At 65.4% G+C, this 42,825-nt stretch carries 40 protein-coding genes (1 of these 40 cut by a window edge); 23 read left to right on the top strand and 17 right to left on the bottom strand.

Annotated features, from left to right (window positions below; translation table 11 throughout):
* Nucleotides 1-299 precede the first annotated feature (299 nt).
* Entirely contained in the window at nucleotides 300-1,916 is a 1,617-nt protein-coding gene (locus ACQR1L_RS28285; RefSeq protein WP_434861200.1) for a glycosyltransferase family 87 protein, read from the top strand.
* Between the two features lie 3 nt (nucleotides 1,917-1,919).
* On the opposite strand, the gene pyk is transcribed toward ACQR1L_RS28285, so the two are convergent.
* Both pyk and ACQR1L_RS28275 read right to left on the bottom strand, forming a co-directional pair.
* Nucleotides 1,920-3,356, bottom strand: a complete 1,437-nt coding sequence (gene pyk / locus ACQR1L_RS28280) for a pyruvate kinase (protein WP_434861196.1) — start codon at nucleotides 3,354-3,356, stop codon at nucleotides 1,920-1,922.
* Nucleotides 3,353-3,949 carry a DUF1036 domain-containing protein gene (locus ACQR1L_RS28275; RefSeq protein WP_434861195.1) on the bottom strand — a complete coding sequence of 199 codons (597 nt, stop codon included), beginning with the start codon at nucleotides 3,947-3,949 and terminating at the stop codon, nucleotides 3,353-3,355. Before ACQR1L_RS28275 ends, pyk begins: the two co-directional genes overlap by 4 nt.
* 189 nt (nucleotides 3,950-4,138) lie before the next feature.
* Between ACQR1L_RS28275 and ACQR1L_RS28270 the strand changes: the two genes are divergently transcribed.
* Nucleotides 4,139-4,441 carry a DUF1244 domain-containing protein gene (locus tag ACQR1L_RS28270; RefSeq protein ID WP_434861194.1) on the top strand — a complete coding sequence of 101 codons (303 nt, stop codon included), beginning with the start codon at nucleotides 4,139-4,141 and terminating at the stop codon, nucleotides 4,439-4,441.
* Nucleotides 4,442-4,682: 241 nt separating this feature from the next.
* Nucleotides 4,683-4,958 (top strand): DUF2312 domain-containing protein, encoded by a 276-nt coding sequence (locus tag ACQR1L_RS28265; RefSeq protein ID WP_434861193.1) that lies wholly within the window; start codon nucleotides 4,683-4,685, stop codon nucleotides 4,956-4,958.
* Nucleotides 4,959-5,076: 118 nt separating this feature from the next.
* Here the strand turns inward: ACQR1L_RS28265 and ACQR1L_RS28260 are convergent, their stop codons facing one another.
* The 3 genes from ACQR1L_RS28260 to ACQR1L_RS28250 form a co-directional block, all read right to left on the bottom strand.
* Entirely contained in the window at nucleotides 5,077-6,714 is a 1,638-nt protein-coding gene (locus tag ACQR1L_RS28260; RefSeq protein ID WP_434861192.1) for a DUF882 domain-containing protein, read from the bottom strand.
* A gap of 282 nt (nucleotides 6,715-6,996) precedes the next feature.
* On the bottom strand, nucleotides 6,997-9,084 hold the full coding sequence (locus ACQR1L_RS28255; RefSeq protein ID WP_434861199.1) for a L,D-transpeptidase family protein: 2,088 nt from the start codon (nucleotides 9,082-9,084) through the stop codon (nucleotides 6,997-6,999).
* 384 nt (nucleotides 9,085-9,468) lie between these two features.
* On the bottom strand, nucleotides 9,469-10,965 hold the full coding sequence (locus ACQR1L_RS28250; protein WP_434861191.1) for a sigma-54-dependent transcriptional regulator: 1,497 nt from the start codon (nucleotides 10,963-10,965) through the stop codon (nucleotides 9,469-9,471).
* A gap of 120 nt (nucleotides 10,966-11,085) precedes the next feature.
* Here ACQR1L_RS28250 and ACQR1L_RS28245 point away from each other — a divergent pair, with 120 nt between their 5' ends.
* From ACQR1L_RS28245 to ACQR1L_RS28190, 12 genes are all read left to right on the top strand, one after another.
* Nucleotides 11,086-13,065: a M3 family oligoendopeptidase gene (locus ACQR1L_RS28245; protein WP_434861190.1), complete on the top strand. Its 1,980-nt coding sequence runs from the start codon at nucleotides 11,086-11,088 to the stop codon at nucleotides 13,063-13,065.
* A 79-nt stretch (nucleotides 13,066-13,144) separates the two neighbouring features.
* A complete protein-coding gene (locus ACQR1L_RS28240) occupies nucleotides 13,145-13,369 on the top strand; it encodes an AbrB/MazE/SpoVT family DNA-binding domain-containing protein (RefSeq protein ID WP_006612211.1) in 225 nt (74 codons plus the stop codon).
* On the top strand, nucleotides 13,366-13,761 hold the full coding sequence (locus tag ACQR1L_RS28235) for a type II toxin-antitoxin system death-on-curing family toxin (protein ID WP_434861189.1): 396 nt from the start codon (nucleotides 13,366-13,368) through the stop codon (nucleotides 13,759-13,761). The genes ACQR1L_RS28240 and ACQR1L_RS28235 overlap by 4 nt, the downstream gene beginning before the upstream one ends.
* A 106-nt stretch (nucleotides 13,762-13,867) precedes the next feature.
* Nucleotides 13,868-14,020 carry an aa3-type cytochrome c oxidase subunit IV gene (locus ACQR1L_RS28230; RefSeq protein ID WP_009028256.1) on the top strand — a complete coding sequence of 51 codons (153 nt, stop codon included), beginning with the start codon at nucleotides 13,868-13,870 and terminating at the stop codon, nucleotides 14,018-14,020.
* Between the two features lie 138 nt (nucleotides 14,021-14,158).
* Complete coding sequence (locus ACQR1L_RS28225) at nucleotides 14,159-15,286, top strand: Re/Si-specific NAD(P)(+) transhydrogenase subunit alpha (RefSeq protein WP_434861188.1); 1,128 nt, start codon at nucleotides 14,159-14,161, stop codon at nucleotides 15,284-15,286.
* Nucleotides 15,287-15,309: 23 nt separating this feature from the next.
* Entirely contained in the window at nucleotides 15,310-15,627 is a 318-nt protein-coding gene (locus tag ACQR1L_RS28220; RefSeq protein ID WP_006612207.1) for a proton-translocating transhydrogenase family protein, read from the top strand.
* Between the two features lie 58 nt (nucleotides 15,628-15,685).
* Entirely contained in the window at nucleotides 15,686-17,083 is a 1,398-nt protein-coding gene (locus ACQR1L_RS28215) for an NAD(P)(+) transhydrogenase (Re/Si-specific) subunit beta (RefSeq protein WP_434861187.1), read from the top strand.
* Nucleotides 17,084-17,089: 6 nt separating this feature from the next.
* Nucleotides 17,090-17,902 (top strand): alpha/beta hydrolase, encoded by an 813-nt coding sequence (locus ACQR1L_RS28210; protein WP_434861186.1) that lies wholly within the window; start codon nucleotides 17,090-17,092, stop codon nucleotides 17,900-17,902.
* Between the two features lie 97 nt (nucleotides 17,903-17,999).
* Nucleotides 18,000-19,337: a sodium:proton antiporter gene (locus ACQR1L_RS28205; RefSeq protein WP_434861198.1), complete on the top strand. Its 1,338-nt coding sequence runs from the start codon at nucleotides 18,000-18,002 to the stop codon at nucleotides 19,335-19,337.
* 64 nt (nucleotides 19,338-19,401) lie between these two features.
* Nucleotides 19,402-20,499, top strand: coding sequence for a calcium:proton antiporter (locus ACQR1L_RS28200; RefSeq protein WP_434861185.1), 1,098 nt, complete (start codon nucleotides 19,402-19,404; stop codon nucleotides 20,497-20,499).
* 17 nt (nucleotides 20,500-20,516) lie between these two features.
* Nucleotides 20,517-20,801 carry a cupin domain-containing protein gene (locus ACQR1L_RS28195; protein ID WP_434861184.1) on the top strand — a complete coding sequence of 95 codons (285 nt, stop codon included), beginning with the start codon at nucleotides 20,517-20,519 and terminating at the stop codon, nucleotides 20,799-20,801.
* A 239-nt stretch (nucleotides 20,802-21,040) separates the two neighbouring features.
* Nucleotides 21,041-21,943, top strand: coding sequence for a hypothetical protein (locus ACQR1L_RS28190; RefSeq protein ID WP_434861183.1), 903 nt, complete (start codon nucleotides 21,041-21,043; stop codon nucleotides 21,941-21,943).
* A gap of 225 nt (nucleotides 21,944-22,168) precedes the next feature.
* Here ACQR1L_RS28190 and rpsU read toward each other — a convergent pair whose 3' ends face one another.
* The 3 genes from rpsU to purE form a co-directional block, all read right to left on the bottom strand.
* The gene (gene rpsU, locus ACQR1L_RS28185) at nucleotides 22,169-22,465 is read right to left on the bottom strand and encodes a 30S ribosomal protein S21 (RefSeq protein ID WP_434861182.1); all 297 of its coding nucleotides are present in this window, start codon (nucleotides 22,463-22,465) and stop codon (nucleotides 22,169-22,171) included.
* A 166-nt stretch (nucleotides 22,466-22,631) separates the two neighbouring features.
* Nucleotides 22,632-23,741 (bottom strand): 5-(carboxyamino)imidazole ribonucleotide synthase, encoded by a 1,110-nt coding sequence (locus tag ACQR1L_RS28180; protein ID WP_434861181.1) that lies wholly within the window; start codon nucleotides 23,739-23,741, stop codon nucleotides 22,632-22,634.
* A complete protein-coding gene (purE, locus tag ACQR1L_RS28175) occupies nucleotides 23,738-24,226 on the bottom strand; it encodes a 5-(carboxyamino)imidazole ribonucleotide mutase (RefSeq protein ID WP_434861180.1) in 489 nt (162 codons plus the stop codon). Before purE ends, ACQR1L_RS28180 begins: the two co-directional genes overlap by 4 nt.
* A gap of 149 nt (nucleotides 24,227-24,375) precedes the next feature.
* Here purE and ACQR1L_RS28170 point away from each other — a divergent pair, with 149 nt between their 5' ends.
* Nucleotides 24,376-25,047: a GGDEF domain-containing protein gene (locus tag ACQR1L_RS28170; protein WP_434861179.1), complete on the top strand. Its 672-nt coding sequence runs from the start codon at nucleotides 24,376-24,378 to the stop codon at nucleotides 25,045-25,047.
* A gap of 150 nt (nucleotides 25,048-25,197) precedes the next feature.
* Here ACQR1L_RS28170 and ACQR1L_RS28165 read toward each other — a convergent pair whose 3' ends face one another.
* From ACQR1L_RS28165 to ACQR1L_RS28155, 3 genes are all read right to left on the bottom strand, one after another.
* Nucleotides 25,198-25,449, bottom strand: a complete 252-nt coding sequence (locus ACQR1L_RS28165; protein ID WP_434861178.1) for a hypothetical protein — start codon at nucleotides 25,447-25,449, stop codon at nucleotides 25,198-25,200.
* 71 nt (nucleotides 25,450-25,520) lie between these two features.
* Nucleotides 25,521-25,730 carry a hypothetical protein gene (locus ACQR1L_RS28160; RefSeq protein ID WP_434861177.1) on the bottom strand — a complete coding sequence of 70 codons (210 nt, stop codon included), beginning with the start codon at nucleotides 25,728-25,730 and terminating at the stop codon, nucleotides 25,521-25,523.
* 139 nt (nucleotides 25,731-25,869) lie between these two features.
* Entirely contained in the window at nucleotides 25,870-26,076 is a 207-nt protein-coding gene (locus ACQR1L_RS28155; RefSeq protein ID WP_434861176.1) for a YdcH family protein, read from the bottom strand.
* 290 nt (nucleotides 26,077-26,366) lie between these two features.
* Between ACQR1L_RS28155 and ACQR1L_RS28150 the strand changes: the two genes are divergently transcribed.
* Nucleotides 26,367-26,552 (top strand): YdcH family protein, encoded by a 186-nt coding sequence (locus ACQR1L_RS28150; protein WP_434861175.1) that lies wholly within the window; start codon nucleotides 26,367-26,369, stop codon nucleotides 26,550-26,552.
* A gap of 163 nt (nucleotides 26,553-26,715) precedes the next feature.
* On the opposite strand, the gene ACQR1L_RS28145 is transcribed toward ACQR1L_RS28150, so the two are convergent.
* Nucleotides 26,716-27,819: an NAD(P)/FAD-dependent oxidoreductase gene (locus ACQR1L_RS28145; RefSeq protein ID WP_434861174.1), complete on the bottom strand. Its 1,104-nt coding sequence runs from the start codon at nucleotides 27,817-27,819 to the stop codon at nucleotides 26,716-26,718.
* A gap of 211 nt (nucleotides 27,820-28,030) precedes the next feature.
* Here ACQR1L_RS28145 and ACQR1L_RS28140 point away from each other — a divergent pair, with 211 nt between their 5' ends.
* The 5 genes from ACQR1L_RS28140 (at nucleotide 28,031) to ACQR1L_RS28120 (ending at nucleotide 35,479) form a co-directional block, all read left to right on the top strand.
* Nucleotides 28,031-30,727: a sensor domain-containing protein gene (locus ACQR1L_RS28140; protein WP_434861173.1), complete on the top strand. Its 2,697-nt coding sequence runs from the start codon at nucleotides 28,031-28,033 to the stop codon at nucleotides 30,725-30,727.
* 131 nt (nucleotides 30,728-30,858) lie between these two features.
* The gene (locus tag ACQR1L_RS28135; protein WP_434861172.1) at nucleotides 30,859-32,406 is read left to right on the top strand and encodes a glycerol-3-phosphate dehydrogenase; all 1,548 of its coding nucleotides are present in this window, start codon (nucleotides 30,859-30,861) and stop codon (nucleotides 32,404-32,406) included.
* Between the two features lie 50 nt (nucleotides 32,407-32,456).
* Nucleotides 32,457-33,629, top strand: a complete 1,173-nt coding sequence (locus ACQR1L_RS28130; RefSeq protein ID WP_434861171.1) for an ABC transporter ATP-binding protein — start codon at nucleotides 32,457-32,459, stop codon at nucleotides 33,627-33,629.
* Nucleotides 33,626-34,540: an ABC transporter permease gene (locus ACQR1L_RS28125; RefSeq protein ID WP_434861170.1), complete on the top strand. Its 915-nt coding sequence runs from the start codon at nucleotides 33,626-33,628 to the stop codon at nucleotides 34,538-34,540. The genes ACQR1L_RS28130 and ACQR1L_RS28125 overlap by 4 nt, the downstream gene beginning before the upstream one ends.
* A gap of 126 nt (nucleotides 34,541-34,666) precedes the next feature.
* Nucleotides 34,667-35,479, top strand: a complete 813-nt coding sequence (locus ACQR1L_RS28120) for an ABC transporter permease (RefSeq protein WP_434861169.1) — start codon at nucleotides 34,667-34,669, stop codon at nucleotides 35,477-35,479.
* Between the two features lie 100 nt (nucleotides 35,480-35,579).
* On the opposite strand, the gene ACQR1L_RS28115 is transcribed toward ACQR1L_RS28120, so the two are convergent.
* The 5 genes from ACQR1L_RS28115 to ACQR1L_RS28095 form a co-directional block, all read right to left on the bottom strand.
* Complete coding sequence (locus tag ACQR1L_RS28115) at nucleotides 35,580-36,566, bottom strand: alpha/beta hydrolase family protein (RefSeq protein WP_434861168.1); 987 nt, start codon at nucleotides 36,564-36,566, stop codon at nucleotides 35,580-35,582.
* 7 nt (nucleotides 36,567-36,573) lie between these two features.
* A complete protein-coding gene (locus ACQR1L_RS28110; protein ID WP_009030131.1) occupies nucleotides 36,574-37,425 on the bottom strand; it encodes a carbohydrate ABC transporter permease in 852 nt (283 codons plus the stop codon).
* Nucleotides 37,422-38,297: a carbohydrate ABC transporter permease gene (locus tag ACQR1L_RS28105; RefSeq protein WP_434861167.1), complete on the bottom strand. Its 876-nt coding sequence runs from the start codon at nucleotides 38,295-38,297 to the stop codon at nucleotides 37,422-37,424. The genes ACQR1L_RS28110 and ACQR1L_RS28105 overlap by 4 nt, the downstream gene beginning before the upstream one ends.
* A 111-nt stretch (nucleotides 38,298-38,408) precedes the next feature.
* A complete protein-coding gene (locus ACQR1L_RS28100) occupies nucleotides 38,409-39,791 on the bottom strand; it encodes an ABC transporter substrate-binding protein (RefSeq protein WP_434861166.1) in 1,383 nt (460 codons plus the stop codon).
* 144 nt (nucleotides 39,792-39,935) lie between these two features.
* Complete coding sequence (locus ACQR1L_RS28095) at nucleotides 39,936-41,885, bottom strand: AsmA family protein (protein ID WP_434861165.1); 1,950 nt, start codon at nucleotides 41,883-41,885, stop codon at nucleotides 39,936-39,938.
* Between the two features lie 331 nt (nucleotides 41,886-42,216).
* On the opposite strand from ACQR1L_RS28095, the gene ACQR1L_RS28090 reads away from it, so the two are divergent.
* Nucleotides 42,217-42,825: the 5' portion of a CoA transferase subunit A gene (locus tag ACQR1L_RS28090; protein ID WP_434861164.1), read on the top strand. 120 nt of this gene lie beyond the right edge of the window; the window shows 609 of its 729 coding nt (coding positions 1-609); it begins with the start codon at nucleotides 42,217-42,219; its stop codon lies off the right edge, out of view.

The following is a 42,825-nucleotide window of genomic DNA, read 5'->3' as shown; positions in this document are numbered from 1 at the left end:
GGGACAAGCCCGGCCATGACGACGTGGAGAGAGACGAGCACAAAACGGCGATCGCCACATGCGATTGCCCTGCCCTCTAGGGGAGGGTGAGACTGAGATCGCGGCGCCTGCTGTCGTCCTCGCCGGGAAGGTAGGGCTGAGAGCATGATGCGTTTCCACTCAATTGCAACAAGCTCTCGTCGGTGTGCGAAGGCATCGATGCGCGCCCGCGTTTAAGCAAGGATTCACCCGCTCCGGCGATGGTAAGGACGGCGCGCGCAGCAGCGCGCCTTGCCTCAATCCGGGTGCTTCCTCAGCCGATGCCGATCGCACGCAAGCCTCTGGCGACGCCGCTGGTCATCGCCGGATCGGTAGTGGCCGGCGCCCTCTATGCCTATTTCATTGGCGAAGATATCAACTGGGACTGGCAGAACTACCACGACTATGCTGGCTTCGCGCTGGTCAACGGCCGCTTCGATGTCGACGTCGCGCCCGGTGGTTTCCAGAGCTTCCTCAATCCGCTGATCTATCTGTTGCCCTACGTCGTCAGGCATTCATTGCCTGCGCCGTGGTGGGGCATCGCGCTCGGCGCGCTGCATGGGCTTAATCTCGCTGCGGTGTATTGGGTCACACGGGTCCTGCTGCAGCGGAGCGCCGATGCGGTCACGCTCGGCGCGGCACTGCTCATCGCTGCGCTCAGTCCGATGGCGCTGTCCGAAGTCGGCACGAGCTTTGCGGACATCGTCACGACGATCCCGATCCTGGCCGCGCTCGCGCTGATGTTCGAGCGCGACGACAACGAGGTGCGCGCACGCCATCTTCTCCTCGCGGGCCTTCTCATCGGCGCGGCCACCGGATTGAAGCTCACCAATGCGACGTTCCTGATCGGCGCCGGCGTCTCGCTGCTGCTCGTGGCACAGCCGCTGCGCGCACTCGTCACGTTCGGCGCGGCCAGCGCGGCCGGCGTGATCGTGACCGCGGGGCCTTGGGCATGGAAGATGGCGCGCGATTTCGGCAGTCCGCTGTTTCCGTTCTACAATACGATCTTCCGCTCGCCGGAAGCGCCGCTGGTCTCGATCGTCGACACGCGCTTCATGCCGCAGGGGCTGCTCGATGCGCTGGCCTACCCGTTCTACTGGGTGGTCGGCATCCATCCGTCGTCGGAATGGTCGTTCCGCGATCCGCGCTTCGCGATCGTCATCGTGCTGCTGATCGCGCTGGTGGCGACAGGCGTCGTTCAGAGGCGCGAGGTGCTGGCGCTGCGCGAGCGGCGCCTGATCATCTTCTTCTGGGTCAGCTATGTCCTGTGGATGCTGGCCTTCTCGATCCAGCGCTATCTGATGCCGCTTGAATTGCTGGCGGCGCCGCTGATCGTGCTGCTGCTCATTCGGCTCGTCGAGGCGTGGCGCGGGCGGACGGTTGCCTCGCCGTCGCCGCGAGTGATGCAGGCCGTGACGATCGCCACGGCGCTCGCGATCGCACTGGCCTCGCAGCCGACCGACTGGATGCGGCGGCCGTGGTCGGATCCCTATCGGCCGCAACTGGCCGAGCCGCTGCAACAGCCGGCGACATTCCTGCTGCTGCAGAAGCCGCTCGGCTACGTCACCTCGTTCGTGCCCCGAGGCTCGCGCGTCTATCAGTTGTCCGAACTGGTGGTGCCGATTGTCCCGGGGGGAATCCTCGACCGCCGTGTCCGCGATGGCCTCGCCGCGCCGCTCCCGGGCGGCATATGGGCGCTGTATTATGCGGACAGCCCAGCCGACAATCCGCCGCGGCTCGACGTGCTCGGCGACTACGACCTCAAGCTCGACGGTTCAAGAACCTGCGAACGCATTCAAGCTGCAGACGGTACCGACATCATGGCCTGTCCGGTGATCTCGGCCGCGGGACCCGCGGCATCCACCGCGGGCCTCAAGCCGGATCACGGCGCCAACTGATCGTCAGATCTGGGCGTCGCTCGACGGCCCGACATAGGCGATGCGCACCATGTTGGTGGTGCCGGGCGTGCCGAGCGGAACGCCGGCGACGACGATGACGCGCTGTCCGGCGCGCACGAAGCCGTCGCGGAAGGCGATCGAGCCGGCGCGCTCGACCATGTCGTCCTGGTCGCGTGCATCCTCGGCCACCACGCAATGCACGCCCCAGACAACCGACAGCCGGCGTCCGGTGGCGAGATTCGGCGTGATCGCGACCACCGGCGGCTTGGCCCGCTCACGCGCGACGCGCACGGCGGTCGATCCGGACGAGGTCCAGCAGATGATCGCGGGAAGGTCGAGATTTTCGGCGATCCGCCGCGCAGCTTCGGCAATCGCATCGCCGGCGGTCGATTCCGGCTCGGGACGCTGGGCCGCGATCACCGAGCGATAGACGGCGTCGCGTTCGACCTCCTCGCCGATGCGGTTCATGGTCGACACCGCCTCGACCGGAAATTTTCCGGCCGCGGATTCGGCCGACAGCATGATCGCGTCGGCGCCTTCATACACCGCGGTGGCGACGTCGGAGACCTCGGCGCGGGTCGGCACCGGCGATTGGATCATCGACTCCAGCATCTGCGTCGCGACCACCACGGGCTTGCCGGCACGGCGCGCCAAGCGCGTCATCTGCTTCTGCAGGCCGGGCACGCGCTCCAGCGGCAGCTCGACGCCGAGGTCGCCGCGCGCCACCATCAGCGCGTCCGAGACGTCGACGATGTCGTTGAGCCGCTCGATCGCCTGCGGCTTCTCGATCTTGGACATCACGGCGGCGCGGCCGCGGATGATCTTCTTGGCCTCCAGCACGTCGTCGGCGCGCTGCACGAAGGAAAGCGCGATCCAGTCGACGCCGGTGTTCAAGGCGGCATCGAGGTCGGCGCGGTCCTTCGGTGTCATCGCCGAGACCGGCAGGTCGGTGTCCGGCAGGCTGACGCCCTTGCGGTCCGACATCTTGCCGCCGATGACGACGCGTGTGACGGCCCGGGTGGGGGTGGTCTCCTCGGCGATCAGGCGGACCTTGCCGTCGTCCAGCAGCAGCGCGTGGCCGGGCTGCAGGGCGGCGAGAATCTCCGGGTGCGGCAGATACACCCGCGTCGCATCGCCCGGCGTCTTGTCGGAATCGAGCACGAAGCTCTGGCCGTTGTTCAACTGAACCGGGCCTCCGGCGAAGGTGCCGAGCCTGAGCTTCGGTCCCTGCAGGTCGACCAGGATGCCGATCGGACGGCCGTAGCTGGACTCGACGGCGCGGATCGTCGCCACCATCTCCCGCAGCTTGTCGTGCGGGGTGTGGCTCATGTTGATGCGGAAAATGTCGGCCCCGGCCTCGAACAGCTTGCGGATCATCGCGCTGTCCGAAGAGGCCGGGCCGAGCGTGGCGAGGATCTTGATGCGGCGCAGTCGCCTCATGGCTTCGGCGCTTGCCCCGGCGGCAGCGCCGGTACCGCCGCGGGCGGCGCTCCTTGTGGTCCGTTGGGCAGGCCCGGCATGTTGCCGCCAGGCCCTAACGTTCCGGGAATGCCGGGCACGCGCTGCTGCGCCGGCTGCTCATTGGCCTCGGTCAGCTGCACCGTCCAGGCGCGCTGGTCGCCGGTGTCGACCTCGAAGAAGCCGGTGCGGTCGAAGCCGCGGGCGAGGCAGTTGTCGGTGCCCTTGATGGTGAATTCCTTGTCGCGCGAGCACATGAAGGCCTGACCGGACCATTCACCGCCACGGTCATAATCGAGCGCGTAGATGTAATAATAGCGCGCCACCAGGGTGCCCTTGAGCAGGGTCTCGCAGCTGCGTGACGACACGTTCCACCAGCCCTCGGTGGTCCAGCCTTCCGCGTCCTTGTAGCCGAGCGCGATCCCGACCCGGCTCGAGGTGTTGTTGCACAGCCGGAAGTCGGCCGCCGCCGGGCTGGATGACAGACAGAGCGCGGCCAAACCAAGCAGCGAAAGCAGTCCGAGACCGGGACGGCGGGGAATGCGATGCAGGAGAGGGAAGGTTTTGGGGATCATTGCGCGAGGCTATATCCAACATTGATTGATGTCGCGTGACTTGGCTGCGACCGTCCGCGGCGATGGATGGTGAAGACACGCTGCGATCGCGCGCCTCGTCCTCCCGACGGTGCTGCGATATGGCCAAACCCGCGACGAAGCCGCATTATATAGCAGACATCCGTCACAGCGCGGAACAGGGAACAGAGGATGACCATGGACAGCACCACCCGGACCGAGCTCGAAGCCGCCGTCTTCCGCCGGCTGGTCGAGCATTTGAGGACCAGAACCGACGTTCAGAACATCGATCTGATGAATCTGGCCGGTTTCTGCCGCAACTGCCTGTCGAACTGGCTCAAGGATGCCGCCGACGCCAAGGGGGCGCCGATGACCAAGGATGAGAGCCGCGAGGCCGTCTATGGCATGCCCTACGAGGAGTGGAAGACGAAGTACCAGCGCGAGGCCAGCGCCGAGCAGATCGAGACCATGAAGAAGGTGCATCCCGGACATTGAGCCTGCCGGCTTGCCCGCGAATCGGCGGCTGTGCGCGCGCGCCGAAAAACGCAAGCGACGTGGCCGATGTGGGGGTCTTCCGGCGTATCGAGCCCAACAACATGTGAGCGCGCTGTGGATGAGGCCGATGTTGCCTTGACGCAGGGCACGCCAGATTTGAGGGTCGCGCCCAACACGCGCGCTCGGGTTTGACGGGCGCTCTCACCGAAACCGGACACCGAGTTCCACTCAGGAGTATCAGATGGCCACCTCCGCTGCCGCGAAGGACGACGACTCGCCCGCGACCCGCTTTGCCGTAGACCAGCTCAAGTCGATCATCGAGCGCATCGAGCGGCTGGAGGAGGAGAAGAAGGCGATCTCCGAGGACATCAAGGACGTCTACGCGGAAAGCAAGGGCAACGGCTTCGACGTCAAGGCGCTGCGCACGATCATCCGCCTGCGCAAGCAGGATCCGAACGAGCGCCAGGAAGAGGAGAGCATCCTCGAGACCTACATGCAGGCGCTCGGCATGCTCTGAGCGTCCTCCTATCGGCTCGGACGATGCCCCCTCACGGGGGCATTTGTTTTTGGGATGATGTCTTGGAAGGACGGCCGGCCAAGCCACGCTTTTGCGCGGGGCGGCGGTGCCTGCGGGGTCAGCGCAGCGCCGCAGCCTTCATCGTGAGGGATTTGGTTTCGAGCTTGATGATCGCAGGTCCCGTGAACTGGTCATAGCTCAGTCCGGGCGTCGGGTCGGCGGTGAAGCTCATCGCCAGCGCGGTCTGCGGCTTGAGGAAGTAGCTGCGCATCACCGTGAGATCGGCGTCGCCCATCTTGGTCACCGACATCGACGACGACGCGCTGGGCGTCAGCATGATCGCCCGCATCCAGGTCGAATCGGGGCCCTTCGCGGCCGACATGCGCGTCGCGACCGTCACAAGGCCGTCCTGGCTCGAACCGCTCTTGGCTGTGGTCTCAGGTGCAGGCGCAACGCTGCGGGTCGCCGGGCGCGAATTCTTCACCGGGATCGCCGTCGTCGCCGCGCCATTGCCACGCTCGGCCGGCGCGGGCGCAAAGGCCATCGCCTGCATCAGGCTCGCATTCTCCGGCCGGTCGATCGCCGACAGCGCGCGCCGCGCCGTGATGGCGGCGACCTGCTCGGGCGTCGCCTGCTTCGGCTGGCTCGGATTGTCACCCCAGAAGCCGCGCGAATTGATGATGTCGGCCACGCTCTGCGGGCCGCCCTCGCGCGGCGCGGGATTGATCGCGCTGGTGGTCTCCGGCTTCTGCTCGACCTTGGCGGCGACCGGCTGGGCAGCCGATTGCGCGTCGGCCGAGGCGAGCTGCAGGGCGTTGGCGATCTTGCCGCGGGTGGTGGCAGCCTTGCCGTCCGCCGACTTCTCGGCGTTGCGGCCGTCCTTGTCGGCCGACTTGTCTGTTGCCTTGGCAGAGAGCGCGGCGGTCTGGACCGGCTTGGCGTCGGACTTGCTGTCGCTCTCACCGGACTCCTCGTCATCCTCCGCGGGGCGGCCACGGAACAGCCGCGCGAACAGGTTGGAGCCGCCCGAGGACGCCGAGTCACCGTTGCCGCGCTTCTCGATCTCGGCCTTGGCGAGCTCATAGCCCTTCAGCGGCACGCCATTGCTCGGGACATGGACGGTCTTGCCGTCCGGGAAGACGCGGGCGAGCTGGTCGGCGGTCATGCGCGGCCAGTGACGGATATTGCCGGTGTCGAGATGGACGAAGGGGGAGCCGGAGGTCGGGTAGAAGCCGACGCCGCCGCGCTGCAGGCGCAGGCCAGCGAAGCGGATCTGCTCCAGCGGCACGCCGGGAATGTAGAAATCCATCGCGTGGCCGAGCATGTGCTGGCTGTGACGGGCCACCCCGGAATGCGCCGAGCGCCGGCGCAGCATCGAATTGGTGGCGGGCGAGCGATACGACGAGATGATCTGGATCGGCTGCTTGGCGTCGACGTCGCGATAGACTTCCCAGAGGATGTCGAACAGGCGGCGGTCCATGACCGTCTCGTCCTGGGTACGCCAGTCGCGCAGGAAATGGTTGAGCTTCTTCAGCGCGTCTTCGTCGTAACGGCCTTCGCGCTTGAAGGTGACGGTCAGGTCTTCGCCGGAATGGGTGTGGTGGAAGGACAGCGTCTTGGTTTCATTGAGCGCGGCCGCGTCATGCACGGATCCGGCGCCCACCAGCAGCAGCAGAGCCGCCAGCCCGTATTGGCATCCAGCCTTCCAGCTCGCCCGCGAGAGCGAAACAGATTGGCGCGCGAAAACAGACAGCAAGATGCAGCCCACCCCGTCGACGAGCGTTTACTCAGATACCCTCTTGCGGCCCGTCCGGCGGAAGAGAGAGGAAACGCTTACCTAAGGCGGGATGGTTAAGGGATACTGACCGGCCCGCCCCCCAATTACCCTTAACATATACTCTTGAGTGTGGCGAAAAAGAGCCATCGAATCGTGGTTGATCATTGTGGTTAACCAAAAGCAAAAAACCTCGCCGGTGGCGTCTCCACCGGCGAGGTCTTTGATCTGAAAACCGAATTCAGCTCGCTTCGAGCGCCGGGATCACCGCGTGAAGACGCGACGGGCAGGGCGTCCGACCGGGGCCGGCGGCGTCGGCTGGCTGCCGCCGCCGAACAGCCGCTCGAAGAAGTTCGGACCGGACGAGCCCGACGAGAAGCTGTTGTCGCTGACGTTCACGTTGCTGGGCAGCGGGCCGCGCGGCCGCGCATAGCTCGGCTGGGCGTGGGCGACCACGTTCTCGAGATCCTTGCCGCGGCCGTTCTTCAGGATCGCGATCATAGCCGCGTCACGGCCATAGATGTCCTTGCGGAACTGCAGCTTGCCGGAGTCGTCCACGAATGCGGTCTGGTAGGTGATGTTGACCGGGATCGGCGTCGGGAATTTCAGGTCGATTTCGCTGCGGCCGTACATGCCGCGGATCCGCTCCGGCGTGTAGCGCTCGCCCGGCATGGTGATGTTGAGCAGCACCGAGGCGTACTGATCCGGATACTGCACGCGCATGCAGCCATGGCTGAAGGCGCGCTCGTCACGGGCGAACAGGTTCTTGTCCGGCGTGTCGTGCTGATAGACCAGGAACTTGTTCGGGAAGTTGAAGCGGATGCGGCCGAGCGCATTGGCCTCGCCCGGCGGCTGCGAGATGTGGATCGAGCCGTCGCGGGCGCGCTCGAGCTTCAAGCCCATGCGATCGAGCACGGTCGGATCCTGCTGCAGCGCCGGCAGATACTCGTTGTAGATGATGGACGGCGGCACGTTCCAGGTCGGGTTGACCGTGATGAACTTCATCGTCTCGCTCAGCAGCGGCGTGGCGTGCTGGCCGGGCTTGCCGGTCACGACGCGGGTGGTCCACACCTGCGCGCCGTTCTGCATCACCTTCAGCGTGTAGTCGGGGATGTTCAGGATGACATAGGCATTGCCGATTGCGGGCGCGCCGAGCTCGCGCGGCAGCCAGCGCCAGCGCTCCATGTTCACCAGGATGGTGTCGATCTGCTTGTCGCGCTTCGGCGTGTTGAGCGCCTTGACGGTGCGGTCGTCGAGCACGCCGGTCGGCTTAAGGTCGACGCTTTCCTGGAACTTGCGGACGGCGGCGGCGACCTTGGCGTCATAACGGATGTCGTCGGCGTTCTCGGTCAGGCCGAGCTTGGCGCGCAGCTTCGGCACGCGCGGATCGGACATCTGGGCCTCGGCCTCCGGCGCGTTCTTGCCGCGGGCCGGGGTGTACTTCAGCGGCTCGCCGTCCTCGATGATGACAGGCGCGCCGTCATGGCCGCCGCGCAGCTCGGCGAGCTTGGCCTTCAGCAGCTTGTAGAGCTTGTGCGGCGGGTTGTAGCTGTCCAGCGCCGCGGAGGCATCCTTGGCGGAGGTGACATTGGCCAGCACCTCGTTGGGGTCGATCGGGTGCTCGGGATATTGAATGTCGGCCGAGACCTGCGACCAGTGCATGCGGCCGCTCTGCGCCTGCCGCGCATAGTCCATCATGCTCTCGGTGAGCCGCAGGTCGGCTTCCGCCAGCGCGTCCGGCGCGGACCCGGCGGCCGCGAAATCCGGCACGGGATAGTCGGCAGGGTTGAGGCCGTCGGAGGCCGCATCCTTCAGCCGGGCGATCACGCCCTTGGCGGCGGACGTCAGATTGCCGCTCTGGGTCCAGATCGGCGCATAGTCGCGGGCGGTATAGAACTTCTCCACCGCGGCCCGTTCGACTTTCCGGTCGAAATACTTCGTGCCCTTGGTGGCCATCAGGTCGCGCAGCCGGTCGGCCACGGGCTGGTCAGCGGCGGGAACGCTGCTGGCCGCCTTGACCGGTTCCGACGTCACTGCCGGCGCAGGCGCCGTGGCCGTCGCGGGGGCCGCCGTCGGCGGAGAGGCCATCGTCCTGGTGGGCTCGGTGGCCGGCGCCGCGGCCGAATCGACGGGCTTCGTCACAGGCGCGTCGGCGGGTTTGGTCTGGCTGGGCGAAACGGTTGCGGTCGTATCAGCCTTGAAGTCGGCAGCCGTGGGCGGCGGCACATTCGCCGGCTCGGGAAGCGGAACCGCCGCATCGATCGCCAGCTCGGCCGCATTGGCGCGAGGCGTATCGCCCTGAGCGAGAGCCGAGGTCGCGGACACCGCGAGGAAGGTTGCCGCGACAGCCATCAGCACGCGGTCATATCCGCCACGGGTGGTCACACAATCTCGCATCGTCAATCCCTCGGATGATCTGTCCCGTCAGAGACAGGGTCGGTAACAAGGTCGATCTCTGCCCGTCTGTTCCGGCTCGAGCATCGTCGCTGAGAATGGATCACGCCTGCACGCCACGATTCACGCCCAAACGATACTCACGCCCCACTTCTGCGGCCAGCGCCACACGGGACAACTCACGACAAACTGACTCTTGGGAAACCCCGGCCAAACCGATCGTGCGTTTGTGCCATGCGCTTTTTCCTTTGTCTGTCACCGCAAGGCAACGGTTCAGATGTTCCCGTCTTGCCCCGCCGATGCGGCGTTTTTCGGACCGCAGCGGAGCACCAGAATGGTCGTTCAGCCGAGCGGCGGACTCTCTGTCGCAGGTGTCTCGGCATTGGCCTCGTCGAGCTTGCGGTACAAGGTCGAGCGTCCGATTTTGAGACGGCGCGCGACCTCCGACATCTGGCCGCGGTAATGGGCGATGGCAAAGCGGATGATCTCGTGCTCCATCTCCTCGAGCGGACGAACCTCGCCGCTGGCGGTAAGCATGGGAAGAAGACCATGTGAGGGCAGGGGGGCGATGGGCACTTCGCTCGCCGGCACCATCGCGGGCAGCCCGGCTGGGAGCGCGCGCTCGACGGTCAGCGCGGGGGCCGGCTCGACCGGCGGCGCATGTGTCGGAATCAACGGGAAGTCGGCGACGCCGAGCAGGTCGGTCTCGCTCATGACGACAGCGCGATAGACCGCATTTTCGAGCTGGCGGATGTTGCCGGGCCAATCGAGCTTGGTCAGGTAGGCGACCGCGTCGCCGCTGATGCCCGAAACCGGGCGATTCTCCTCGGCGGCGAAACGCGCCAGAAAGTGCCGCAGCAGATGCGGAATGTCCTCGCGGCGCGCGCGCAAGGGCGGAATCGTCAGCGGCAGCACGTGCAGCCGGTAGAACAGGTCCTCGCGGAAATGGCCTTCCTTCACCCGGTCGAGCAGGCGGCGGTTGGTCGCCGAAATGATGCGGACGTCGACCTTGACCGGCTTGCGGCCGCCGACCGCCTCGACGGCGCCCTCCTGCAGCGCGCGCAGGAGCTTCACCTGCGCGGTGAGCGGCAGTTCCGAGACCTCGTCCAGGAAGAGCGTGCCGCCATGGGCCTCGACGAACTTGCCGGTGTGACGCTCGGTCGCGCCGGTGAATGCGCCCTTCTCGTGGCCGAACAGGATCGACTCGACGAGGTTGTCCGGGATCGCGCCGCAATTGACCGCGACGAACGGTTTGGTCTTGCGCTCGCTGGTGCCGTGGATGGCGCGGGCGAACAGCTCCTTGCCGACGCCCGATTCGCCCTCGATCAGCACGGGAATGGACGAGGCCGCGGCCTTCTCGGCGATGCGCAGGATCGGCGCCATCGCCTCGGCGCGGGTGATGATGTCGGCGAATGTCAGCCGTCCCTCGCGGCTATGCCGGATGCGCTGCAATTCGCCCTTCAGCGCCGAGGTGTTGAGCGCATTGCGCAGCGACACCTGCAGCCGCTCGATGCCGACCGGCTTGACGACGAAATCCTGTGCGCCCGCGCGCATGGCCGAGACGACGTTGTCGATGCCGCCATGCGCGGTCTGCACGATCACCGGAATCGAGATGCCCGCCTCGCGCATTTTCGAGAGCACCCCCATGCCGTCGAGGCCGGGCATCACGAGGTCGAGCACGATGGCGTCGATGGGGCCGGCATCGGGATTGGTCAGCTTCTCGATGACGGCGTCGCCGGTCTCGACGACGACCGCCTCGTAGCCGCATTTTTGAACCATGTTCTCCACCAGCCGGCGCTGGACCGGATCATCATCGGCAATCAAAATGCTGGCAGCCATGGCTTTCCTTGCACGCTACGACTATCTGTCTCGAATCGGGGCACTCTCGCCGACGCCGATTAACGCAACCTTAAACCTCGCTGATCGGGATAAACGTTCGAACAACAGGTTACCCATCCGATGACCTCGCGCGCCTCTTCCGCTCTTCGCAAGCCGACCAAAGCTGCTCCTCCCTCCAAAGCCGTCAGGGCCAAACTGGCTAACAAGCCGGCCAAGAAGCCTGCTGCCAAAACCTCGAAGCCCGCCGCCGCCAAATCCTTGCGTGGCGCTGCGGCCAAATCGTCTGCCAAGCCGGCGAAGAAGACGGTCGCGGCCAAGACGGGAATCGGGGCGCTGCCCGAATGGAATCTCGGCGATCTCTATATGGGCATCGACGCGCCGGAGATCGCTCACGATCTCGCGAAGATGGATGCCGAATGCGTCGCGTTTGAGACCGACTACAAGGGCAAGATCGCCGAGCATGTCGCGCGCGAAGATGGCGGCGAATGGCTCGCAGAAGCGGTGCGGCGTTATGAGGCGATCGACGATCTCGCCGGGCGGCTCGGCTCGTTCGCGGGTCTCGCGCACGCCGGCGACAGCGTCGATCCGGCGATTTCCAAATTTTATGGCGACATCTCGGAGCGGCTGACGGCTGCGTCGACTCATCTGCTGTTCTTCGCGCTCGAACTCAACCGCATCGATGACGCCGTGATCGCACGCGCGATGGAGACGCCTGCGCTCGGCCACTACCGTCCCTGGATCGAGGATCTGCGCAAGGACAAGCCGTATCAGCTCGAAGACCGTGTCGAGCAGCTGTTCCACGAGAAGTCGCAGACCGGCTATTCCGCCTGGAACCGGCTGTTCGACCAGACCATCGCAGGTCTGCGCTTCCAGGTCGGGGGCAAGGAGCTCGCGATCGAGCCGACCTTGAACTTCCTGCAGGACCGCGACGGCGCCAAGCGCAAGGCAGCCGCCGAGGCGCTCGCCAAGACCTTCAAGGCCAATGAGCGCACCTTCGCGCTGATCACCAACACGCTCGCCAAGGACAAGGACATCTCCGACCGCTGGCGCGGCTTCCAGGATGTCGCAGACTCACGCCATCTCAACAACCGCGTCGAGCGCGAGGTGGTCGATGCGCTGGTCTCCTCGGTCCGCGCGGCCTACCCGAAGCTGTCGCATCGCTACTACAAGCTCAAGGCGCGCTGGTTCAAAAAGAAGAAGCTCGCGCATTGGGACCGCAACGCGCCGCTGCCCTTCGCCGCGAATGCGACCATCGCCTGGCCGGAAGCCAAGAATATGGTGCTGACGGCCTATCGCGGCTTCTCGCCGGAGATGGCCGACATCGCGCAGCGCTTCTTCGATCAGAGCTGGATCGACGCACCGGTGCGTCCTGGCAAGGCGCCGGGCGCGTTCTCGCATCCGACCACGCCGTCGGCGCATCCCTATGTGCTGATGAATTACCAGGGCAAGCCGCGCGACGTGATGACGCTCGCGCACGAACTCGGCCACGGCGTGCACCAGGTGCTCGCCGCCAAGAACGGCGCGCTGATGGCGCCGACGCCGCTGACGCTCGCCGAGACCGCGAGCGTGTTCGGCGAGATGCTGACCTTCAAGCGGCTGTTGTCGGAGACCAAGGACGCCAGGCAACGACAGGCGCTGCTCGCGGGCAAGGTCGAGGACATGATCAACACCGTGGTGCGGCAGATCGCGTTCTATTCGTTCGAGCGCGCGGTGCATACCGAGCGCAAGAACGGCGAGCTCACGGCCGAGCGGCTCGGCCAGCTCTGGCTGTCGGTGCAGACCGAGAGCCTCGGCGAGGCGATCGAGATCATGCCGGGCTACGAGAACTTCTGGATGTACATCCCGCACTTCATCCATTCGCCGTTCTACGTCTACGCCTATGCGTTCGGCGACTGCCTCGTGAACTCGCTCTACGCCGTCTACGAGCACGCCGCCGACGGCTTCGCGGAGCGCTATCTCGCGATGCTCGCAGCCGGCGGCACCAAGCATTATTCCGAACTGCTCAAGCCGTTCGGCCTCGACGCCAAGGAACCTAAATTCTGGGATGGCGGCCTGTCGGTCATCGCTGGCATGATCGACGAGCTGGAGGCGATGGGGTAGGAGCGTAAAACATCTGTTGAACGGAATGAAGAGGTGCGTTATACATTTGTATAACGCACCTCTTTCCGTGGGTCGACCCATGAAGATCGAAATCAAGAAGATCGGCAATTCCGACGGCCTGCTGCTGCCGCGCGAGCTGATGCAGCGGCTCGATCTCAAACGCGGTCAGCAGCTGCACATCGTCGAGTTGCCCGGTGGCGGGTTCCAGGCGCTGCCCTACGATCCGGATTTCGAGCGGACGATGGAGATCGCCGACGAGCTCATGGACGAGTATCGCGACACCCTGGCGGCGCTCGCCAAATGAGCGAGCAACGGGAGCCGCTGTGGATCACGTATGAGCAGGCCATCGCGATCCACGCGCGTCAGCTTCGCCGCTTTGGCGGCGCGCCGGGGCTGCGCGACGAAGGCATGCTGCGCTCGGCTTTGGAGCGGCCCATCAACAAATGGAGCTACGAACAGGCGACGCTGCCCGAGCTTGCCGCGGCTTACGCATTCGGTCTCGCCAAGAACCACGCTTTCGTCGATGGCAACAAGCGCATCGCCTTCATGGCGATGATGACGTTTCTACGCAGAAACGACATCGCGTTTGCGCCCGACCCGGCTCAGGCCACGGCCGTCATCCTCGCCCTCGCCGCCGGCGAGGTCAGCGAGGCCAGCCTGACGCGCTGGATCCGCGATCATTGGCCCGCCCAATAGGGCGATCGGAAAAGCCGATCATGGCGTGTTCCACGGCCGCCGTTGCCCTTGCATCGGCTTTGAGGTATGCGACCTTAACAAAGCATACTTACTCTGGGGGACCCCGATGGCAAACCATGGCGAGATCGCCTACTCGACGGCGGCCGGCAACGACTATCCGGCGCATGAGGCCACCTACGAAGGCTTCATCAAGCTGGTGAAGTACGGCACGATCGGCGTCGCGCTGATCGTCATCTTGATGGCTATTTTCCTCGTTTAAAGTCGCACTGGGCCCGCCGGCATCCCGCCGGCGGGCCTTCAGCTGACTGCCGCAGCCGATCGCTGACCCGGCGTCGCTGGAGCCCATGGACGTCCCGCCCGTTTTTAAGCTCGCGCGCGCATCCGCGCCGGAGGCCTCATGAAGATTGCCGTCGCCAAGGAAATCGACCCGTTGGAGCCGCGGGTCGCGGCCTCTCCCGACACGGTGAAGAAGTTCAAGGCGTTGGGTGCCGAGATCGCGGTCGAGCCCGGCGCAGGCATCAAGTCCGGCCTGCCGGATTCGGAATTCACGGCGGCGGGCGCGACCGTCAGCGCCGATGCGCTCAAGGACGCCGACATCATCATCAAGGTGAAGCGGCCGGAAGCCTCCGAGCTCGCCAGCTACCGCCGCGGTGCCTTGGTGTTCGCGATCATGGACCCCTACGGCAACGACGCCGCGCTGAAGGCGATGGCCGACGCCGGCATCGCGTCCTTCGCCATGGAACTGATGCCGCGCATCACCCGCGCCCAGGTCATGGACGTGCTGTCGAGCCAGGCCAACCTCGCCGGCTACCGTGCCGTCATCGAGGGCGCCGAGGCGTTCGGTCGCGCCTTCCCGATGATGATGACCGCGGCCGGCACGGTGCCGGCGACCAAGGTCTTCGTGATGGGCGTCGGCGTCGCCGGCCTGCAGGCGATCGCCACCGCGCGCCGTCTCGGCGCCATCGTCTCGGCGACCGACGTGCGCCCCGCCACCAAGGAGCAGGTGGAGAGCTTGGGCGCCAAGTTCCTCGCCGTCGAGGACGAGGAGTTCAAGAACGCCCAGACCGCCGGCGGCTATGCCAAGGAGATGTCCAAGGAGTACCAGGCCAAGCAGGCGGCGCTCACGGCGGACCACATCAAGAAGCAGGACGTCATCATCACGACCGCGCTGATCCCCGGCCGTCCGGCGCCGCGTCTCGTCACCATGGAGATGGTGAAGTCGATGCGCCCCGGCTCGGTGCTGGTCGACCTCGCGGTCGAGCGCGGCGGCAACGTCGAAGGCGTCAAGCTCGGCGAGACCGTCGAGATCGACGGCGTCAAGATCATCGGCTTCCCGAACCTTGCCGGCCGCGTGGCGGCCTCGGCGTCCGGACTCTACGCCCGCAACCTTCTCGCCTTCATCGAGACGATGATCGACAAGAAAGAGAAGACGCTGGCGGTGAACTGGGACGACGAGCTGGTCAAGGCCACGGCTTTGACAAAGGACGGCGCCATCATCCACCCGAATTTTCAGCCGAAGGCATAGTTGAAGGTCTGAGGAGCAAAGCCATGGAACATGTCGTCCAAGCCGTCGATCCCTTCGTCTTCCGGCTCTCGATCTTCGTCCTCGCCGTTTTCGTCGGCTATTTCGTGGTGTGGTCGGTGACCCCCGCGCTGCATACGCCGCTGATGTCGGTGACCAACGCGATCTCCTCGGTGATCGTGGTCGGCGCGCTGCTCGCGGTCGGCGTGTCGATGGTGTCGAGCGGCAGCGGTCTGGCGCGTGCGTTCGGCTTTATCGCGCTGATCTTTGCCTGCGTGAACATCTTCGGCGGCTTCCTCGTCACCCAGCGCATGCTGGCGATGTACAAGAAGAAATCCAAATAACAACGCCGCATAACAACGCCGCGCGACGCGGGATGACAGGCACAACGGGGCATCTGCAATGAACGCCAATCTGTCGGCACTCCTCTATCTCGTGGCGGGTGTGCTGTTCATCCTGTCGCTGCGCGGGCTGTCGAGCCCGGCCACCAGCCGCCAGGGCAATCTGTTCGGCATGATCGGCATGGGGATCGCGGTCCTCACGACGCTGGCCAGCCATCCGCCGGCCGATGCTGTCGCCTGGATCCTGGTGATCCTCGGCGTCGCGATCGGTGGCGGCATCGGCGCGGTCATCGCGCGCCGTGTGCCGATGACGGCGATGCCAGAGCTCGTCGCGGCTTTCCACTCGCTGGTCGGCATGGCCGCCGTGCTGGTCGCCGCAGGCGCGTTCTTCGCGCCGGAAGCCTTCGACATCGGCACGCCCGGCAACATTCATCCGCAGAGCCTGGTCGAGATGTCGCTCGGCGTCGCCATCGGCGCGCTGACCTTCACCGGCTCCGTGATCGCGTTCCTGAAGTTGTCCGCGCGGATGAGCGGCGCCCCGATCATCCTGCCGGCACGCCACCTCATCAACATCGGCCTCGCCGTCGCGCTCGTGTTCTTCGTCGTGCGCCTGGTGCTGACCGGCGGCGGCTTCGACTTCCTGATGGTCACGATCCTGGCGCTGGCGCTCGGCGTGCTGATGATCATCCCGATCGGCGGCGCCGACATGCCGGTCGTGATCTCGATGCTGAACTCGTATTCGGGCTGGGCGGCCGCGGGTATCGGCTTCACGCTCGGCAACTCCGCGCTGATCATCACCGGCGCGCTGGTCGGTTCGTCAGGCGCGATCCTGTCCTACATCATGTGCCACGCGATGAACCGCTCCTTCATCTCGGTCATCCTCGGCGGCTTCGGCGGCGAAACCGCCGCGGCTGGCGGCGCGACGGGCGAGCAGAAGCCGGCCAAGCTCGGCTCGGCCGACGACGCCGCCTTCATCATGAAGAACGCCTCCAAGGTCATCATTGTGCCCGGCTACGGCATGGCGGTTGCGCAGGCGCAGCACGCGCTGCGCGAGCTGGCCGACACCTTGAAGAAGGAAGGCGTTGAGGTGAAGTACGCCATTCATCCGGTCGCGGGCCGCATGCCCGGCCACATGAACGTGCTGCTTGCCGAGGCCAACGTCCCCTATGACGAGGTGTTCGAGCTCGAGGATATCAACTCCGAGTTCGCCCAGACCGACGTTGCCTTCGTCATTGGCGCCAACGACGTCACCAATCCGGCTGCCGAGGAAGACAAGTCCTCGCCGATCTACGGCATGCCCGTGCTGCAGGTCTGGAAGGCGGGCACCGTGATGTTCATCAAGCGCTCGCTCGCCTCCGGCTACGCCGGTATCGACAATCCGCTGTTCTACCGCGACAACACGATGATGCTGCTCGGCGACGCCAAGAAGATGACCGAGAACATCGTCAAGGGCATGTAGCGCGCCTTGTCAGGAGCCATCACCGGTTTGAAATGGCTCCTGATCCTCCTGGTGGCGATCTACGCCACCGTGCTCGCGGTGTTGTTCGTGCGCCAGCGCGCGATGCTGTTTCCGATCCCGCCGGTCGGCCGCACCGCGCCTGCCGATGCTGGTTTTCCCCAGGCCGAAGAACACGTGCTGACCTCCGCCGACGGCGAGAAGGTCATCGTCTGGCACGTGCCTGCGAAGCCCGGCCGCAAGGCCGTGCTCTATTTCCCCGGCAATGGCGATTTCCTCGCCGGCGTGGTCTCGCGCTTCAAGGCGCTGACGGCCGATGGCACGGGCCTCGTTGCCTTGTCCTATCGCGGCTATGCGGGCTCGACCGGCAGTCCGAGCGAGCAGGGTCTGCTTCAGGATGCCGCATCCGCCTATGCTTTCACGCGCGAGCGCTACGAGGCAAAACGAATTGTCGTCTGGGGTTTCTCGCTGGGCAGCGGCGTGGCCACGGCGATCGCCGCGGAGCATCCGATCGAGAAGCTCGTTCTCGAAGCGCCATATACGTCCACCGTCGATGTCGCGTCCGAGATGCTGAAAGTGGTTCCGGTCAGTCTGCTGATGCTCGACCGTTTCCACTCCGATCAGCGCATCGCCAAGGTCCACGTGCCGCTCCTGATCATGCACGGCGCCAGGGATCCGGGCATTTCGATCCGCTTCGGGGAACGATTGTTCGCGCTTGCGCATGACCCCAAGCGGTTCGTACGGTTTCCTGATGGCGGCCATAACGATTTGGATCTTTTTGGTGCGACAGAAACGGCAAAAGGCTTCATCGACAGCCCCTAGCTTTCTCCGCGTGAGCAGGCCTGTGCCGCTCCTCGTCATGCTGCTCTGTGCAGTTCTGCCGGTCGATGCGCATGCCGCCGGGTTGAACGGTGCCGCCATGACGTGGCCATTCGCGCTGCCCTTCGCGGGCTTGCTGCTGTCGATCGCGCTCGGTCCGCTGCTGTTCGCCAAGTTCTGGCATCACCATTACGGCAAGGTCGCCGCGGCATGGGCGCTGACGACCTTGGCGGCCCTGACCTGGCAGGCCGGCCTCGGCGCGGCATTCGCGTCGTTCGTCCACGCCATCCTCGCCGAGTATCTCAGCTTCATCGTGCTGCTGTTCACGCTCTATACCGTCGCAGGCGGCATCCTGGTGACCGGCGACATCAGGGGCACGCCGACCACCAATACGGCCATCCTGGCGCTCGGCACGATCATCGCGAGCTTGGTCGGAACCACCGGCGCCGCGATGATCCTGGTGCGTCCTCTGATCCGCGCCAATCTGGGCCGGCCGCACAATGTGCATGTGCTGGTGTTCTTCATCATCCTCGCGGCCAATGTCGGCGGTGCACTGAGCCCGCTCGGCGATCCGCCGCTGTTCGTCGGCTTCCTGCGCGGCGTCGACTTCTTCTGGACAATGCGCAACATCTGGCTGCAGACCGCGATCGTCGCCGGCCTGCTGCTCGTGATCTTTGCCGCCATCGACATCTGGCGTTTCCGCTCGGAGAAGCCGGTCGCGGACGCATCAGGAAAGAAGGAGCCGGTGCGCGTTCGCGGGCTCGTCAACATCGTTCTGATCGGCGCCATCGTCGTCAACACGCTGGTCTCGGCGAGCTGGAAGCCGGGCATCTCGTTCGACATCGTCGGCACGCATATCGAGTTGCAGAACCTGGTTCGCGACGCGATCCTGGTGGGGATCGCCGGCCTCTCGCTTTGGCTCACGCCGGACGAGCATCGCGAGGCCAACGGTTTCAACTGGGAGCCGATCCGCGAGGTCGCCAAACTGTTCGCGGCGATCTTCACGGCCATCGTTCCCGTCATCGCCATGCTGAACGCCGGCCATGAGGGGGCTTTCGGATGGCTCCTGAACGCGGTGACCACGCCGTCAGGCGCGCCGCGCGAGGTCGCCTATTTCTGGTTCACCGGGCTGATGTCGGCCTTCCTCGACAATGCTCCGACCTACCTGCTGTTCTTCGAGCTCGCCGGCGGCGATCCCAAGGTGCTGATGGGCGAGCTCTCCGGCACGCTGGCTGCCATTTCGATGGGCGCGGTCTACATGGGCGCGCTGACCTACATCGGCAACGCGCCGAATTTCATGGTCGCGGCGATCGCCAACGAGCGCGGCATCAAGATGCCGAGCTTCTTCGGCTACATGCTGTTTGCGGCCGCCGTCCTGATTCCGCTGTTCGTGTTGTTGACATTGCTGCCGATTCATCCGCTGCTCAGCGCGCACTGACCCGCTCGATGCCGTCGATGACCCGACGATCCGGCGGGCGGGTGCGCAAGCGACGGAGGACGTCATGAGCGTCAAGGGCGCAACACCCGCATCATCGGTGATCTTTCCAGGCCTGGCGGTGGCGCTGGTCGCGGGCGTGACCCTGGCGCATTACGACTTCACGCCCTCGGCGGCGGGTCTGGTGTTCGCGGCCGCGCTGCTCGTCATCCTGTTCGGGACGGTGTTCGCGGCCGTGCATCACGCCGAGGTCATCGCGCATGAGATCGGCGAGCCGTTCGGCACGCTGCTGCTGACGCTCGCGGTCACCGTGATCGAGGTGGCGCTGATCGCGACCATCATGCTCGGCGACAAGGCCGCGCCGGCACTGGCGCGCGACACCGTCTTTGCCGTCGTCATGATCGTCTGCAACGGCCTGGTCGGCGTCTGCGTGTTCATCGGCAGCCTGCGCTATCGCGAGCAGGACGTGCTCGTCTCCGGCGCCAACCTCTATCTCAGCGTCCTGTTCACGATGGCGACCATCACGCTGGTGCTGCCGAATTATACGCTGACCGCGCCCGGCCCGGTGTATTCCGCAGCGCAGCTCGCCTTCGTCAGCGTGGTCACGATCCTGCTCTATGCGATGTTCCTGTACACGCAGACCACGCGCCACCGGGACTATTTCGTCGGCGGCTCGACCGGCTTCAGCGATGACGATGTTCGGCTGCCGCGGTCGAAGCTGATGGTCAGCATCGGGTTGCTGCTGGTGGCGCTGCTCGCGGTCGTGCTGCTCGCCAAGAAATTCTCGCTGGTGGTCGATGCCGGGGTGGCCGCGACCGGCGCGCCACCGGCCGTTGCCGGTGTCCTGGTGGCGCTGCTGATCCTGCTGCCGGAGAGCGTGGCGGCGATCTCGGCTGCGCGCGCCAACGATCTGCAGAAGAGCATCAACCTGGCGCTGGGGTCCTCGCTCGCGACGATCGGCCTGACCATCCCGGCCGTGGCAGTCGCGGCCTATGCGCTCGACAAGCAGCTCGTGCTCGGACTGGACGCGCAGGGGATGGTGCTGCTGGTGCTGACCTTCGTCTTGAGCATGCTGACATTCGGCACTGGACGGACCAACATCCTGTTCGGGCTGGTGCATGTGGTGGTGTTCGCGATATTCCTCTTTCTCCTCTTCGTGCCCTGATTCAGAGAAACACCCGCATGCTCAGCGCCCAGTCCGATGTCCAGGTCGATACGCCCGAAGTCCGCGTCACGGAGTGGCGGCTCGCGCCGGGAAGCGCGACGGGACGCCATGTCCATGGAATGGATTACGTGATCGTTCCTGTCACGGCCGGCGAGATGACGATCGTGGCGCCCTCGGGCGAGCGTTCGAAGGCGCAGCTTGCGGTGGGCAAGTCCTACTTCCGCAAGGCCGGTGTGGAACACGACGTGCTGAACGAGACCAGCTCCGAGATCGTTTTCCTCGAAGTTGAATTGAAGCCGTAACCATTTGTTTACCGGGATGCCGCTGATTGTGGTACCGTAAACCGGCGATCCGGAAGGCTGTGGCTGTCCCAGCGTGGTCTCGGATTGCCGCACGGCTCTGGTCTCAAAGGTTTTCGGGGAAACGACTTTTCGGCGCGTGCCGCCCGCTGTGACGGCGTTAGGCGTGGGCCGAGAGGTATGGGAATGGTCCCTTAATTGTGCCTCAAAGTTCCCGCAAATACCGCGCGGGAGTGGTCAGCATGCTGAAATATCTCACAAAGTTCGCATTGGAGATCATCCCGTCGGTGGTTGCCACCATCATCGGGGCCTACATCGTCAACCACTACATCAACACCAAGCCCGACGCGCCGCCTTCGACCGTGGCGGCCGTGGCGTCGGCCGCCTATGCCAAGCTGACCGGCTCCAAGCCTGATGCCCACAAGGGCGAGGTTCCCAAATCCGTAGAGAAGTCGGCTGATGGCGCCAAGCCCGATGCCAAGCCGGCCGAGACCTCGGCCGCGCTGTCCAACGCTCCCGTGCCGGGGATCAAGGCGAAGGGCGTGTCGGAGAAGTCGCTGGCCGACAAGGCCGCCGAGAAGGCGGTCGAGGTGAAGCCGACGGAGACCGCGAGCCTCCCGACCGAAACGCCGGCTGCCCGCCACCCGACCTCGCCGCGCGAAAAGCTGATTGCGCGGGGGACGCCGGCCGAGACGCCTGCTGCCCAGCCCGAGGAGCGTCGTGATGCGGCTGACCTCGCTCGCGCTGCGATCGAGCGGCTGCGTGCGAGCGAGGGCGCCGGAAAGGGATCGGCGGACAAGGCGACGGCAGAGAAGCCGTCGAGCGATATCGCCCGCGAGACGCCGCGCGTCGTGACGGCCGCGCCGCAGGTGTCGCCGGTGCGTCCGCTGCCGCCGCCGGTGACGGTGTCTGCGCCGCCGGCCGAGCAGGGCTTCGCCATGCCGTCGGCCTCCAACCCGGCCTATACGGGATCGGTGCAGCCGGACGGCCGGCTGACGCCGCCGGCGGAGATTCCCGCGCAGCAACTGCGTCCGCTCGATTTGCGTGCGGAGAAGGATCCGTCGATCAAGGATCAGATGTCCAACGTGGCGCAGGACATGATGTCAGCCGCCAAGTCGGTGTTCCACTCGGTGCTGCCGAAGTAGTCGGCCGGATCGATCCGCGAACTGATCCGTGAAGCGGTAGACCTGCCGGTCTGCCGCTCTTTCTTTTGTGGCCAGCAGGCGTTGCGGGAGGCGTGGCGACGATATGGGATGCGCGACCGCACCTGCCTTCCAGCGCGGCCGGGGCATTGTGGCAAAAACAAAAACGCGAGCCCATTGGCCCGCGCTTTCACATCAGCAGATCGCTTGAAGAGGTGGTCTGGCGGCTCAGCGCGCAGCCGGACGGGGGCCAGCGCCCGGACCACGCGCGCCACGGTCACCACCGGGGCCAGCGCCGAACACCGGCTTCGGCTTCATCGGCAGCAGGCCTTCGCGCTGCAGCTTCTTGCGGGCCAGCTTGCGCGCGCGGCGCACGGCTTCGGCCTTCTCGCGGGCTTTCTTCTCAGAGGGCTTCTCGTAATGGCCGCGGAGCTTCATCTCGCGGAAAATGCCCTCGCGCTGCATCTTCTTCTTCAGCGCCTTGAGGGCTTGATCGACATTGTTATCGCGAACGAGAACCTGCACGCGGCATCCTCTTTCTCAGTCTATCGGTTTGAAATCTGGTGAAGCCAGGGCTGGCAAATGGCCGCGCCCTTAACCTTGAGCGCGCCCATGTATCAGAGGAGTCCACCGCTGTCCACCCGGTGGCGGGCTCATGACGGCAAGTTTAATGCCGCGGGTCAGGTTTATTTCAGCTCTGCCGTGGCGGAAGCGGCAAGACCTGGGTGACGTGGCCCATCTTGCGGCCCGGGCGGGCGGCGCCCTTGCCGTAAAGGTGAACGGTCGCGCCGGGAACGGTCAGCCATTGCTCGTAGGTGTCGATCTCGTCCCCGATCAGGTTGGTCATGATGACCTGGCCGTGGCGGAGCGGCTTGCCCAGCGGCCAGCCGGCGATCGCCCGGATATGCTGCTCGAACTGCGAGATCGAGGCGCCATCGAGGGTCCAGTGACCGGAATTATGCACCCGCGGGGCGATCTCGTTGACCAGCACGCCGGGATGGGGTCCGCTGGTCACGACGAACATCTCGACGGCGAGCACGCCGACATAATCGAGCGCGGTGGCGATCCGGCTGGCGATGTCGCGGGCCTCGTCGGCGAGCGCGTCGGGAATCCGCGCCGGGGCGCGCGAGACCTTCAGAATATGGTCGCGGTGCTCGTTCTCGGTGACGTCGAAACACTCCACCTGGCCGTCCGCCGCGCGGGCCGCCACCACGGAAATTTCGCGCTCGAACGGCACGAAGGCCTCCAGGATCGCCGATTTGGTGCCGAGTTCGGCCCAGATCCGCTCGAAATCGTCGCCCTGGCGGACCTTGACCTGGCCCTTGCCGTCGTAGCCGAACCGGCGGGTCTTCAGCACCGCCGGCAGGCCGAGCCGGAACGCGGCCTCGCGCAGGGTCGCGACCGACGATACGTCGGCATAATTGGCGGTCCGGATGCCGAGCGAGGTGACGAAATCCTTTTCGGTCAGGCGGTCCTGCGTGGTCTCCAAAGCCGAGCGGCTCGGCAGCACCGGCCGCCGCGCCGCGAGCACCATGGCCGCAGCGGAGGGCACATTCTCGAATTCATAGGTCACGACGTCGACGTCGTTGGCGAACAGCTCCAGCGCCTCGACGTCGGCATATTCGGCGCAGGTCGCGTTCAGCACGACATCGAACGCCGGCGAGTCCGGATCGGGCGAGAACACCTGGCAGCGCAGCCCGAGCCGGGCCGCGGCGAGCGCCAGCATGCGGCCGAGCTGGCCGCCGCCGAGAATTCCGATGGTGTCGCCGGGCTTGAGCTTCACCCGAGGGGAGTCGGTCACGCCGCGCCCTCCGGACGTTCGGCGATCGCATCGGTCTGGGCCTGACGCCAAGCGGCGAGGCGGCTGGCCAGCGCCGGGTCCGACAGCGCCAGCACGCTCGCGGCGAGCAGGGCCGCGTTGATGGCGCCGGCCTTGCCGATGGCGAGCGTTCCGACGGGAATGCCGGCCGGCATCTGGACGATGGAATACAGCGAATCGACCCCCGACAGCGCCTTGGACTCGACGGGGACGCCGAACACCGGCAGCTCCGTCAGCGAGGCCGTCATGCCCGGCAGGTGGGCGGCCCCGCCCGCGCCGGCGATCACCACCTTGGTGCCGGCCGCCTTGGCGCCCTTGGCGAAGGCGTACAGCCGGTCCGGGGTGCGGTGCGCCGAAACGATGCGGGCGTCATAGCTCACGCCGAGCGCACCGAGTGTATCGGCGGCATGGCGCATGGTATCCCAGTCCGACTGGCTTCCCATGATGATGGCGATCGGGGCGGTCATGACCTCAATTCTTCTCGGGAATCCATCAGCATGGGCCGGAGTATAGGATCGGTCCCGACAGCGGCAAGCCATGGCATGGAGGTCCGGATGGACTATCCTGACTTGGTAAAGGCCGGCAAGCCCCAAACGACGGCGCGGCAAGGTGTCGAATGAAAAAGAAGCGCATGACGACCGCGGGACGAGCGGGGAAACGGGGAACCCGCTACCGCCGCAGGAGCGCGCGCGCTGCAAGGCCGCTGGAGAGAGGGGCCGGCCCGGCCGGTACGCGGCAGACGATCCGGCGGCTCAAGGCCGAACTCGCGGCGGCCCAGGAGAGGATCAGCGAGCTCACGATCCTGTCCGAGCGTGACGTCCTGCTCGACATCTTCAACCGGCGAGGCTTCGCCCGCGAGCTCCATCGCTCGATCGCGTTCATCAAGCGTTACGACGCCACCGGCGCGCTCATCGTGCTCGATGTCGACCGTCTGAAGCCGATCAACGACGCGTTTGGTCATGCCGCCGGTGACGAGGTGCTCAAGGCCGTCGCCCGGGTTCTCAGCCAGCAGGTTCGCGCGTCCGACGTCATCGGGCGGCTCGGCGGCGACGAGTTCGGCGTGCTGATGTGGCACCTCAGCGAGACTGATGCGCGCGCCAAGGCCGCCGCGCTGGAGGCGGCGATCGACAACCTGACCGTCGCGTTCGGCGATCAGACCGTGCGCGCCGGCGCCTCAGCCGGAGTTGCGCTGCTGGACAAGCGGGTCAATCCCGTGCGGGCGCTCGAGGAGGCCGATCGCGCGATGTACATCCGCAAGGCGCAGCGCCGGCACGAGGTGTTTCAGTGACCTGACCTGATCGCTCGTTCGAAGCCTATCGAACGGCCTCGCTGGCTTCACAACGTCTGAGCCTCGGAGGCAAGCATTCGACCATCGGGCAGATCAGTAACAGGTCAGTACAAAGTCCCGCTGCCCGTTCTCCCCCGGCGTTCGTACCGACTACAACTCGCCGAGATCGTCAGGCAGGTCGCCAAATCTGTGCAACAGTTGGGCATCGCTGAACTCGCCCATCAAGGGATCGCCGCTGCGGCTGAAAGCGAGGGCGCCGATATTGTCCGGCAGGCGTGACATCGCCTCGGCGCGCCGGAGGGCCGCCGCCGAACTCCGACACTCCTCGGCCGTTCCCGCGACCAGCGCCCCGGATTCATCGCGTCTGAACGGCATCGCGACGTAGTAGGTGACATCAGGCATTGCATGCTCCTTCGGGTCGGCAGAGAGCAGGGCAAACGCGGCGGTGATCTTTTGGAGATTGAGGGGATTGCTCAGGCTGCGCTGCTCTGCGCGTCCGATGCCGTGTTCGGCATGCAGCCGCAGGAGATCGTGGCGCGCAGTTCCTGCAGCTCCAGCTCGAGATATTCATTCGCCATGATCAGCGCCTTGATGGTGGAGCGCAGATTGCCGTCGCACATCGCGATCGCTTGATCGCAGGCTTGTTCGTAAAGGCGATCACCGGAAGCGGGAGAAGCGGGCATTGGACCATCCTCTTTGTTCGGCCAGCGCGCTGGCTGGATGGTCGAATGTTCTCTCTTTGTTCTTATTCTGTCAATATGCCGCGCGGCGAACTCACAGCCGCCCCCCGTGAAAAGATCGGTCAGCCAGGCTGGCCCATTCTCACGCAATGATGTCGGGCGTGATCTGGTCTTCGATGAACGCGATCCGGTCGCGCAACTGCAGCTTCCGCTTCTTCAGCCGTTGCAGACGCAACAGATCGGGCGCGGGCGAATGATGCAAAGCATCGATCGCCGCGTCGAGGTCGCGGTGCTCCTGCTGCAGGCGTGCGAGTTCGGCCTGCAGTTCGCGCTCGTCTTGGTCAGCCATGATCTATGATAGCAAAAAAGCGGAAGGAAGTGGGAAGCCCCGGGGCGAGGAGCGCGAATATTGCGCTTGCGAAGCCCAGGCGCAAGCCGCTGATGCCATGAAGTCTGCGGCTGTCCCGTGAATTTCAGGTTGGCGTCGGCCCGAGATTCGTCCGGATCTTCTCACGCTTCATTACGTACGGCGGTCAAATCTCCATGTGCGGTCTTTTGGCCCCATCGACAGGTCAAGCGACTTGTGTACACTCAATGGCCCTGGTCGAATCTCAGGTTCACCTACCAAGGAGGTTTCGAATGGCCCTTCAGGCGCATCTCGTTGAACTGGAGCGTAAGCATAAAGTTCTTGAAAACGAATTGCATGAAGCTCTCCTTCACCCATCGACAGACGATCTGCGCATTGCCGAACTGAAGCGACGCAAACTAATGGTGAAGGATGAGATCGAGCGCTTGAGACAGGTGACGACCGAAACGCTTCACTGAGTTGTGACTACGACCGACTGAGTTTGCTACATCAAGGTCATTCGCGCTGGGATGGTGATGACTCCATCCCAGTCGCTGATGGAGATCCGTCCGAAGGATCTTCGACCGTCCGCCTGCTCGGCGACCGGTTAACGCGATCTTCATACCCGGATCCTGCGCCTCGTCAGCTCGTGATGAGTTCGCCCACATGAGCGGCGATCGCGAGCGATGAGGTCAGGCCCGGTGATTCGATTCCGAACAAATTGATCAATCCATCGACGCCGTGATCGCGCGGCCCCTGGATCACGAAGTCCTGCGATGCGATCGCCGGCGGAACGATCTTCGGCCGGATTCCCGAATAGCTCGGCATCAGGGCGCCGTCCGGCAGTGCCGGCCAGTACCTTCGGATCGCCGGATAGAAACGGTCGGCGCGCGCGGGATCGACGGTGTAGTCGATCCTATCGACCCACTCCACATCAGGTCCGAAGCGCGCCTGTCCGGCCATGTCGAGCGTGAGATGGACACCGAGCCCGCCCGGCTCCGGCACCGGATAGATCAGCCGCGTGAACGGCGCCTTGGCGCTGCAGCTGAAGTAGTTGCCTTTGGCGAGATAGGCCGTCGGCACGTGTGACGGCGGCATGCCCTCGATCCGCCGCGCTACGGCGGGAGCGTCGAGGCCGGCCGCGTTGATCAGAAGCCGGCAGGCGAGCGTCATCGGCTGCTCGCCTCCGGCCTCGATCTCGATGACGCCGCCCGCGGCCCTGGCGCGCAGCAGCGGGGTATGGAACGCCAGCGCGCCGCCGGCATCCTCGATCTCGCCGCGCAGCGACAGCATGTAGGCGTGACTGTCGAGAATGCCGGTCGAGGGGGACAGCAGCGCCGCCTCGCAGGCCAGCGCCGGCTCCAGGGCCTGCGCTTCGGACGTGGTCAGCAGCCGCATGCCCTCGACGCCGTTGGCTTCGGCATGCGCGCGGATGCCCTGCAGCTTCTCGGTCTCGGCCGCGCTGGTCGCGACGATCAGCTTGCCGCAATTGCGGTAGGGAACGCCATGCTCGTCGCAATAGCGGTAGAGCATGCGTTTGCCGCTGACGCAGAACCGCGCCATCAGGCTGCCGGCCTTGTAATAGATGCCGGCATGGATCACTTCGCTGTTGCGAGATGAGGTCACGGTGCCGATGTCCTCGGCGGCCTCGAGAACGATCACCTCACGGCCTGTCCCGGCCAACTGGCGGGCGATCGCAAGTCCTACGACACCAGCACCGACGACGACGCAGTCAACCTTTTCCATACGCCTTCCTGAAACAATCCCGAGAGCTCATGATCCCCTGCAATCGCTGGTGGGCGAAATTCGCCGCTAGGCATGCCACTGCTTAGCAAACCATTCATCATAGAAGGTCATCGCCAGAATTTGCTTCGTGTTTTTCGAAGTTTGTGGAAACCGTTTACCCGATCCCAACCGGTCGAGCCAGAGAATGCCATCCGAATACCGCGGGTGATTGATGGCTGGCAAGAATTGGCAGGCGAGCGACCGAGGCGCGTTTACGGCGCGTGTCGTTGCGGCCTCGATGGCCGTCACGGCGGCGGCGTCGACGTGCGCCTCGGCGGCATCGCCCGGTTTTCTTCCGTCCGGCTATATCGGCAGCGTCGAACCCGAGGTGCTCTGGGAGGTGCTGATCGCAGGCGTCGTCGTCTGCGCCTTCCTCGCGTCCATCGTGATCTGGGTCCATTCCGCGCTGCGGCGGACCAAACGGACGCAGCTACGGCGCAACGCCTTCGTCAGCTCCGCGCTGAACAATCTGAGCCAGGGGCTGATACTCGTCGACTCGGCCAATCGCGTCGTGTTCTACAATCATCGCTTCCTCGAGATCTGGGGTCTGAGCCGGGCGGACATTCCGCCGGGCTGCACCGGCCGGGAACTGGTCGAACTGCGGCGGGCGCGCGGCCTGCTCAATTTGACTGCCGAAGAATTTGCGCGCCAGGCCAACGAGCCGGGCGGATGTTTGACCGAGCTTCCGGATGGACGGGCCATTCGCGTCACGATCTTCCAACTCCCAACCGGAGGATCGATCGGCATTCACGAGGACTGCACCGCCCAGCGCCGGCTCGAAGGTGAGCTCGCCTCGACCAAGCAGTTCCTGGAATCGGTGCTGAACCATGTTCCGGTCTGCGTCGCGGCCAGGGACTTGCAAAACGGCCGCTACGTGTTCGCCAACCGGGCCTTCGAGGAGTTTTCACGCATTCCGCGCGAACGCATCGTCGGCAGCCGGCCCGCCGAGTTGTTCTCGGCCGAGACTGCGGCCAATATCGAAGCCGCGGATCAGGCCGCCATGCGCATGCCCGGATCGTGCTACCGCAACGAGCTGGTGGTGCACCGGAAGGGACAGCAGCGCATCCTGGACTCCAACCGTGTGCTCGCCACCAACGACAAGGGCGAGCCGCAATTCCTCATCTCGGTGTTCGAGGACGCGACCGAGCGGCGCTCGCTTGGGCTCGAGCTCGAGAACACCAAGAAGTTCCTGGAGCTCATCGTCGACAACATCCCGGTTTCGCTGATCGTCGAGAGCGTCGAAGATGGCCGCTATCTGCTCGCCAACCGCAGCGCCGAGATCATCCTCAACCGCAAGCGCGAGGACGCGACCGGCCTCACCGCCACCGACATCTTCAATCCGCGCGAGGCGCGGCTGATCATCGCGCGCGACGAGGCCGCCATCAAGAAGCGCACGCTCCTGACCGAGGAGCACCCGATCTCGACCAAGGACGGGCTGCGGCTGTTCCTGACCCGGCGGGTGACGGTGCTCGGCGATGCCGGTGAGCCGCAATATCTGATCAAGACCTATGAGGACGTCACTGACCGGCGCCAGACCGAATCGCGGATGGCGCACATGGCCTATCATGACGGCCTCACCGATCTGCCGAACCGCGCCGCCTTCCTGCAGGCGCTGAGCCAGATGATCGAGGCCTGCCGGGACACTGACGAGGAATTCGCCGTCCTGAACGTCGACCTGAAGGCCCTGAAGGACGTCAACGACGTCTTCGGACACGCCGTCGGCGACAAGCTCCTGATCGAGGTCGCGCGGCGCGTTCAAGCTGTCGCCCGCGGCGGCGTCGTCGCGCGCCTGTCGGGCGACGAGTTCGGATTGATCATCGACGGCAAGCAGCCGGAGGCGGGCAGGGCGCTCGCCGAACAATTGGCTGCGGCCATCGCGGTGGACTTCCATATCGACGGCAAGTCCATCCGCACCGCGCTGACCACCGGCATCTCGGTGTTCCCGCACAACGGGCACGAGCCGGCCTCGCTGCTCGCCAATGCCGGCGCGGCCCTGTTCCGCGCCAAGGCCAAGGCCCGCGGCAGCATCACCTTCTACGAGGCGGAGATGGACCAGCAGATTCGCGATCGCCGCGTTCTGCACCAGGAGCTGTCGGTCGCGATCAAGAATGGCGAGCTGTCGCTGTACTTCCAGCCGCAGGCCAGTTCGGGGCGCACCGTCGATGCCAGCGAGATCATTGGCTTCGAGGCGCTGGCGCGCTGGCAGCACCCGGTCCGCGGTTTCGTGCCGCCGAGCGACTTCATTCCGCTCGCAGAGGAAAGCGGCATGATTGTCGAGATGGGCGAGTGGATCCTGCGCGAAGCCTGCCGCGAGGCGGCGTCCTGGCCGAAGCCGCTGCAGGTCGCCGTCAACCTGTCGCCGGCCCAGTTCGTCCATGGCGATCTGGTGGCGCTGGTGCATTCGATCCTGCTCGAGACCGGGCTGTCGCCCGGCCGGCTCGAACTCGAGATCACCGAGGGCGTCCTGATCGAGGATTTCGATCGCGGCGTCTCGCTGCTGCGCCGGCTGAAGGCGCTCGGCGTCCGCGTGTCGATGGACGATTTCGGCAGCGGCTATTCTTCGCTGAGCTATCTGCAGGCGTTCCCGTTCGACAAGATCAAGATCGATCGCGCCTTCGTCATGAATCTCGGCCGCAACCCGCAATCGGCGGCGATCATTCGTGCGGTCATCGGCCTCGGTCACGGCATGAACATGTCGATCGTGGCCGAAGGCGTCGAGACGCCGGAGCAGCTCGGCTTCCTCGCCGAACAGGGCTGCGACTCCGTCCAGGGCTATCTGCTCGGCAAGCCCTTGCCGATCGACAAGTATGACGGCGTGGTGGGCCGCGCTTCCGACGACATCGTTACGACCGTGCGCAAGACGGGCTGACCGTAGGATTGCGGTCAGAGGCCGGCACGCAACAGCATCGATTTATCAGCTGATCCGTCGCGCCGGACACTACGAGAATCACAAACGCAGGTTTACGATCGCACGTCCTGACACGCTCGAAGACGTTGCGTATGGCGGACTACGATCTTGCGATCATTGGTGGAGGCCTGAACGGCGTCAGTCTGGCGCGCGATGCGGCTGGCCGCGGCTTGCGCGTGCTCCTGGTGGAGCAGGGGGATCTCGGCGGCGCGGCGTCCTCGGCGACGTCCCGCCTCGTCCACGGAGATCTCGCAGCCCTGGAGCGCCGCAACCTCTGGCGCGTGCGCGCGACGCTCGCGGAGCGGGCCGCCTGGCTCGGGATCGCGCCGCATCTGGTTCGCCCGGTTCGCTTTGCCATTCCTGCGCACGCGAATGAGCGTCCGTCCTGGCAGCTGCGCGCCGGGCTCTGGCTCTACGACCGGCTCGGCCCGGGACGACGGTTGCCGGCGGCGCAGGCGCTCGACGTCACCCACCATCCGATCGGCGACGCCCTGAAACGTCCGTTCGGCACGGCCTTCGAATACTCCGACTGCGTCGTCGATGATTCGCGGCTTGTCGTGTTGACCGCGCTGGATGCTGCCGAGCGCGGAGCCGCGATCCGAACCGGCGCCCGCTGCATCCGGGCCGATCGCGATCGCATCTGGCGGCTCGCGATCATCGATCGCGGCCATCGCCGCATCGTCACCGCCTCCGCTCTGGCGAACGCCACCGGCGCCTGGAGCGTCTCGACCGCAGAGACCGTGCTGCGTCAGCCGCCGCCGCGTGTCACGGCGCGGCAAGTGAGCCAGATCGTCGTGCCCCGGCTGTTCGACGTCGACGCGGTCTACGTGTTTCAGAATTCGGACGGACGGCTGATCTTCGCCCAGCCCTATGACCGCGAGCACACTTTGATCGGCTCGGTGGCGCACGGCTTCAAGGGGGATCCGGCTGTCGTGTCCATGCCGGCGGCCGATGTGGCCTATCTGTGCAAGGCGGCGAACCGCTATTTCCGTTCGGACATCCAGCCCGTGGATGTGGTGAGGACCGTCTCCGGCGCCAACGCGACGTTGCTCCGTGACGCCGGCGCAGAGACACTCGAGTCCGTCGTGAGCCTGCATGCCAGCCGCCGTCTGGCGCCGCTGCTGACGATGTGCGGTGGTGACGTGACGACCGCGCGGCGCCGTGCCGAGCAGGCGGTCTCCAGCCTGGCGAAATTCTATGAGTTGCGGCCGCGCTGGACCGCGCGGGCTCCGCTGCCGGGCGGCGATTTCGGCTGGGAGCGGTTCGAGGACCTCGTCGATGACGCCCGCGATCGCTGGCGCTTCCTTGGCGAGGCCGAGGCCCGGCGGCTGGTCGGCGCCTACGGCACCCGGCTGGCGCAGATCCTCGGTGACGCCCGCGAGCGCGCCGATCTGGGCCAGACGTTCGGGTCCGAGCTGACCGAGGCTGAAGTCCGCTACCTCATGACCAGGGAATGGGCGCGGTTTCCCGAAGATGTGCTGTGGCGGCGGACCAAGCTCGGTCTGACCATGGCCGCAGCCGATCGCGACGCTCTGGCCGCGTTCATGGCCACGGCCTCCTGCCAGAACGCAGCCCGGCTTGGCGAAGCGGGCGGGGATAGTCCGGCCCGTAAGGTTGAGCTGCAGTCGATCGGCGGCTAGCTTGCGCTGCGCCGCGCCATTATGAGCCGGCAGGGTGACTAGACCGGATCATGGCTGACGACATCGCGATTCCCGAACCTGCCGCCGAGCCGGCGGCCACGCCCCCGCCGGAACCCCGTCCTGATCCCCAGCCGCCGATCCTGCGGATCGAGAACGTCGTCAAGGCCTTCGGCAGCTTCCGCGCCGTCGACGGCGTCTCGCTCGACATACGCGCCGGCGAGTTCTTCGCGCTCCTCGGGCCCAGCGGCTGCGGCAAGACCACGCTGTTGCGCATGCTGGCCGGGTTTGAGACACCGGACGAGGGCCGCATCCTGCTGTCCGGCGAGGACATCGCGCCCGTGCTGCCGCATGAGCGGCCGGTCAACATGATGTTCCAGAACTACGCGCTGTTCCCGCATCTCAACGTCCGCGACAACATCGCCTTCGGCCTCAAGCGCGCCGGCATGCCGCGCGCCGAGATCGCCACGCGTGTGGCCGAGATGGTGGCGCTGGTCCGGCTCGAGGGGCTGGAGAAGCGCAAGCCCGATCAGCTCTCGGGCGGCCAGAAGCAGCGCGTGGCGCTGGCCCGCTCGCTGGCGCGCCGGCCGAAGGTGCTGCTGCTCGACGAGCCGATGGCGGCTCTCGACAAGAAGCTCCGCGAGAGCACGCAGTTCGAATTGATGGAGCTGCAGCGCCGGCTCGGCATGACCTTCATCATCGTCACCCACGACCAGGAGGAGGCGATGACGGTGGCGACCCGGATCGGCGTGATGAACGCCGGCAGGCTCGAACAGGTCGCGGTGCCGCGCCGCCTCTACGAGGAGCCGGCCACGCGCTGGGTCGCGGAGTTCGTCGGCGATATCAATCTGTTCGAGGGCGAGGTGACGGCGCGGGAGCCGCTGCGGCTGCGGGTGGCGACACAGACTGCGGGCGAGATCATCGCAGCCCAGCCGGTGAGCCCGATCAGCGAGAGCAAGGTCGCGGTCGCGATCCGGCCCGAGAAAGTCCGGCTGGCGCTCCGCCGCCCGGCTGCCGACGCCGCGGGCATCAATTGCGTGCAAGGGGCGATTTCCGATGCGAGCTATCTCGGCGGCAAGACCGTCTACAAGATCAAGCTGGACGGCGGCGCCGTGTTGCACGCCGCGCAGGCCAACACGGCACGGCTCGATGCCGACGGCTATGGCCTGAACCAGCGCGTCGTCGCCTGGTTCACGCCCGACGATTGCGTGGTGCTGGAGCGATGAGCGCGCGCCGCATCTTCTCGCGTCCGGCGCGCTTCGCGGCGATCGCGCCCTACGTCTGGATGGTGCTGTTCTTTGTGGTGCCGTTCCTCTTCGTTCTCAAGATCAGCCTGTCGCAGACCGCGATCGCGCAGCCGCCTTATACGCCTGTGTTCTCGCTGGCCGAGGGCTGGTCGTCGCTGCGCGAGGGCTTCGCGGCGCTGTCGCTCGACAATTTCCGCCTGCTGCTCTCCGACGATCTCTATCTCGCATCCTATCTGCGCAGCGTCGTGGTCGCGCTGACCTCGACGGCGATCCTGCTGCTGATCGGCTATCCCATCGCCTATGGCATGGCGCGGCTGCCGAAGAGATGGCAGGGCATTGCGATGATGCTGGTCATCATCCCGTTCTGGACGTCGTTCCTGATCCGCATCTATGCCTGGGTCAACATCCTCCAGCATGACGGCCTGTTGAACCAGATCCTGCTCGCGCTGCATCTGGTGTCGACGCCAGTCGTGTGGCTGTCGACCGACAGCGCGATGTATGTCGGCATCGTCTACTCCTATCTGCCGTTCATGATCCTGCCGCTGTTCGCGACGCTCACCAAGCTGGAGCCGGCGCTGGAAGAGGCGGCCGCGGATCTCGGCGCGACGCCGCGCGAGACGTTCTGGCTGGTGACGTTTCCGCTGTCGCTGCCCGGCGTCGGCGCAGGCAGCCTGCTGTGCTTCATCCCGATCGTCGGCGAGTTCGTCATTCCCGACCTGCTCGCCGGCTCCAAGTCGCTGATGATCGGCCAGACGCTGTGGCTGGAGTTCTTCACCAACAAGGACTGGCCGGTCGCCTCCAGCATCGCCGTGGTGCTGCTGGCGGTGCTGCTGCTTCCGCTGCTGCTCTATGACCGCCTCCAGCGCCGGCAGTTGGAGGAGAGCCGATAATGGCTGGCACGCTCTTGACGCTTGCTCCGCTGCCCACCCTCCCCCTCCAGGGAAGGGTGGTCGACCGTCGAGGCGGCTCGTTCTCTTGCTCGACGCTGAGGGTTGCCAGGCAGGAGCTCATCGCTCATGCCTAAGCCTTCCCGCCTTTCCCGCTTCAACATCGCCTCGCTCTCGCTTGGGCTCGCCTTCCTGTATCTGCCGATCCTGATCCTGGTGATCTACTCGTTCAACGCCTCGCGGCTGGTGACGGTGTGGGGCGGCTGGTCGCTGCGCTGGTACTACGAGTTCTTCAACGACCGCGCCATGATCGATGCGGCCTGGATGAGCCTTCGCGTCGGTGCGACCTCCGCAACTGTTGCGACTGTGCTCGGCACGCTGGCCGCGGTGGCGCTGTCGCGCGGCCAGGCCTTTCGTGGTCGCATGCTGTTCTCCGGCATGCTGTATGCGCCGCTGGTCATGCCCGAAGTGATCACCGGCCTGTCGCTGCTGCTGCTGTTCGTCGCGCTGGATGCCGAGCGCGGCTTCTGGACGGTGACGATCGCGCACACCACGCTTACGATGTGCTTCGTCGCGGTCGTGGTGCAGTCGCGGCTGGTCTCGCTCGACCGCAGCCTGGAGGAGGCGGCGATGGATCTCGGCTGCGATCCGTTCCGGGCGTTTGCGATGGTGACCTTGCCGCTGATCGCGCCTGCGGTGGTCGCCGGCTGGATGCTGGCCTTCACCTTGTCGCTCGACGATCTCGTGATCGCGAGCTTCACCACGGGCCCGGGCTCGGCGACCCTGCCGATCCGCATCTATTCGGAGGTGCGGCTCGGGGTGAAGCCGGAGATCAACGCGATCTGCACGCTGGTAATCGGCTTGATTGCGGTGGTCATCGTGATCGCGTCACTCGCCTCGAAACTGTCGAGCGACCGGGGTGAGAGCGCTGCGCCACTCTAGCAGCCGTCATTGCGAGCAAAGCGAAGCAATCCAGGGCAGCGTAAGGACTCTGGATCGCTTCGCTTCGCTCGCAATGACGGAAAGGGTTGAGGCACCGTCTTCAAGCCATGAACAGCTCCAAGGCGGCCTCGATCACCTTGCGATGGACTGCACCGCGATCGACCGATGCCGGATCGACGCAACTGGCCGGATCGGAACTGCGGCCGAGCTCGGTGCTCTCCGGCAAGAACACGTAGTGGCCGGCATCGTCAGCGACGATGTCGAACGCGCTGAGCGGCAATCGCTCATGCAGCCAACGCGCCGACGGCAGCAGCGCATCGGCGCCGCCGACCATGATGTGTGTCGGCACGTCGATCGCGGCGACGCTGTCCTCGGAGAAGCCCTGCACCGACCGTCCCGGCGCCAGCAGCAGGGCCGCCTTGATGCGGGGATCGTGATAGGACGCCGACATGCGCGCCCAGGAGTCGCGGAAGATCTGGCTCGTCTCCATCAGCCGCGGCAGGTGGTCGACGAGGTCGGGAAACTCGCGCGGGCCGCGGCCGAGATTGGCGCCGGGCGCGAAGGGCGAGCGGATCATGATGGCGCCTAGCAGGGCGGTCGCGGTGACGCCGCCGAGCGAATAGCCGACGGCGAAGATGCGATCGGGATCGATGCGGCCTGCGAAGTCCGGATGAGCAGTGATGTGGTCGATCAGCAACGAGATGTCGCGCGGCCGCTCCCATGAGCACAGGAACGCCTCGGCCCGGTACGGTTCGGCATTGCTGTTGCCGTGATGATTGACCGCGACCGCGATGAAGCCGCGGCTCGCCAGCTCGCGCGCCAGCCATTCGACCTGCAGACCGTTGCAGCCGGTGCCGTGCGAGTAGGCCACCAGCGGATAGTGTCCGTTCCCGGCGAGTGGCTCATTCAAAGCAGCAGGTCCTGCCTTGAACCAGCCTTGCGGCCATGGCGCGACAGGCAGCGCTGCTTCGGTCGCGCCGTCCGCGGCCGGATACCACGCGAACCAGTCGATCGGGCGCGGCCCGTTGCCATCCCAGTTCGGCCGCAAGACATCGGCGACGCGGCCCTGGCGAAAACCGACCCGCATCACGCCGTCACGACTTCACGGCGCCGGCGGTGAGGCCGCCCACCATGTAGCGCTTGAAGGCGTAATAGACCGCGGCCGGCGGCAGCGCATAGATGAAGCCGGTAGTCATCAGCAGCTCCCACGGCGAGTCGTCGGCGGCCAGGAAGTTGCCGAGCGCCACGGGCAGGGTGATGGCCTTGTCGTTCGACAGCAGCAGGAAGGCGTAGAGATACTCGTTCCACGCCAGCAGCACCGCATAGGTGCCGATCGCGACCAGCGACGGCATCATCAGCGGCACGTACACCAGGCGGAAGATCTGCAGCGGGCTCGCGCCGTCCATCACGGCGGCTTCGTCCAGTTCGACCGGCAGCTTGTCGGACGCCTGTTTCAGCACCCAGATCGCGTAGGGAGAGGCGATCGTGACCATCGCCAGGATCAGAGACCAGTCGTTGTTGAGCAGGCCGTATTTGCCCATGGTGCGATACATCGGCACCGCGAGGAACGCGGCCGGGATGAAGTAGGTGAACAGCGCGAGGTTCATCACCACGCGGCTGCCCGGCACGCGCAGCCGCGAGATCGCGTAGGCCGCGCAGGTCGCGATGATCAAGGTCAGCGCGCCGACGGCGACCGCGATGATCACGGAATTGCCGAACTGGATCCAGAAGTCGCGCAGGAAGTAGTGCTGCTGGTGAAACACGATCGAGAAGTTATGCAAGGTCGGATGATCCGGCCACAGCTTGCCCGAGAACGCATCCTCCTTCGGGGAGATCGCGAACAGGAACATGTGATAGATCGGGATCATCGTCCAGATGAAGACGGGAATGCCGATCAGCAGCAGCCGGGCCTCGGTGCCGACTTCGCGCAGAGTAGGGAGCTTCATCGCGACAACCGCTTCATCATGAAATAGACCAGGGGGAGCACCAGCGGCATCGCGCAGACGATCGAGGCCATCGCGAGATTGAGCTGATCGAGCCGGAGATAGCGGATGCCGAGCGTCGACAGCACGTGGGTGAGATCGGCCGGGCCGCCGCCGGTCAGGAGATAGACGCTGTTGAAGTCGCCGAGCGTCCAGATCATCGAGAGCAGCGTGCAGGTGATGTAGAGCGTCTGCATCGACGGCCAGGTGATGTAGCGGAACTTCTGCATCCAGGTCGCGCCGTCGACCTCGGCGGCCTCGAACAGGTCCTGCGAGATCGCGAGCCGGCCGGTCATCAGGATCAAAGTCCAGAACGGCAGCGACTTCCAGATGTGCATGCCGATCGCCATGCCGAGCGCGATCGTCGGGTCGTTGAGCCAGTTCGGGCCGTCATCGCCGGTCAGGCTGAAGATCAGGTGGTTGACCATGCCCCATTCGGGATTGAGCATGAAGCGCACCGACAGGATGGTCGGAATCGACGGCACCGCCCAGGGCAGGATGAAGATCACCGAGAGCCATTTGATCCAGCCGCGCTGCTGGATGAAGAAGCCGGACAGGAACAGCGCGATCACCATCTTCAGATTGATGCCGACCAAGAGGAAGATCAGCGTGTTGACGGCGGCGCGCGCGAAGATCGGGTCGTTGTACAGCGCGACATAGCTCGCGGGATCGCGCGCCAGCCACAGGCCGTAGCCGACGGGATAGACGACGAAGGCGAGGAACACGAGGATATAAGGCGCGAGCATCACGATGCCCCAGATCTGGGGCGGCGTCAGCCGCGCCGGGCGCGGGGCCTCCGCGAGCGCGGAGTCGGAAGCTGAAAGCGTGATCGCCATGGTGGTCTCTTCTGGTCGTCTCTTCCCGCCGATAACCAAACCGGCCGCATGGGCTGCGGCCGGCAGTCTTTGTTGTCAGGACGTGAGGCTAGTTCATCGCGATGCGAGAGACTAGCCCGCGACCTCCTTGATGCGGGCGATCAGCTCGTCCACGGCCTTCTCGACCGGAACCTTCTCGCTGACCACACGGTTCATCGCCTTCGCCCAGACGTTCTCGTTGTTGAGAATCGTGAACTTGTAGTTCTTGGTGAAGTCGAACGGCGAGGTGCCGCCGGTGAACTGGGTGTAGACGGCCTTGCGATGGCGGTCGGCCTGCCAGAACGGGCTCTTCTGGCCGGCGGTGGTCACCGGGAACCAGCGGCCCAGCGCGCCCTCGACGTAGGGGCCGAGGTTCTCCTCCTGCATCAGGAACTTGATGAACTCCTTGGCCTGCGCCTTGTTCTTCGCGTTGCTGAAGATCAGGCCGGTCTTGACGTCGGAGCGATACTTGATCGGCGTGCCGTCCGGCTTGTTGGGGAAGGACGCGGTGATGATGTCCTCCTCATAGGCCTTCTTGCCGGCGGCGCGCTGCTCTGGCGTCAGCGCCTGGTTGGTCGAATCCTCGAACCACTTCGCCGCGATCGAGATCGTGAAGTTGTGGGTCATCACGATGGTCTTGTTGTGGAAGGCGACGTTGTTGTCCGGGTCCTTCCAGGTCGTGGACGACGGCGGCGTGCAGCCCTTGATGTAGGTGTCGGTATAGTCCCTCAGCGCCTTGGTCAGGCCCTCGCGCACCTTGGGATCGTCGACCAGCAGCTTGCCGTCGTCATCGACCAGCTTGACGTTGTAGGCGTCCATGAAGGTGTAGAACGACTGGAACGAGTCGGTCGACTCGACGCCCATGGGCTGGCCCACGCCATAGAGGCGCTGTCCGGTCGCCTTGCGGATGCCGGGCTGCACCTTGTCGCACCAGAACGTCCAGTAGTCCTCCCACTTGGTCGGGATATCGGCCTGCTTGAAGCCGGCCTTCTCGAGCAGGTCGCCCCAGATCTGGACGTGCATGCTCTGCTGCTTCAGCGGGAAGCCGTAATAGGCCTTCTTCTTGGTGACGTTGTTGAAGAGATAGGCGGTCTCGATGGTGTTCGGGGCGAAGGCCGACTTCATCGGCTCCAGGATGTCGGTGAGGTCCTCGAGCTTGCCTTCATAGGCCCACTTGCCCTGCGCCTGGACGTCATAGGTGTCGGCATAGGCGACGTCGGGGACGGTGCCGGAATCGAGCGCTGCGACCGTCTTCGGGATCATGTCCTGGATCGCGTATTGCGACAGCTCGACCTTGATGCCCGTTTTCGCCTCGAATTTCTTGACGACGTTGAGCAGCGCATCGTCCTCGGACTTGTAGAAGCCCTTGCTCCACCAGATGGTGATAGTGTCCTGAGCGATGGCCGGTGCTGCAGCGCAAAAAAGCCCGGCGGCTGCGACTGCGGCTGAAAGCGCACCCATTCCCCTGGATTTCACGTGTCTCTCCCTGATCCGCCGATCTTGCTTGATCGGTTGTGGGCGGACACTAGCCCACGGGCTCGGCGTGATCCAGAAGTAATATATCAGACATAGGTCGAGGCCGCGGGCGTTGCCTGACCACGCTGAACGGGGCCGGTGCGATCAGTTCTGTTTGGTGGAAGTGCCGCCCGTGGGAGCATCGGCCTGCGGCGCGTTGTCCTGCTGTGGCGGGCGCAGCCCGCCGCCGGTGAAGCGCTCCAGCACCGAGCGCACGGCGTCCCGGGTCTTGCGATCCTTCACGGCATCGAGCAGCGGCGCCGCCGCCGGCGCGCGGCGGATCAGGCTTTCCGGATCGGGGAAGATCAGCGGATCCTCCCAGGGACCCTGCACCACGAAGGGCAGTTCGAAGCCGTTGCCGCCATTGCCCGATGACAACAGGCTCGCGACGCCCTTGAAATCATATTCGCGGCTCGGCACCGAGGCCGTGCCTGTCATCGTGATGCGTGAGGTCTGGCTCTCGACGCGGATGTCCTCGGCCGTGGCGATACCGTCGGAGAATTTCACGGCGACCGTCAGCGAATCGTACGGTGTCGACCCCGAGCGGAAATTGCCGCCCCGCGACAGCGGGCTGCGCTCCAGGCGTTTCAACAACTGCTCGACGTTGAAGCCCGAGATCGCGCCGTCGCGCCCCTGCAACGTCGCGCTGCCGTCCAGCGATTGGGCCAGCCCGAACGGGCTGGAGCCTGACGCGGTCAGGGACATGTTGAGATTGCCGCGTCCAGATAGCGAGGAGATGCCGAACATCTCGTTGGCGCAGGTCTGCAGGTCGACGTCGTTGAACTGCAGCTCGGCCTTCACGTCGGCGATGGTGTCGGCGCGGGCAATGCCGAACGAGCCGCGCACGATGCCGCCATACATCTGCGCTTCGCCGACCGACAATGCGAGCACGCCGTTGCGCAGGTTAGCGCCGAAGGCGGTGCGTCCGAGCTTCGACGACCCGACCGTGACTTTTGCGGCCGATAGCCGCATGTCGAGATCGGTGGTCGAAAGAGCCTTGAGGTCGAACAACTGCCGGTTCCAGTCGCGCGCGCCATTGGCGAGCAGACGGACGGTCGAGATATAGGGGGTGAAGTCGAGCGCATCCGCGGCCAGCGTCGCCTGCAGCGCCTGCCGGCCGTTGTTGGAGTAGGTCATCACGCCTTCGGCGGTGTTGCCGTCGAGCTCGACATTGACATTGGTGAGCGCGATCGAGGCGCCGACGACATTGGCGCGCGCGCGCAGCGCAAAGCGGCCGAAGCCGCCGCCGCCGATCGGCGTCTGTCCGGTCCAGCGGAGCGCGTCGCGCAGCGAAGGGCTGTCGACCGTGAGCGTGCCTTCCATCAGCGCGCTGGTGCGGTTGGCGACCGTGCCGTCGAACGCGACCTTCAACGGCGGGCTGGCGAGGCGCATCTTCAGGCCGGACCGGTCGCCCGACAGCGCCGCGAGGAAATCACTGACGCTGATCGAGCCTTCGATGCGCTGGCCGTGCCAGTCGAACTGCCCGGTCGCAGCGAAGGAGCGCGAGATCGACGGCCAGGCCAGCGAGAGGTCGATGTCGTCGAGCCGCTCGGAGGCATGATGCGACTCGTCCTGATAGACGAGGATGCCGTCCTGGATGCGGATCTCCGAGAACGACATCTGGCTGTCGGGACCCGGGCGCATGGTGCGCGCGATGGTCTCGATGAACGGCGTCCAGTTGCTGTTGCCGTCGGCCTCGCGGGTGACGTTGATCTGCGGCCGCAGCATCATCACGTCGGCGATCTCGAACCGCTGCAACAGCAGCGGCAGCAACTGCAGATTGGCCGTCAGCACGTCGACGCGCAGCGCGGGGTCGTCGGCGCCGCTGCCCTTCAGGCCGACGTCATGGAAGGAGACGTAGCTGCCGGGAAACAGCGAGACGTCGATGTGTCCCTTGACGACGAGCTCGAGCCCGGTCACGGCACGGATCTGGGTCTCGACCGCCTTTCGCAGTGCCTCACGATTGACCAGCCAGGAGCTCGCGAGCAGGCCCACCAAGGCGATGCCGAGCAGCACCGCAATCGGTGTGCCTAACCGCCTCATTCCTTGGGCCATGGTGACGGGCATGTCCTGGGATTATCTCTTGGATCGTCGGATCGCTGGTTACGAAAGACGGGCAGGGTGCGCCGAAAACCCCTGCCAACATCAACAACTTGATGCGCTTTCTTGACGCTTTCAAGGCCGCGCCGCTGGTGTGGCCGGATTGCGGCGGAGCCCGCATCGTCCACAGAGTCCGGCATCCGGTCGATCCCGGGGACGCGGATCGTTGCGACTGCTAAAGCAGGACGTGCCCCTTGGGAAGGCATCATTGACGCATTGCGAAGATTTCGCCTAATAATCCGGTTGATACCCGTGCGATTGCTGCCCTCCATTAGGTCATTCCCGTATGAACAAGGTCTACCCGGACGCCAAATCCGCCCTTGCGGGCCTCCTCAAGGACGGCATGACAATCATGTCCGGCGGGTTTGGTCTTTGCGGCATTGCGGAAACGCTGTCGGATGCCATTCGTGAGTCAGGGGTCAAGGACCTCACCGTCATCTCCAACAATGCCGGTGTCGACGGCATCGGGCTCAGCCGATTGCTGGAGACGCGGCAGATCAAGAAGATGATCTCGTCCTATGTCGGCGAGAATAAGCTGTTCGCCCAGCAATATCTGGCCGGCGAGCTGGAGCTGGAGTTCTGCCCGCAGGGCACGTTGGCCGAGCGCATCCGCGCCGGCGGCGCCGGCATTCCCGCCTTCTTCACCAAGACCGGCGTGGGCACGCTGGTCGCCGAGGGCAAGGAAGTCCGCGAATTCGACGGCGAGAAATATCTGATGGAGCGCGGCCTGTTCGCCGACATCGCGATCGTGCATGCCTGGAAGGGCGATACCGCCGGCAACCTCGTGTACCGGAAGACCGCGCGCAACTTCAATCCGATGATGGCCACGGCGGCCAAGGTCACGATCGCGGAGGTCGAGCATCTCCTGCCGGCCGGCCAGATCGATCCCGATCAC

Origin of the sequence: Bradyrhizobium sp. HKCCYLR20261, assembly GCF_051168435.1 — a bacterium.
Classification (GTDB): domain Bacteria; phylum Pseudomonadota; class Alphaproteobacteria; order Rhizobiales; family Xanthobacteraceae; genus Bradyrhizobium.
Note: the sequence above shows the minus strand (reverse complement) of the source record. Positions and strands in the feature narration are given on the sequence as shown.

Excerpts from the sequence above, each read along its gene's own strand:
- ACQR1L_RS28285 (WP_434861200.1), top strand. The coding sequence starts at position 300 with ATGCCGATCGCACGCAAGCCTCTGGCGACGCCGCTGGTCATCGCCGGA.
- pyk (WP_434861196.1), bottom strand. The coding sequence starts at position 3,356 with ATGAGGCGACTGCGCCGCATCAAGATCCTCGCCACGCTCGGCCCGGCC.
- ACQR1L_RS28275 (WP_434861195.1), bottom strand. The coding sequence starts at position 3,949 with ATGATCCCCAAAACCTTCCCTCTCCTGCATCGCATTCCCCGCCGTCCC.
- ACQR1L_RS28270 (WP_434861194.1), top strand. The coding sequence starts at position 4,139 with ATGACCATGGACAGCACCACCCGGACCGAGCTCGAAGCCGCCGTCTTC.
- ACQR1L_RS28265 (WP_434861193.1), top strand. The coding sequence starts at position 4,683 with ATGGCCACCTCCGCTGCCGCGAAGGACGACGACTCGCCCGCGACCCGC.
- ACQR1L_RS28255 (WP_434861199.1), bottom strand. The coding sequence starts at position 9,084 with ATGGCTGTCGCGGCAACCTTCCTCGCGGTGTCCGCGACCTCGGCTCTC.
- ACQR1L_RS28250 (WP_434861191.1), bottom strand. The coding sequence starts at position 10,965 with ATGGCTGCCAGCATTTTGATTGCCGATGATGATCCGGTCCAGCGCCGG.
- ACQR1L_RS28245 (WP_434861190.1), top strand. The coding sequence starts at position 11,086 with ATGACCTCGCGCGCCTCTTCCGCTCTTCGCAAGCCGACCAAAGCTGCT.
- ACQR1L_RS28240 (WP_006612211.1), top strand. The coding sequence starts at position 13,145 with ATGAAGATCGAAATCAAGAAGATCGGCAATTCCGACGGCCTGCTGCTG.
- ACQR1L_RS28235 (WP_434861189.1), top strand. The coding sequence starts at position 13,366 with ATGAGCGAGCAACGGGAGCCGCTGTGGATCACGTATGAGCAGGCCATC.
- ACQR1L_RS28230 (WP_009028256.1), top strand. The coding sequence starts at position 13,868 with ATGGCAAACCATGGCGAGATCGCCTACTCGACGGCGGCCGGCAACGAC.
- ACQR1L_RS28225 (WP_434861188.1), top strand. The coding sequence starts at position 14,159 with ATGAAGATTGCCGTCGCCAAGGAAATCGACCCGTTGGAGCCGCGGGTC.
- ACQR1L_RS28220 (WP_006612207.1), top strand. The coding sequence starts at position 15,310 with ATGGAACATGTCGTCCAAGCCGTCGATCCCTTCGTCTTCCGGCTCTCG.
- ACQR1L_RS28215 (WP_434861187.1), top strand. The coding sequence starts at position 15,686 with ATGAACGCCAATCTGTCGGCACTCCTCTATCTCGTGGCGGGTGTGCTG.
- ACQR1L_RS28205 (WP_434861198.1), top strand. The coding sequence starts at position 18,000 with ATGACGTGGCCATTCGCGCTGCCCTTCGCGGGCTTGCTGCTGTCGATC.
- ACQR1L_RS28200 (WP_434861185.1), top strand. The coding sequence starts at position 19,402 with ATGAGCGTCAAGGGCGCAACACCCGCATCATCGGTGATCTTTCCAGGC.
- ACQR1L_RS28195 (WP_434861184.1), top strand. The coding sequence starts at position 20,517 with ATGCTCAGCGCCCAGTCCGATGTCCAGGTCGATACGCCCGAAGTCCGC.
- ACQR1L_RS28190 (WP_434861183.1), top strand. The coding sequence starts at position 21,041 with ATGCTGAAATATCTCACAAAGTTCGCATTGGAGATCATCCCGTCGGTG.
- purE (WP_434861180.1), bottom strand. The coding sequence starts at position 24,226 with ATGACCGCCCCGATCGCCATCATCATGGGAAGCCAGTCGGACTGGGAT.
- ACQR1L_RS28170 (WP_434861179.1), top strand. The coding sequence starts at position 24,376 with ATGAAAAAGAAGCGCATGACGACCGCGGGACGAGCGGGGAAACGGGGA.
- ACQR1L_RS28165 (WP_434861178.1), bottom strand. The coding sequence starts at position 25,449 with ATGCCTGATGTCACCTACTACGTCGCGATGCCGTTCAGACGCGATGAA.
- ACQR1L_RS28160 (WP_434861177.1), bottom strand. The coding sequence starts at position 25,730 with ATGCCCGCTTCTCCCGCTTCCGGTGATCGCCTTTACGAACAAGCCTGC.
- ACQR1L_RS28155 (WP_434861176.1), bottom strand. The coding sequence starts at position 26,076 with ATGGCTGACCAAGACGAGCGCGAACTGCAGGCCGAACTCGCACGCCTG.
- ACQR1L_RS28150 (WP_434861175.1), top strand. The coding sequence starts at position 26,367 with ATGGCCCTTCAGGCGCATCTCGTTGAACTGGAGCGTAAGCATAAAGTT.
- ACQR1L_RS28145 (WP_434861174.1), bottom strand. The coding sequence starts at position 27,819 with ATGGAAAAGGTTGACTGCGTCGTCGTCGGTGCTGGTGTCGTAGGACTT.
- ACQR1L_RS28140 (WP_434861173.1), top strand. The coding sequence starts at position 28,031 with ATGGCTGGCAAGAATTGGCAGGCGAGCGACCGAGGCGCGTTTACGGCG.
- ACQR1L_RS28135 (WP_434861172.1), top strand. The coding sequence starts at position 30,859 with ATGGCGGACTACGATCTTGCGATCATTGGTGGAGGCCTGAACGGCGTC.
- ACQR1L_RS28130 (WP_434861171.1), top strand. The coding sequence starts at position 32,457 with ATGGCTGACGACATCGCGATTCCCGAACCTGCCGCCGAGCCGGCGGCC.
- ACQR1L_RS28125 (WP_434861170.1), top strand. The coding sequence starts at position 33,626 with ATGAGCGCGCGCCGCATCTTCTCGCGTCCGGCGCGCTTCGCGGCGATC.
- ACQR1L_RS28120 (WP_434861169.1), top strand. The coding sequence starts at position 34,667 with ATGCCTAAGCCTTCCCGCCTTTCCCGCTTCAACATCGCCTCGCTCTCG.
- ACQR1L_RS28115 (WP_434861168.1), bottom strand. The coding sequence starts at position 36,566 with ATGCGGGTCGGTTTTCGCCAGGGCCGCGTCGCCGATGTCTTGCGGCCG.
- ACQR1L_RS28110 (WP_009030131.1), bottom strand. The coding sequence starts at position 37,425 with ATGAAGCTCCCTACTCTGCGCGAAGTCGGCACCGAGGCCCGGCTGCTG.
- ACQR1L_RS28105 (WP_434861167.1), bottom strand. The coding sequence starts at position 38,297 with ATGGCGATCACGCTTTCAGCTTCCGACTCCGCGCTCGCGGAGGCCCCG.
- ACQR1L_RS28095 (WP_434861165.1), bottom strand. The coding sequence starts at position 41,885 with ATGGCCCAAGGAATGAGGCGGTTAGGCACACCGATTGCGGTGCTGCTC.